The sequence below is a fragment of the Hyphomicrobium sp. genome (assembly GCF_036262015.1).
Taxonomy (GTDB): domain Bacteria; phylum Pseudomonadota; class Alphaproteobacteria; order Rhizobiales; family Hyphomicrobiaceae; genus Hyphomicrobium_C.
Window position 1 is genome coordinate 115,344 of record NZ_DATAJR010000009.1, and the last position, 57,671, is coordinate 173,014.

Annotated in this window: 48 protein-coding genes (2 of these 48 cut by a window edge); 18 read left to right on the forward strand and 30 right to left on the reverse strand. The window is 62.4% G+C overall.

The window, feature by feature from the left end:
• Positions 1-766, forward strand: partial view of an alanine dehydrogenase gene (gene ald / locus VHO05_RS16100; RefSeq protein WP_329647634.1) — the 3' portion only. Its footprint begins 359 nt before the window's first position; only the last 766 of its 1,125 coding nucleotides appear in the window; its start codon lies beyond the left edge, outside the window; the stop codon is at positions 764-766.
• A gap of 143 nt (positions 767-909) precedes the next feature.
• Here the strand turns inward: ald and VHO05_RS16105 are convergent, their stop codons facing one another.
• The 7 genes from VHO05_RS16105 to gabT all read right to left on the reverse strand — a co-directional run bounded on the left by VHO05_RS16105 (position 910) and on the right by gabT (position 8,044).
• Positions 910-1,737: a lytic murein transglycosylase gene (locus VHO05_RS16105; RefSeq protein WP_329647635.1), complete on the reverse strand. Its 828-nt coding sequence runs from the start codon at positions 1,735-1,737 to the stop codon at positions 910-912.
• A 96-nt stretch (positions 1,738-1,833) separates the two neighbouring features.
• Positions 1,834-2,208, reverse strand: coding sequence for a GFA family protein (locus tag VHO05_RS16110; protein WP_329647636.1), 375 nt, complete (start codon positions 2,206-2,208; stop codon positions 1,834-1,836).
• Positions 2,209-2,289: 81 nt separating this feature from the next.
• Positions 2,290-3,114, reverse strand: a complete 825-nt coding sequence (locus tag VHO05_RS16115) for a DUF2182 domain-containing protein (RefSeq protein WP_329647637.1) — start codon at positions 3,112-3,114, stop codon at positions 2,290-2,292.
• A 10-nt stretch (positions 3,115-3,124) separates the two neighbouring features.
• A complete protein-coding gene (locus tag VHO05_RS16120; RefSeq protein WP_329647638.1) occupies positions 3,125-3,766 on the reverse strand; it encodes a DUF1326 domain-containing protein in 642 nt (213 codons plus the stop codon).
• A 123-nt stretch (positions 3,767-3,889) separates the two neighbouring features.
• The gene (locus tag VHO05_RS16125) at positions 3,890-5,386 is read right to left on the reverse strand and encodes a CoA-acylating methylmalonate-semialdehyde dehydrogenase (RefSeq protein WP_329647639.1); all 1,497 of its coding nucleotides are present in this window, start codon (positions 5,384-5,386) and stop codon (positions 3,890-3,892) included.
• Between the two features lie 4 nt (positions 5,387-5,390).
• Entirely contained in the window at positions 5,391-6,710 is a 1,320-nt protein-coding gene (locus VHO05_RS16130; RefSeq protein WP_329647640.1) for an aspartate aminotransferase family protein, read from the reverse strand.
• 38 nt (positions 6,711-6,748) lie between these two features.
• A complete protein-coding gene (gene gabT, locus VHO05_RS16135; RefSeq protein WP_329647641.1) occupies positions 6,749-8,044 on the reverse strand; it encodes a 4-aminobutyrate--2-oxoglutarate transaminase in 1,296 nt (431 codons plus the stop codon).
• Positions 8,045-8,304: 260 nt separating this feature from the next.
• On the opposite strand from gabT, the gene VHO05_RS16140 reads away from it, so the two are divergent.
• Positions 8,305-8,895: a cupin domain-containing protein gene (locus VHO05_RS16140; protein ID WP_329647642.1), complete on the forward strand. Its 591-nt coding sequence runs from the start codon at positions 8,305-8,307 to the stop codon at positions 8,893-8,895.
• Positions 8,896-8,899: 4 nt separating this feature from the next.
• Here VHO05_RS16140 and VHO05_RS16145 read toward each other — a convergent pair whose 3' ends face one another.
• The 11 genes from VHO05_RS16145 to VHO05_RS16195 all read right to left on the reverse strand — a co-directional run bounded on the left by VHO05_RS16145 (position 8,900) and on the right by VHO05_RS16195 (position 22,003).
• Positions 8,900-9,967, reverse strand: coding sequence for an ABC transporter ATP-binding protein (locus tag VHO05_RS16145; protein ID WP_329648183.1), 1,068 nt, complete (start codon positions 9,965-9,967; stop codon positions 8,900-8,902).
• Positions 9,968-10,084: 117 nt separating this feature from the next.
• Entirely contained in the window at positions 10,085-10,930 is an 846-nt protein-coding gene (locus VHO05_RS16150; protein WP_329647643.1) for an ABC transporter permease, read from the reverse strand.
• 8 nt (positions 10,931-10,938) lie between these two features.
• Positions 10,939-11,859 carry an ABC transporter permease gene (locus tag VHO05_RS16155; RefSeq protein WP_329647644.1) on the reverse strand — a complete coding sequence of 307 codons (921 nt, stop codon included), beginning with the start codon at positions 11,857-11,859 and terminating at the stop codon, positions 10,939-10,941.
• Between the two features lie 19 nt (positions 11,860-11,878).
• On the reverse strand, positions 11,879-12,967 hold the full coding sequence (locus VHO05_RS16160; protein WP_329647645.1) for a spermidine/putrescine ABC transporter substrate-binding protein: 1,089 nt from the start codon (positions 12,965-12,967) through the stop codon (positions 11,879-11,881).
• Positions 12,968-13,067: 100 nt separating this feature from the next.
• The gene (locus tag VHO05_RS16165) at positions 13,068-14,516 is read right to left on the reverse strand and encodes an NAD-dependent succinate-semialdehyde dehydrogenase (RefSeq protein ID WP_329647646.1); all 1,449 of its coding nucleotides are present in this window, start codon (positions 14,514-14,516) and stop codon (positions 13,068-13,070) included.
• Positions 14,517-14,527: 11 nt separating this feature from the next.
• Positions 14,528-16,018, reverse strand: a complete 1,491-nt coding sequence (locus VHO05_RS16170; protein ID WP_329647647.1) for an aldehyde dehydrogenase — start codon at positions 16,016-16,018, stop codon at positions 14,528-14,530.
• A 10-nt stretch (positions 16,019-16,028) separates the two neighbouring features.
• Complete coding sequence (locus VHO05_RS16175) at positions 16,029-17,378, reverse strand: glutamine synthetase family protein (RefSeq protein WP_329647648.1); 1,350 nt, start codon at positions 17,376-17,378, stop codon at positions 16,029-16,031.
• Complete coding sequence (locus tag VHO05_RS16180; RefSeq protein WP_329647649.1) at positions 17,375-18,127, reverse strand: gamma-glutamyl-gamma-aminobutyrate hydrolase family protein; 753 nt, start codon at positions 18,125-18,127, stop codon at positions 17,375-17,377. The genes VHO05_RS16175 and VHO05_RS16180 overlap by 4 nt, the downstream gene beginning before the upstream one ends.
• Entirely contained in the window at positions 18,124-19,515 is a 1,392-nt protein-coding gene (locus VHO05_RS16185; protein WP_329647650.1) for an aspartate aminotransferase family protein, read from the reverse strand. The genes VHO05_RS16180 and VHO05_RS16185 overlap by 4 nt, the downstream gene beginning before the upstream one ends.
• Before the next feature lie 256 nt (positions 19,516-19,771).
• Positions 19,772-21,175, reverse strand: coding sequence for a glutamine synthetase family protein (locus VHO05_RS16190; protein ID WP_329647651.1), 1,404 nt, complete (start codon positions 21,173-21,175; stop codon positions 19,772-19,774).
• A 189-nt stretch (positions 21,176-21,364) separates the two neighbouring features.
• Positions 21,365-22,003, reverse strand: coding sequence for a GntR family transcriptional regulator (locus VHO05_RS16195; RefSeq protein WP_329647652.1), 639 nt, complete (start codon positions 22,001-22,003; stop codon positions 21,365-21,367).
• A gap of 308 nt (positions 22,004-22,311) precedes the next feature.
• Here VHO05_RS16195 and VHO05_RS16200 point away from each other — a divergent pair, with 308 nt between their 5' ends.
• The 5 genes from VHO05_RS16200 to VHO05_RS16220 all read left to right on the forward strand — a co-directional run bounded on the left by VHO05_RS16200 (position 22,312) and on the right by VHO05_RS16220 (position 27,775).
• Complete coding sequence (locus tag VHO05_RS16200) at positions 22,312-23,421, forward strand: polyamine ABC transporter substrate-binding protein (RefSeq protein ID WP_414653787.1); 1,110 nt, start codon at positions 22,312-22,314, stop codon at positions 23,419-23,421.
• 96 nt (positions 23,422-23,517) lie between these two features.
• Positions 23,518-24,714, forward strand: a complete 1,197-nt coding sequence (locus VHO05_RS16205) for an ABC transporter ATP-binding protein (protein WP_329647653.1) — start codon at positions 23,518-23,520, stop codon at positions 24,712-24,714.
• Between the two features lie 16 nt (positions 24,715-24,730).
• Positions 24,731-25,612: an ABC transporter permease subunit gene (locus VHO05_RS16210; protein WP_329647654.1), complete on the forward strand. Its 882-nt coding sequence runs from the start codon at positions 24,731-24,733 to the stop codon at positions 25,610-25,612.
• Positions 25,609-26,430 carry an ABC transporter permease gene (locus VHO05_RS16215; protein ID WP_329647655.1) on the forward strand — a complete coding sequence of 274 codons (822 nt, stop codon included), beginning with the start codon at positions 25,609-25,611 and terminating at the stop codon, positions 26,428-26,430. Before VHO05_RS16210 ends, VHO05_RS16215 begins: the two co-directional genes overlap by 4 nt.
• Before the next feature lie 70 nt (positions 26,431-26,500).
• Positions 26,501-27,775 carry an FAD-binding oxidoreductase gene (locus VHO05_RS16220; RefSeq protein ID WP_329647656.1) on the forward strand — a complete coding sequence of 425 codons (1,275 nt, stop codon included), beginning with the start codon at positions 26,501-26,503 and terminating at the stop codon, positions 27,773-27,775.
• A 68-nt stretch (positions 27,776-27,843) separates the two neighbouring features.
• Here the strand turns inward: VHO05_RS16220 and VHO05_RS16225 are convergent, their stop codons facing one another.
• Entirely contained in the window at positions 27,844-29,223 is a 1,380-nt protein-coding gene (locus tag VHO05_RS16225) for a methyl-accepting chemotaxis protein (protein WP_329647657.1), read from the reverse strand.
• 216 nt (positions 29,224-29,439) lie between these two features.
• Positions 29,440-30,435, reverse strand: a complete 996-nt coding sequence (locus VHO05_RS16230; RefSeq protein WP_329647658.1) for an alpha/beta hydrolase — start codon at positions 30,433-30,435, stop codon at positions 29,440-29,442.
• 342 nt (positions 30,436-30,777) lie between these two features.
• Here VHO05_RS16230 and VHO05_RS16235 point away from each other — a divergent pair, with 342 nt between their 5' ends.
• From VHO05_RS16235 to VHO05_RS16245, 3 genes are all read left to right on the forward strand, one after another.
• Positions 30,778-32,145, forward strand: a complete 1,368-nt coding sequence (locus tag VHO05_RS16235; RefSeq protein ID WP_414653788.1) for an APC family permease — start codon at positions 30,778-30,780, stop codon at positions 32,143-32,145.
• Positions 32,146-32,153: 8 nt separating this feature from the next.
• Positions 32,154-33,266 (forward strand): hypothetical protein, encoded by a 1,113-nt coding sequence (locus VHO05_RS16240; RefSeq protein WP_329647659.1) that lies wholly within the window; start codon positions 32,154-32,156, stop codon positions 33,264-33,266.
• 145 nt (positions 33,267-33,411) lie between these two features.
• A complete protein-coding gene (locus tag VHO05_RS16245) occupies positions 33,412-35,334 on the forward strand; it encodes a hypothetical protein (protein WP_329647660.1) in 1,923 nt (640 codons plus the stop codon).
• Positions 35,335-35,359: 25 nt separating this feature from the next.
• Here the strand turns inward: VHO05_RS16245 and VHO05_RS16250 are convergent, their stop codons facing one another.
• The 6 genes from VHO05_RS16250 to speB form a co-directional block, all read right to left on the reverse strand.
• Positions 35,360-37,009 carry a peptide chain release factor 3 gene (locus VHO05_RS16250; protein WP_329647661.1) on the reverse strand — a complete coding sequence of 550 codons (1,650 nt, stop codon included), beginning with the start codon at positions 37,007-37,009 and terminating at the stop codon, positions 35,360-35,362.
• A gap of 79 nt (positions 37,010-37,088) precedes the next feature.
• Positions 37,089-39,281, reverse strand: a complete 2,193-nt coding sequence (gene recQ, locus VHO05_RS16255) for a DNA helicase RecQ (protein ID WP_329647662.1) — start codon at positions 39,279-39,281, stop codon at positions 37,089-37,091.
• Between the two features lie 357 nt (positions 39,282-39,638).
• Positions 39,639-40,238, reverse strand: coding sequence for an NAD(P)H:quinone oxidoreductase (wrbA, locus tag VHO05_RS16260; protein WP_329647663.1), 600 nt, complete (start codon positions 40,236-40,238; stop codon positions 39,639-39,641).
• A gap of 90 nt (positions 40,239-40,328) precedes the next feature.
• A complete protein-coding gene (locus VHO05_RS16265) occupies positions 40,329-41,030 on the reverse strand; it encodes a pirin family protein (RefSeq protein WP_329647664.1) in 702 nt (233 codons plus the stop codon).
• A 150-nt stretch (positions 41,031-41,180) separates the two neighbouring features.
• The gene (locus VHO05_RS16270) at positions 41,181-42,272 is read right to left on the reverse strand and encodes an alkene reductase (RefSeq protein ID WP_329647665.1); all 1,092 of its coding nucleotides are present in this window, start codon (positions 42,270-42,272) and stop codon (positions 41,181-41,183) included.
• A 133-nt stretch (positions 42,273-42,405) separates the two neighbouring features.
• Positions 42,406-43,374 carry an agmatinase gene (speB, locus tag VHO05_RS16275; protein WP_329647666.1) on the reverse strand — a complete coding sequence of 323 codons (969 nt, stop codon included), beginning with the start codon at positions 43,372-43,374 and terminating at the stop codon, positions 42,406-42,408.
• Between the two features lie 135 nt (positions 43,375-43,509).
• On the opposite strand from speB, the gene VHO05_RS16280 reads away from it, so the two are divergent.
• From VHO05_RS16280 to VHO05_RS16315, 8 genes are all read left to right on the forward strand, one after another.
• Positions 43,510-44,427 carry a LysR substrate-binding domain-containing protein gene (locus tag VHO05_RS16280; protein ID WP_329647667.1) on the forward strand — a complete coding sequence of 306 codons (918 nt, stop codon included), beginning with the start codon at positions 43,510-43,512 and terminating at the stop codon, positions 44,425-44,427.
• A 205-nt stretch (positions 44,428-44,632) separates the two neighbouring features.
• Positions 44,633-45,091 (forward strand): (2Fe-2S)-binding protein, encoded by a 459-nt coding sequence (locus tag VHO05_RS16285; protein ID WP_329647668.1) that lies wholly within the window; start codon positions 44,633-44,635, stop codon positions 45,089-45,091.
• Between the two features lie 13 nt (positions 45,092-45,104).
• Entirely contained in the window at positions 45,105-47,315 is a 2,211-nt protein-coding gene (locus tag VHO05_RS16290; RefSeq protein ID WP_329647669.1) for a xanthine dehydrogenase family protein molybdopterin-binding subunit, read from the forward strand.
• Positions 47,308-48,381 carry an XdhC/CoxI family protein gene (locus VHO05_RS16295; RefSeq protein ID WP_329647670.1) on the forward strand — a complete coding sequence of 358 codons (1,074 nt, stop codon included), beginning with the start codon at positions 47,308-47,310 and terminating at the stop codon, positions 48,379-48,381. The genes VHO05_RS16290 and VHO05_RS16295 overlap by 8 nt, the downstream gene beginning before the upstream one ends.
• Complete coding sequence (locus VHO05_RS16300) at positions 48,378-48,998, forward strand: nucleotidyltransferase family protein (RefSeq protein ID WP_329647671.1); 621 nt, start codon at positions 48,378-48,380, stop codon at positions 48,996-48,998. The genes VHO05_RS16295 and VHO05_RS16300 overlap by 4 nt, the downstream gene beginning before the upstream one ends.
• Positions 48,995-49,711: an ABC transporter ATP-binding protein gene (locus VHO05_RS16305; protein ID WP_329647672.1), complete on the forward strand. Its 717-nt coding sequence runs from the start codon at positions 48,995-48,997 to the stop codon at positions 49,709-49,711. Before VHO05_RS16300 ends, VHO05_RS16305 begins: the two co-directional genes overlap by 4 nt.
• A 12-nt stretch (positions 49,712-49,723) precedes the next feature.
• A complete protein-coding gene (locus VHO05_RS16310; protein WP_329647673.1) occupies positions 49,724-52,189 on the forward strand; it encodes an ABC transporter permease in 2,466 nt (821 codons plus the stop codon).
• Positions 52,179-53,243, forward strand: coding sequence for a lipocalin-like domain-containing protein (locus VHO05_RS16315; protein ID WP_329647674.1), 1,065 nt, complete (start codon positions 52,179-52,181; stop codon positions 53,241-53,243). The genes VHO05_RS16310 and VHO05_RS16315 overlap by 11 nt, the downstream gene beginning before the upstream one ends.
• A 109-nt stretch (positions 53,244-53,352) precedes the next feature.
• Here the strand turns inward: VHO05_RS16315 and VHO05_RS16320 are convergent, their stop codons facing one another.
• The 4 genes from VHO05_RS16320 to VHO05_RS16335 form a co-directional block, all read right to left on the reverse strand.
• A complete protein-coding gene (locus VHO05_RS16320; protein ID WP_329647675.1) occupies positions 53,353-53,619 on the reverse strand; it encodes a hypothetical protein in 267 nt (88 codons plus the stop codon).
• 195 nt (positions 53,620-53,814) lie between these two features.
• Positions 53,815-55,188 carry a HAMP domain-containing sensor histidine kinase gene (locus tag VHO05_RS16325; protein WP_329647676.1) on the reverse strand — a complete coding sequence of 458 codons (1,374 nt, stop codon included), beginning with the start codon at positions 55,186-55,188 and terminating at the stop codon, positions 53,815-53,817.
• 16 nt (positions 55,189-55,204) lie between these two features.
• Positions 55,205-55,882, reverse strand: a complete 678-nt coding sequence (locus tag VHO05_RS16330) for a winged helix-turn-helix domain-containing protein (RefSeq protein ID WP_329647677.1) — start codon at positions 55,880-55,882, stop codon at positions 55,205-55,207.
• A gap of 114 nt (positions 55,883-55,996) precedes the next feature.
• Positions 55,997-57,671, reverse strand: partial view of an efflux RND transporter permease subunit gene (locus tag VHO05_RS16335; RefSeq protein ID WP_329647678.1) — the 3' portion only. Its footprint extends 1,400 nt past the window's final position; the window shows 1,675 of its 3,075 coding nt (coding positions 1,401-3,075); the start codon falls outside the window, past its right edge — the gene reads right to left on this strand; the stop codon is at positions 55,997-55,999.

A 57,671-nucleotide genomic window follows, 5' to 3' on the forward strand; every position in this document is an offset into this window, starting at 1 on the left:
AACCGACGTCAACGGCGGATTGCCTTTGCTGGCGCCGATGAGCGAGGTTGCCGGACGTCTTTCCATCGAAGCCGCCGCGATTGCATTGCGTCGACCGACCGGCGGACGCGGTGTGCTGATGGGCGGCGTGCCCGGTGTACGCCCCGCCAAGGTCGTCGTGCTCGGCGGCGGCGTCGTCGGCACACACGCGGCGCGCATGGCAGCAGGGCTCGGCGCCGACGTCACGATTATCGATAAATCGCTACCGCGGCTCCGCCAGCTCGACGAGCTGTTCCAGGGGCGTGTTTCGACGCTCGCCTCGACGATGCACGCGATCGAGATGGAAGTCATGGAAGCGGACGTCGTGATCGGCGCCGTGCTGGTGGCCGGCGCGAGCGCACCAAAACTCATTACGCGCGACATGCTGCGTTCCATGAAGCGCGGCGCGGTGCTCGTCGACGTTTCGATCGATCAGGGGGGCTGCTTCGAGACCTCGCGTCCAACCACGCATGCCAATCCGACGTTCGAGGTCGACGGCATCATTCACTACTGCGTGGCCAACATGCCGGGCGCCGTGCCGGTGACCTCCGCTCAGGCGCTCAACAACGCTACGCTGCCGTTCGTGATCAAGTTGGCCGACAAGGGGTTGGCCGCATTCGACCGTGATCCGCATCTGGCCGCGGGTCTCAACGTACGGGATGGGCGGATCATGCATTCCGCAGTTGCCGCTTCGCTCGGCTTCGACCGGCTGGATGGAGAGAAATCGCGGCCTGTCGCGGCGGAGTAAAATTCGAAGTTTGGGCGCGCGTTCCTCCTCCTCCCCGAGCGCCCTTTTCTCGTGCTTCTTGCCGGACATCCGGCCTGCGCATTCCCGGAAGCACGATAAGCCGGCCCGTTTCCCCCACGGGCCGGCTTTTTTGTTCGCTCGTTTCAGCCGCCGCGAAGCTTGTCAGCCATGACGGAGATCGTGCGCTGATAGACTTCGGCGCGGTTCCAATCCTTGATGACAGCGTAGTTGGCGGTGCCCTGATGCCAGGGCTGCCCAGCTTGCCATCCATGGCCTTTGAGGAAGTTGGCGGTGGAGGCGAGAATGTCGGGCACGCTGTGGATCAGGTCCTTCTTGCCGTCGCCATCGAAGTCGACGGCGTATTTGACGTAGGGCGTCGGCAGGAACTGCGTCTGGCCGATCTCGCCGGCCCAGCCTCCGCGCAGCTCTTCGGGGCGCATGTGGGCGTTGTCGATGATGCGCAGTGCGTCGAGCAACTGGCCGGTGAAGAAGGGTGAGCGGCGGCAGTCATAGGCCAGTGTCGCGAGTGAGCGGAAGATCGAATACTTGCCGCTGGTGTCGGCGCCGAAGTTGGTTTCTAGGCCCCAGATGGCGATAACGATTTCGCGCGGCACGCCGAACTGGCGCTCCATGCGGTCGAGTACGGCCCTGTGGGTCTTCATGCGCGCGCGGCCGCGGCCGATGAGAACGCCACCGACGCGGCGGGCGTAGAACTGCTCGAACGACAGCTTGAAAGACTTCTGATTGCGGTCAAGGCGGATGATGCGCGGATCGTAGGTGACACCGTCGAGACCGGCGCTGATGGAGCCTTGCGAGATGCCTTGGGCGGCGGCGCTATTCTTGAATGCGGCGAGCCAGGTGTTGAAGCCGCCAGGACCGTTCCCGCACGAGGCAGCGTGAGCGGCGGGCGAGAGCGCGGCGAAGAGAAGCGCGAGCGGCGCTGCGATGAAGGCTGCGGTTTTTGTGGTCATGGCTTCACGTCCCTCACGTTTCGGGCGGGACGTTAGCGGGGCTTGGCGGATTGGGGAAGGTATCGGAGCGCGGCACTTTTGCCGGCGTTGCGGGCCTCAGTCCTTGTGCCCCGCGATTTGGAACCAAGCGAGGCGCTCTTCGGGAAAGGCCGGTTTGTTGTGGGGCGGGAAATCCTCTGGGTGGTCCATGGCGCCGACGTGAATGTGGATCTCGTCACCGGTTTCATAGGTCAGGGTGGCGCCACATTTTCCGCAGAAGCCGCGTTGGATACCCGGCGATGATTCATAGTACGTCGGCGCGCCTTGCGTGAACTCGACGAGGTCGCGTTTGCAATCGAGGAAGACGGAGACGGGAGCGCCCGTATGTTTGCGGCAGGTCGCGCAGTGGCAGTAGTCGATCTCGAAAGGCGGGCCGGTGAGGCGAAAGCGAACCGCGCCGCAAAGGCAGCCACCGGTGGGTGAGGGCGTCATGGGCAAACCCTAGCTTCCGCGTCGCGTCTGTTAGAGCTTTGTAGGTGAGCAACGCATTCGGTCGGTGTTTGTTTCTCGTCGTCATCTCAAATACGTATGCGCCAATAGCCAAAGCCCTCCGGCGGCGAGGGCGATGCCGGATAGGCGCGCGATCAACGGCCCGCGGGGCACAAGCTTTTCCGCCAGGACAAGGATGGACAGGCCGGCGATCCAGACGAGGTTCATGATGCCGCCCGCAAATAGCAAGACCATCAGGAGCCAGCAGCAGCCGAGGCAATAGGCGCCATGCTTTGCGCCCATGCGGAGCGCGCCCATGGCGCCGGGGCTGAAATTCGCGGCGAGGAAACGGGCGGGCGTGCGGCAGTGGTCGAGGCAGACGCGCTTCAGGGGCGTGAGCTGGTAGGCGCCCGCCGCCAGAAGAAGCGCGCCCGTGAATACGGCGTTGGTGCTCCACATGAGCATGGCGTGCATCAGGCCGATGCGCTCCAGGCTCCACTGCAGACCGGTGGCCAGGATGCTGAACGCCAGCCAGACGAGCAAATAGCCCATGGCAAATGCAAAGGTTGGCGTCGTCGCGCCCCTGATCCTGCCGCGCTTGAGCTCGTGGCGATAGGCGTGGGCATAGAGCAGGATGGTCGGCGCAGCGCTCGGCGTCATCATGGCGATCATCATGATCCACCACATCAAGAGCATGACGATGGCGTAGGTTGCGCTCCACTGTTGTGCCATTCCCGTGCTCGCCGGCGGCGGGAAGTCCCACGTCGTCATGGCGATAACGCTCATTCCGGTGCCGGATCCGACAAGCACCCACCACCAGGAGAGTGCAGTCAGAAGCGCAAGGCCGAGGCCGATGACAAGGCGCTCGCGCTTGAGGATCGCCTCGATGGGTGTGGTGTCGCGCGGCATGGCCTCAAGCTCACAGCGCGCGGTGTTTGATGACGCCATGGTTGTTGAGGTGGAGACGGGCGAATTGGCCGTAGGAGTTGGCCAGCGTCAGCTCGATCTTGCCATGGGTCTTGCTGGAGCCGCTGCCCATTTCGGCGATCTCGTACTCGAAGCCATTTGGGAGGTCGATGCGTGCGCGGTGCTCGGCGCCTGTGACCGGATTGCGGATCGGTTCACCATGGCATTCCGCGACGCCGGGAACGACGAAGTGGCCACGGCGGGCCTCGACGTCGACCTCAAACGCGATTGGCGCAAAGATCGGGTCATAAACCTCGGAGAGGGTCGACGCGAAGACCGCGAACACTGTGGCCATGGGATCGGTATCCTCGCCACTCATGATCCTTAGGATAGCGTCGCGCTGTTCCTCCGTAGCGCGTTCATCGACAAACGGTTGCGCCTTGCCGTTGCCTTCGTGAATCGCGCCCGGCCAAGAAAACACGCCGCCGAAACGCAACCCGTCCAGTTTCACGTCTCCATGATGGCCCGAGATGACCTCGTTGCAGACCACCGCTTGGCAATGGCCGTATGTCGGCGGCGCGTTGAATTGACAGGGGCAGCCATAGGCGCAGTTGCAGTTCGCGAATTCAGTGGCGCGGATTTCCCAGGGTGTCATTGCGGTCATCCTCCTGTGTCGCCGATCGCAAATTGCGATATGCTGGCGTGCCTGCATCTGCAGGGAGGCTGCGCTATTCTAGCAATGAACCGACTAAGGGCAATGCGCGGTGCGGGAGCGAGATTAGCTCCTTCCCGTGAAATTGAACTCGGCGCCGGAGCGGATACCGGTGGGCCAGCGCGCAGTCACGGTCTTGATGCGTGTGTAGAAGCGCACGCCCTCGGGGCCATAGATCGCGTGATCGCCAAATAGCGAGCGTTTCCAGCCGCCGAAGGAGTGATAGGCGACGGGGACCGGGATCGGCACGTTGATGCCGACCATGCCCACTTCGATGCGGTCGGCGAAGGCGCGGGCGGTGTCGCCATCGCGCGTGAAGATGGCGGTGCCGTTTCCGTACTCGTGGCTGTTCACGAGGTTGGCGGCCTCGTCGTAGCTTTCGGCGCGCACGACAGACAGCACCGGGCCGAAGATTTCGGTTTTGTAGATCGTCATGTCGGGCGTGACGCGATCGAACAGCGTGCCGCCGAGGAAGTAGCCGTTCTCGTAACCTTGGAGAACGAGGCCGCGACCGTCGACGACGAGATCGGCGCCTTCGGTGACGCCCCTGTCGATGAGGCCGGCGATCTTGCGCTTGGCGTCCGCCGTGACGACCGGGCCCATCTCGGACTCGGGATCTGTGGCGGGTGCGACTTTCAACGCGCGCACGCGGGGGGCCAGCGCCTCGACGAGCCGGTCGGCGGTCCGCTTGCCGACGGGGACGGCGACCGAGATCGCCATACAGCGTTCGCCGGCCGAGCCGTAACCCGCGCCCATCAGGGCATCGACGGCCTTGTCCATGTCGGCGTCGGGCATGACGATCATGTGGTTCTTGGCGCCGCCGAGAGCCTGCACGCGCTTACCGGCTGCGGCACCGAGCGTGTAGATATACTCGGCAACGGGCGTCGAGCCGACGAAGCTGATGGCCTTGATGTCCGGATGATCGAGCAAGGCGTCGACGGCGGTCTTGTCGCCGTGCACGACATTGAGCACGCCATCGGGGAAGCCAGCTTCCTGGAACAGCTCCCAGATCAGCATCGGTGCCGAGGGATCGCGCTCGGAGGGCTTCAAGACGAATGTGTTTCCGCAGGCGACAGCGACGGGGAACATCCACATCGGCACCATGGCGGGAAAGTTGAAGGGCGTGATTCCGGCGACGACGCCGAGCGGCTGGCGGTCGGACCAGCAGTCGATGTCGGGGCCAATATTGCGGCTGAACTCGCCCTTGAGGAGATGCGGGATGCCGCAAGCGAAATCGACGACCTCCAGGCCGCGCTGCAACTCTCCGAGCGCATCGGGGTGCGTCTTGCCGTGCTCGGCGGAGATGGCACGCGCGATCTTGTCGGCGTTCTTCTGAAGCAGATCCTTGAAGCGGAACATCGGGGCGACGCGCTTCATCGGCGGCGTTGTGCCCCAGCTTTCGGCGGCGGCCTTGGCGGCGGCGACGGCGGCGTTCACCTCGTCGATCGTCGAGAGCGGCAAACGCGCAGTTGCCTCTCCGGTCGCGGGATTGAAGACGCTTGCGAAGCGCGTCGAGGCCGACGCTATTTTCTTTCCGCCGTAGGCGTTTTCTATTGTGTGCATTGGATCAGTCGCCTTCCTTGAGGACGGCCGTGAAGATATCGAAGAGATGATCGATGTCGCTCTCTCCGATAATGAGCGGTGGAGAGAGTGCGATGATGTCGCCGGTCTGGCGAACAAGCAGACCTTGCTCGAAGCATTTGATGAAGCGATTGTAGGCGCGCTCCCCGGGCTTGCCCGGCAGCGGATCGAACTCGATGGCTCCGATGAGGCCGATGTTTCGGATATCGATCACGTGCGGCAGGTTTCGGAGTGCGTGTACGCGTTCCTCCCAGTAGGCCGCGAGCTTGCTTGCGCGGGTGAGCAAACCTTCTTCCTGATAGGTGTCGAGTGTCCCGATTGCAGCGGCGGCGGCCATGGGATGGCCCGAGTACGTGTAGCCGTGGAAGAGGTCGATCGCGTTCTCCGGGCCGTTCATGAAGGCCTGGTAGATGTGCGACTTCAGGAACACAATGCCCATCGGGATCGTGCCGTTGGTCACGCCCTTGGCGCCGGTAATCATGTCGGGCGAGACATCGAAGTAGTCAGCGCCAAACGGCGTACCGAGGCGGCCGAACCCGGTGATGACCTCGTCGAAGATGAGCAGGATGTCGTGCTTGCGGCAGATGGCTTCGAGGCGCTTGAGATAGCCTTTGGGCGGGACGAGCACGCCGGTCGAGCAGGCGACCGGCTCGACGATCACGGCGGCGATCGTGGATGCATCGTGGAGCGCTACGAGACGCTCGAGATCGTCCGCCAGCTCGACGCCATGTTCGGGCTCACCTTTGCTGAAGGCGTTGCGCGCGAGGTCGTGCGTATGACGGAGATGGTCGACGCCGGAAACGAGCGCACCAAACTGCTTGCGGTTATTGCCGATGCCGCCGACCGACGTGCCGCCGAAGTTCACGCCGTGGTAGCCCCGCTCGCGGCCGATCAGCCGCACCTTGGAGCCGTTGCCTTTGGCGCGGTGATAGGCGATGGCGATCTTGAGCGCGGTCTCGACGGACTCGGACCCGGAGTTCGTGAAGAAGACGTGGTCGAAGCCTTTGGGCGCGATGTTGACGAGGCGCGATGCCGCCTCGAAGGCCTTCGGATGGCCCATCTGGAAGGTGCCCGCGAAATCAAGCTCTGCGGCCTGCTTCTGGATGGCTTCGACGATGTGCGGGCGGCAGTGGCCGGCGTTCACGCACCAGAGGCCGGACGTGCCGTCGAGAATCTTGCGGCCGTCCTCGGTGAAGTAGTGCATGTCCTTCGCTGAGGCTAAGAGGCGCGGCGTACGCTTGAACTGCCGGTTCGCGGAGAACGGCATGAAGAAGGCTTCGAGATCGTTCGTGGTGAGGCGAGACATGGGCTTCCCTTGGCTCGGGTTCGCGGGTGGATTGCGTACTACTGAAGCTTGCTGACGGCTTCCGTGAGGCTGGCCTCGAAAACGTCCATGCCTTCCTTGATCAACGAGTCGCTCGCGGTCAAAGGAGGAAGGAAGCGAATCACGTTTCCGTAGGTTCCGCAGGAGAGCAGGATCAGGCCGCGCTCGTTTCCGGATTTGAGAACCTGTGCCGTAAGCTCGGGTGCGGGCTCGCCGCTGTTCGTGTCCTTGACGAACTCGACTGCGCACATGGCGCCAAGGCCACGCACGTCGCCGATGCAGTTAAGGTTGGAGCGGCCCGCCAACTCACGGCAGCGCGTCTGGATGATGTCGCCGATGGCGTTGGCGCGCGCGCAGAGATCCTCGTCCTTGATGATATCGAGGACGGTGTGGGCTGCAGCGCAGGCAATCGGGTTGCCGGCATAGGTGCCGCCGAGGCCGCCGGGGTTCGACGCATCCATGATGTCGGCGCGACCGGTGATCGCGGAGAGCGGCAGGCCTCCCGCGAGTCCCTTGGCCATGGTCACCACGTCGGCCTTCACCCCGGAATGCTCGAGTCCGAACATCTTGCCCGTGCGCGCGAAGCCGGTCTGGATTTCGTCTGCGATCAGCACGATGCCGTGCTCGTCGCACACCGCGCGCAGGGCCTGGAGGAAGTCTGTGGGCGCGATGTTGAACCCGCCTTCGCCCTGCACGGGCTCGATGATGATGCCGGCGATGGTCGAGGGATCGGCTTGATACTTGAAGATGGCTTTCAGCGCCTTGATGCTCTCGGCGCTCGACGTGCCGTGATAGAGGTTCGGGAAGGCGACGTTGTAGATGTCGGCCGGGAAGGGGCCGAAGCCCTTCTTATAGGGAACCGCCTTGCCAGTGAGGGCCATGCCCATGTGGGTACGCCCGTGGAAGCCGCCCGAAAAGGAAATGATGCCGGGGCGGCCCGTGAAGAAGCGCGCGACCTTGACGGCGTTCTCGACCGCTTCAGCGCCTGTCGAAGCGAGCATGGTCTTGGCGGGTCCGCTGACCGGAGCAATCGCGTTCAGTCGCTCCGCGAGTGAGACGTAGTTCTCGTGCGGCGTCACCTGGAAGCAGACGTGGCTGAACGACTTCATCTGCTCTTCGATGGCAGCCAGGATACGCGGATGCTGATGGCCGGTGTTGACGACGGCAATGCCGGCGCCGAAGTCGATGTAGCGCTTGCCGTCCTCACTCCAGATCTCGGCGTTCTTGGCGCGCTTGGCGTAGATCTGCGTGGCATGTCCGATTCCGCGCGGAACAGCGGCCATGCGACGTGCGTGAAGCTCGGCTGAAGTCGCCATGAAACTCGCCTTTCCCTCTTGTTGAACGCCGGATTTGCGCGCGTGTCGCGCGTGGGGCGTTGCTCAATACTTTGATCTCAGCTGTGCACCGTACTCCAGGGGCATGACGCGTTCAAGCGGCGCAATTTGCGGCATAAATTGCTCTGATTTGTTCTGTTGATCAAAAAACTAATCAGTATTTGTCGCCAAATTTGTCAGGCTGTGATAGCTGTTGGCGCGCTGAAAATCTGGCGGCGACGAGTTCCCGAGGAGCAAGCGACATGGCACGACGCAAGCGGGCCAAAAGTGCTGAAGCCGGACGCACGGCGATCGATGTCGGGGCGCGTCTTAAGGCGCAACGAATCAAGAGCGGCCTCACGCAGCGTGATCTCGCCTCCAAGGCCGGCGTGACCAACGGCATGATCAGCATGATCGAGCAGAACAAGCACAGCCCGTCGGTGGCGACGCTCAACCGACTGACGGATGCGCTGGGTTTGAGCTTCGCAGAGTTCTTCTCGATCGAGCTGCCCGAGATGCCGCGCGTGTTCTACATGAAGGACGAACTCGTCGCGCTCACGGAAGGCAAGGTGCGTTTTGCTGTCGTCGCGGGTGAGCGTCCGGAGAAGGCGCTGCAAATCCTGCACGAGGTCTATGCGCCCGGCGGCGATACGGGCGTCACCATGCTCACGCACCGCGGCGAGGAGGGTGGTCTCGTGATTGCGGGAGAAGTCGAGGTCACGGTCGGCGATCAGCGGCGCGTGTTGGGGCCGGGGGACGCCTACTATTTCGAAAGTATGACGCCGCATCGGTTTCGCAATGTCGGGAAGTCCGCCGCGATCATCGTCAGTGCGTGCACGCCGCCGTTCATGTGATCCGCTAAGATAAGAGAACGACAGGGCTCGAGCCGGCCCAGCTGACCCACACAGGCTCCTTCCAATCGAAGTTTTCCTGATCCCAGCGGGAGCGATTGGGACGGGAGACACGGATCAGATTTCCCTTTCCGGTCTCGACGTGAAAGATCGATGTGTCGCCGAGATACGAGATCTCGCGGATGATGCCCTTGGCGATGTTGTGGCCGGCCGGACATTCAGCCGGTGCAGGGGGCGCCTCCGAGTTCTTGTGCAGGGTGATCTTCTCCGGCCGGATGGCGACCCAGACCGGCGTATCGACTTTGCCGGGTACGGCGTGCGGCAAGTGCACGGGATGGGGCGCAAGCTCGGGGCACGTGACGACGGCTTCGTCGGGCTCGTCCTTTACAAGCGTACCTTCGAACATGTTCACAGAGCCAATGAAGTCCGCGACGAAGCGTGACGCGGGAAACTCATAGAGATCGGACGGTGTGCCGAGCTGGGCGATGGAGCCTTTGTTCATGACGGCGATGCGCGACGCAATGGCAAGCGCTTCGTCCTGATCGTGCGTCACCATGATGAATGTGATGCCGACCTTCTGCTGGAGCTGGGAAAGCTCAAAGCGCATCGCTTCGCGAAGCTTGGCGTCGAGAGCGGAGAGCGGCTCGTCGAGCAGTAATACCTTGGGCCGTTTTACGAGGGCGCGTGCTAGGGCCACGCGCTGGCGCTGGCCGCCCGAAAGCTGATCGGGCATGCGCGCGGCGAGTTGGCCCAGCTGCACGAGGTCGAGCGCTTCCTGCACGCGCACCTTGCGTTCGGCGTCGGGGACGCGGTCGATCTTGAGGCCGTACGCGACATTGTCCGCGACGCTCATGTGCGGAAATACGGCGTAGGACTGAAACACCATGTTCACGGGTCGCTTATTGGCGGGGATGGTGCGCATGTCCTGGCCGTCGATCAGGATCTCACCCTCGGTCGGGACTTCGAGGCCGGCGAGCATGCGCAGCAGCGTCGTCTTCCCGCAGCCCGATGGTCCGAGCAGCGCGAAGAACTCGCCGGGATGAATGTCGAGGCTCACATCGTCGACAGCGACCATGGAGCCGAATTTCTTCACGATATTTCGGAAGCTGATGATGGGCTTCAGCTCGGATTTGAACGGAGTGGGCGTTGCGTCGTTCACAGCACGATCCTCGCAGGAGCTCGTCTTCTTTTCTCAGGTTTTCTTCTGGGCCGATTTTTGCATCAGGGCGCCGATCACCATCAGCACGACCGTCAGCACGATCAGCATGGTGGAGGCGGCGTTGACTTCGGGCGTCACGGAGAAGCGCACCATCGAGTAGACCTTGACGGGGAATGTCACGGTATCGGGTCCCGAGGTGAAGAACGTGATGACGAAGTCATCGAGAGAGAGTGTGAATGAGAGCAGCGCGCCGGCGATGAGCGCCGGGCGTATGTGGGGGATCAGGACGTCGCGGAAGGCCTGCCATTCGCTGGCGCCGAGATCGCGTGCTGCTTCCTCTTGCTCCTTGTTGAAGCTCACGAGGCGGGCACGCACCACCATGGCGACGAACGGGAAGCAGAACGAGACGTGCGCGATGATGATCGAGCCGAGATTGAAGGGCCACGGGAGGCCATTGGGCCAGGGAATGACTGTCGCGAAGAAAACGAGCATGGCGACACCCATGCAGATCTCGGGCACGACGATCGGTAGCGAGAAGGTGCCTTCGACCACGGCCTTTCCGGGGAAGCGGAAACGCCAGAGCAAGACCGCAGCCAGCGTGCCGAGCACGAGCGAGAAGAGGGTCGCGACCAGGGCGATGGTGATCGAGTTCGCGAATGCGATCATCAAGTCGTCGTTGCGGAAGAGCTTGTCGTAATATTTGAAGGTGAAGCCCTGCCAGACGATGTTGCGCTTGCTGTCGTTGAAGCTGAAGGCCACGAGGGCAATCAACGGCGCGTAGAGAAAGACGAATACGCCGAGCAACCACAGTCGCATGGACCAGCGGCGATTGTACTCGAGGGGTGCTGGGCGATCCTTGATGGGTTTGATGGGTTTCATGTGCGCCCTCAAATTCCATGCGCCGCGTCGGCCGCTTTGCCTTTTGACAGGTAGGCGCGCAATGCGATGGCGATGAAGGTGGCGTACATGAGCAGGAATGATAGGGCGGCCCCGAAGGGCCAGTCGTTGGCTCGCTTGAACTGGCGTTCGATGACGTTGGCGATCATCTGGCTGTCCGGGCCGCCGAGAAGGTCAGGTGTCAGGTAGGCGCCGAGCGCGGGAACGAAGGTAATGATGACGCCGGAGATGATGCCGGGCAGCGCGAGCGGAACGACGATCGAAAAGAGCGTGCGCAAATGCCCGGCGCCGAGATCCAGGCTCGCCTCCATGAGAGATCGATCCAGGCGGTCGAGCGCGGCATAGAGTGGAAGCACCATGAACGGCAGGTGGACGTAAACGAGGCCGAAGACGACCGCGAAGTTGTTGTAGAGCAGCTGAAGCGGTTCGTAGGGTGCGAGCGGCTCGAGCCCGACGAGCACTTTCAGCCAGCTTGCCCCGTTCCAGACCCCTTCCAGGCCGTTGTTGAGGAAGCCTTCGGTCCGCAGCACGGCAATGAGCGCGTAGGTGCGGATCAGAAGGTTGGTCCAGAACGGTAGCATAACGAGAAGCAGCAGCCAGGGCCGCCACTTCTCGCTTGCGAAGACGATTGCGAGTGCGACAGGAAATCCGATGATCAGGCAGAGGAGTGTCGTGAGGCCTGCGACGAAGATCGACTTGGCGAAGATCTGCAGATAGAGCGGTTCGAAGGCGCGCGCGTAGTTCGAGAACGTGCCGCTGATTTCGACGCCGGTCAGTCCGAGATTTTGACCGAAGCTGTAGGCCCAGATCACTCCGAGCGGAATGAGGAAGAACACTGCCACCCACAAAAGGGGTGGCAGTGCCGTGACCCAGAACGCGAGCCGGGAATCTGATCCTTCATGCGCTGCCATGACCCGTGTCTCCGGATGCTCAATCGGCGCGGAGGCGCGTCAGGCTTTCATCCAGGAGACGCGTGATCTCCGTTCCCGCATATTGCGGGTATTCGCACTTGGCGACGAGATCCGCCGGCGGGAAGATGACCGGGTTTGTCTTGTAGTCGTCGGGCATGATCGCGGTCGCGGCCGCATTCGGAGACGGAAACTTGATCGTCTCGAAGATCTCCTTGCCGACCTCGGCGTCGAGCAGGAAGTTGATGAACGCGTGCGCATTCTCAGGGTGCGGGGCGCCCTTCGGAATGGCAAGCGTATCCGACTGCTTCAGCGCGCCTTCCTTGGGCACGATGAAATCGATGTCGTCATCCTCGGACATGATCTGTGCGATGTCGCCGTTGTATTCCATGACAACGTCGACTTCACCCGAAAGGAGAAGGTCCTGGCCGTTGTCCTCGTGGAAGGCTTTGATGAAAGGCTTCTGCTTCTTGAGGATCGCTTCGGCGCGCCGGATCAACTCGGGTGTCGGTTTGTTGGCGGACTCGCCCAGATACTTGAACACGTGGCGGTAGAGCTCGCTCGCATCCGACATGACGGAAATGCGGCCCTTGTACTGGTCGGAGTCGAAGAGAACCTTCCAGCTGTCGGGCTTCTCTTTCACCTTGCTCTTGCGGTAACCGATGCCGATGACGAGCCAGGTGTAGGGAAGGCTGAATTTGCGGCCCGGATCATACGGGGCGTCGCTGATGAACTCGGGGGCGACGTTCTTGATGTTCGGGATCTTGGAGTGGTCGAGCGGGACGAGGAGATCTGCCTGAACCATGCGCTCGACGAATTCGCTACCGGGGACGATGACGTCGTAGCCGGGGTTTCCGGCGCGGAGCTTGGCGAAGAGTTCGTCGTTGGTGGCGAAGAGGCTCATGTTGACGCCGATACCGGCCTTGTCCTTGAAGGTATCGAGCGTCGTTTCGCCGATGTAAGTGTCCCAGTTGTAGAAGTTGAGCTTCTTTTCCTCTGCAGCGAAGCCGGTGCGAGAGAATGAAAAGCCGACGGCTGCCGCGCCGAGACCGGCTAGGAACGTACGGCGGTTGGCCCGACCGTTAAGCTTCGAGAACACATCAGTCGCCATGGGTTGCTCCCCGTTGTCACTATGTCGATTACATTAGCCCCGCTCAGTGAAAACCAAGTGCGTAAAGTGTAGTCGCTACTTCGGAAGAACTGCCTCGTTATCAGGCGATCCCTCCAAGACAGATGAACTTCGGTTCGAGGTATTCGTCCAAACCTTCGGCTGCGCCCTCGCGGCCGAGACCGGATTCTTTCACGCCGCCGAACGGCACCGTTTCGTTCGAGAAGATGCCTTCGTTCACGCCGACCATGCCGGCATCGAGCTGTTCGGCGACGCGCCAGGCACGGCCGATGTTTTGGCTGAAGAGATAGGCGGCGAGGCCGAACGGTGTGTCGTTGGCCATCTTCACGGCTTCGTCCTCCGTCTCGAAGCGGATCAGTGCCGCGACGGGGCCGAAGATCTCTTCGTGCACGATGGTCATGTCGGATGTGACACCCGTGAGCACCGACGGCTGATAGAAGAGCGGGCCGGCGTCAGCCGCTTTGCCGCCGACGATGGCCTTGGCGCCCTTGCCGACGGCATCGCCGACCAGTTTTTCGACTTTCTTGATCGCGTCCGCGTTGATGAGCGGGCCGATGGCGACGCCCGCCTCACGGCCAGGACCGACCTTGAGTTTTTTTACTTCGGCGGCGAGCGCTTCGGCGAAGCGGTCGTAGATGCCGGACTGCACAAAGATGCGGTTGGCGCAAACGCATGTCTGGCCCGCGTTGCGGTATTTGGATGCCATGGCGCCGGCAACGGCCTGTGAAAGATCGGCGTCGTCGAAGACGAGGAGCGGAGCGTTACCGCCAAGCTCGAGCGTGAGCTTTTTCACGGTGCCGGCGCATTGGCGATAGAGGATCTTGCCGACCTCGGTCGAGCCGGTGAACGACAGCTTGCGAACGCGAGGATCCTCGCAAAGCACCTTGCCGACGGCGGGGGCCTGCATGGTCGTCACGACGTTGAAGACGCCGGGCGGCACACCTGCATCAAGTGCGAGTTTGGCCATCGCGAGCGCGCAGAGCGGCGTATCCTCGGCCGGTTTGACGACGACGGTGCATCCCGCTGCAAGGGCGGGTGCAACCTTGCGCGTGATCATGGCAATCGGGAAGTTCCACGGGGCGATGGCCGCGATCACGCCGACCGGCTGCTTGATCGTGATGTAGCGCTTGCCTGCCATGGTGGTCGGAATCGTGCGGCCGTAGGCGCGTTTTCCTTCCTCGGCGAACCACTCGATGAAGGAGGCGCCGTAGGCGACTTCGCCGCGGGACTCGGTCAGGGGCTTGCCCTGCTCGGCGGTCATGAGCTGTGCGAGAGGCTCGGTGTCGGCGATGACGAGATCGAACCAGCGTTTCAGGATCTGCGCGCGCTCCTTTGCGGTCTTCTTCGACCAGGCCGGAAGCGCCTTCTCGGCAGCGTCGATGGCTTGTGTCGTCTCGGAGGCGCCGAGGTTCGGGACGCGGGCGATCTCGGTTCCGGTTGCAGGATCGATCACTGAGAACGTTTCCGCTCCGGTGACCCACTGGCCGCCGATGAGCGCTGCGTTGGGGTACCGGGGAGGAGAGACGTTCATTGTGTTCACCGTTAGAGGAGTGTGATGGAGACCGACTTCAGGTCGGCGTATTTGTGTAGAGCGTGCAGTGAGCGATCACGGCCGAAGCCAGATTGCTTGAAGCCGCCGAAGGGCATCGTGATATCGCAGCTGTCCCAGCCGTTGACCCAAACGAGCCCGGCCTTGATCTCGCGGGCGGCGCGATGCGCGAGGCTCACGTCGCGAGTCCAGAGGCCTGCAGCGAGACCGTAGGGCGTGTCGTTTGCGAGGCGAAGGGCTTCGTCTACCTCCGTAAACCGCGTGATGGCGAGTACAGGGCCGAAGACCTCTTCACGCGATAGTGTTGCTGTCGGGGCGATGTGATCGAACACGGTGGGCTCGACGTAGTAGCCGCCGCTCTCGATGCGGGTGCGATTGCCGCCCAGGCGGAGCGCGCCGCCTTCCTTGTTCGCCGTTTCGATGTAGCGGAGCGCCGTTTTCATCTGCTCGGAGGAGACCATGGCGCCGAACACCGTGGAGGGGTTCAGCGGATCGCCGGCCGCGATGTCCTTTGCTACGTGAAGAAGCTTGTCGACGAAGGCGTCGGCAATGCTCTCGTGGACGAGCAGGCGGGACGCCGCCGTGCAGACTTCGCCTTGATTGTAGAAGATGCCCCAAGCGGCATGTGTGGCCGCGGTTTCAAGGTCCGGGCAATCGGCGAAAATAATGTGCGGGGACTTGCCGCCGAGCTCGAGGCTGACGCGCTTCAGGTTGCTCTGCCCGGAGTACTGCATCAGCAGTCGGCCGACGGCGCCCGAGCCCGTGAAGGCGATCATGTCGACGTCGTTGTGGAGTGCGAGGGCTTTGCCTGCTTCGCCGCCTATGCCAGGCACGACGTTAAGGACGCCGGGCGGAAGGCCCGCTTCAAGCGCCAGCTCGCCGAGCTTCAGGGCGGTGAGAGGCGATTGCTCGGCCGGCTTCAGAACGACGGAATTGCCCATCGCCAGCGCGGGCGCAACCTTCCACATGGCCATGTGGAGCGGGAAGTTCCATGGCACGATGGCGCCGATCACGCCCAGCGGCTCGTGCACGGCAAACGAGAAGCGATCCTGCGTCTCGGGCCCGACCTCGCCGTAAATCTTGTCGAGGGCCTCTGCGTAGTAGCGCAGCGTGCGGATTGCCTGTGGGACATCGCCGTTCAGGGCGTTGGCGATCGGCTTGCCGACATCGAGGCTTTCGAGCACGGCGAGCGTCTCCGTCTCGCGCTCCATGATGTCGGCGAGCTTGAAGAGGATCCGCTTCTTGTCCCTGTAGGAGAGTTTGCGCCAGCGGCCGTCATTGAAGGCCGTGCGGGCGGTTTCTACGGCAATGTTGATGTCGGCTTCCGCGCCGGCCGCGACTTGGTTGAGCACGCGGCCGTCGCGTGGCGAGACGTTGTCGAACGTGATGCCGCTGACGGCGGACACCTTGTGTCCGGCAATGATGGCCTTGCCCGGAAGCGCGAGGGCTCCGGCGACTTTCTCGAAATGTGCGAGTGAGGTCATGATCTATGCCTCATGCAACTTGAGCGTACCAAAGGTGGTCGAGCGAGGTGACGACGCGCTCGAAGTTTGTTCGTTCGGCACTTTTCAGCCGCGTGTAGACGTGCTGGAAGTCCGCGCCGAATGCGTCGCGCACGATGGGTGAGTGCTCGAACTTCTCCAGCGCGTTTGCCCAGACCGTCGGCAGGCCTGGCGCATCGAGTTCTTCGCTGTTGCCTTTGACCTCGGGACCGGGATCGACCTTCTTGGCCATGCCGTGGGCCGCACCCGCAAGAATGGATGCGATCACCAGATAAGGATTGGCATCGGCTCCTGCAACGCGGTGCTCGACGCGCGTTCCTGGTCCCATCTGATCGGGAATGCGCAAGGCCACTGTGCGGTTGTTGAAGCCCCAATGCGGTGCCATCGACACGTACGATTCCGGTACGTAGCGGCGGTAGGCGTTGGCGGACTGGGCCCAGATGGCCATGAAGTCGCCCATGGTCTCGCGCAGGCCGCCGAGCACGTTGCGGAACACTGGCGAGATCGGCTCGCCAGCGAAGACGTTCGCGCCGCCCTTGTCGAGCAGGCTCATGTGGATGTGCATGCCGGAGCCGGCCCACTCGTGGTGCGGCTTGGCCATGAAGGTGGCGTTGAGGCCGCGCGCGCGCGCGGCAGCCTTGATAGCCCGCTTCAGAAGCAGCCCGTCCAAGGCGCCTTGCACCACATCGGCGGTGTGCTTGAGATTGATCTCGAACTGGGAAGGCCCGCTCTCCTGTGTCAACGCGTCGACAGGAAGCCCCTGGGCCTCTGCGATGCGATAGATGTCGTCGTTGAATGCCTGAAGCGCGTCCAGGTCTTCGAACTGGAACGTCAGCGGGATGTCGGTTTCGCGCGAGACGCCGGGAGGGGCTTCGAGCGTGAATTGCCCATCGGGGCCGGGCATCGTGACGTAATATTCGAGTTCGACGGCGGCGACAGGTGTATGGCCAGCGGCTTTGAAGCGCTCGACCTGCTTCCTCAGCACATAACGCGGATCGAGCGGGTCGTCCTTCTCAGGAACGATGACAGCTTGTGCGAAGCGAGTGCCGTCGACCGGAACAGCCTTCAGCGTTCCGGAGAGGATGCGGAAGTTGTAGTCGGGGTCGCCGGTTGACCAGAGACGGCCGGTTTCCGCGATGCAGTTTCCGCGCGGATCCATGATGAACACAGATGCCGGAAGCATCATGCCGCTCTTGGCGACGCCCATAAGGTCGTCGCGGCGCAGACGCTTGCCGCGCGGATGGCCGTTCATGTCGAGCACGAAGGCGTCGATCCATTGCACGGTTGGATTGGCTGCGAGAAAAGCCTTGGCCTCTTCGATATTGAGAGACGCGTTGTTCATGATGTGGAACCGGTTGCGATGTTTCTGGCCGCGTCGCCGAAGCGACGGAACAGCTCGATGGAGACGGTGTTGCTCTTAGCCTGCCACTCGGGGTGCCACTGCACGCCGAGCATGAAGGGATGATCGGATGGGCCGCGCACGGCTTCGACCAGGCCGTCTTTGGCGAAGGCTTCGGCGGTGAGCGGCGCGGCGAGGCGCTGGATGCCCTGCCAGTGCAGCGAGTTGACGATGATCTCGTCTTTGCCGACCCAGTCTTTGAGTGTGCCGGTGAGGTGCACAGGATGGGCGGGACCGAAGCGGTCGTCGAGCGGCACGTCGGAGCGCTCGCGGTGGTCGTGACGGCCTTCGATCGTGTGCACGGCCTGATCGAGCGTGCCGCCGAGAGCGACGTTGAGTTCTTGGAAACCGCGGCAGATGGCGAACGTCGGCAGCTTTCGCTTCAAGGCTTCGCGGATCAGAGGCAGCGTGAGGTCATCTCGTGCGGGATCGAGCGCGTTCTCGTTGAGCGGCGGCTCGTCGAGGCCATAGAGGCTTGGATGCACGTTCGAGAGTGAACCCGAGAGCAGGATACCATCGGCGATTTCGAGGAGAGCCCCCATGTCGGCCATGCTCGGGCCAAGGGGTGCCAGCAAGGGCTGGCACTCCGCGACCTCGGCCACGGCCGACGAGTATTTCCGGCCCACCGCATCGAAGGCATGGCCATCGATGAGCTTGGTGCAGGACGGAACAATGACGATGGGTCGGCTCATGCAGCGATTTCTCCGGCGACGTCGCTAAGCGTCTGGTCGAGCGCTTTCTTGATGACGCGCTCGGCTTCCGCAAACTGCTCGTCGCCCCAAATGAGCGGCGGCGCGCAGACCATGGTGTCGAACACGGCCCGCATGATGAAGCCCTCACGGAAGAAGTGGTCGCGGCAGATGAGGCCGACGCGGCCAGGGTTGTCGAAGCGGCGGCGCGTGCGCTTGTCGGCCACCAGCTCTATGGCGCCGAGCATGCCGACGGAGCGGACTTCGCCGACAAGCGGGTGGTCCTTGAATTTGGCGAGCATCTTGGCGAGGGCCGGACCGCTGTACTCCTTGACGCGCGGGACAAGTTTCTCGCGCTCCATGATTTCGAGATTTTTGAGCGCCACGGCGCAAGCCACGGGATGGCCGGAGAACGTGTAGCCGTGGTTGAAATCGTCGTCGTGGCCCATCAGCGCCTCGACGATCTTGTCATCGATCAACAGGCCCGAGAGCGGGATGTAGCCGGACGTGGCCGCCTTGGCGAACGTGATGAGGTTCGGCTTGATCCCGTAGTGTTGGGAGGCGAACCACTCACCGACGCGGCCGAAACCGGTGATGACCTCGTCAGCCAGGAAGAGGATGCCGTACTTGTCGATGATCTTTTGAACCGCGGGCCAGTAGGAAGCCGGCGGGATTTTCACACCGCCCGCGCCCTGCACGGGCTCAGCTGCGAAGGCTGCGACGTTCTCGGGGCCAACGGCCAGGATCTCGTCCTCGAGCGCCTGTGCCGCGCGCAGGCCGAAGGCTTCGAGGCTTTCGCCGTCGCGACCCTCGCCGAACCAGTATGGGTCGATGATGTGGCGGAAGCCTTCGTAGACCGGATAGCTGTGCTGATGAACGTGAGACATGCCGCCCATGGAGCCCGCGGCGATCGTCGAGCCGTGGTAGGCCTGATTGCGGCTGATGATGATGCGGCGCTTGGGTTCGCCCTTGAGCGCCCAGTAGTGCCGGATCAGGCGGATGGCCGTGTCGTTCGATTCCGAGCCGGACGAGCCGTAGAACACCTGGTTGATGTTGGATGGCGTGATCTCGGCGAGCTTCTTCGACAGCGCCACGACGGGGGGGTGCGTGGTCTTGAAGAAGGTGTTGTAGAACGGCAGTTCCATCATCTGGTCGCGCGCGGCGTCAGCGAGCTCAGCGCGGCCGTAGCCGACGTTGGTGGTCCAGAGGCCGGCCATGCCGTCCAGGATGCGGTGCCCCTCGCTGTCCCAGATGTAGGGTCCCTCGCCTTTCACGATCACCCGGGTGCCACTGCCGCGCAAAGACTTGTGGTTGGTGAAGGGGTGCAGATGGTGCAGGGCGTCGAGGTCGCGCCATTCGGTGGTGCTGTTCTTTAGTTGGGCTTTCGACATGGGTCGTCTCCAGTGAGAGCGGGGGGCTCGAAGGGATCGTGTTTGCTGCCGGACATGGCCGGATTTCAAAGTGCAAATCACGTGCGCCGCGCCATTGGCTTGCGGCTCAAACCGGGATAGGGGGCGTGAATCCGATGCGGGCGCAGAGCACCAGCAGCTCCGCCTTTCGCGTTCTCGATACTGTGCCGAACGGCATCACGCTTGTCGTTCCTCGGTTCCTGCCCGCGCGGGGCTACCGCAGTCCATCTAACGCCATTTAGACGCTGAGCAACAGATGCTCGCGCTCCCACGGGCTAATGACGCGCATGAATTCCTCGAACTCGCTGCGCTTCAGAGAAAGGTAAACGTGTGAGAAGCGCTTGCCGAGGATCTCATGCAACTCCGTGCTGTCTTCGAATTCGGTCAGCGCTTCCAAGAGACCGCGCGGAAGCTGGTGATCATTGCGGTAGGCGTTGCCGACCACCGGTTGGCGCGGTTCCAGCTGTTGTTTCATGCCGAGATAGCCGCAAGCCAAACTGGCGGCGATGGCGATGTAGGGGTTGGTGTCCGATCCGGCGAGGCGGTTCTCGACGCGCCGCGCGGCGGGAGGTGAGAATGGCACGCGCAGGCCCGCGGAACGATTGTCGTGGCCCCACTCGACGTTGATCGGTGCAGCTCCTCCAGGAACGAGGCGTCGATAGGAATTCACATAGGGCGCAAGCAAGCATGTGGCCGGCGGCAGATAGCGCTGCTGCCCGGCGAGGAAGCTGTAGAACAGCTTGGTCGGTCCGCCATTCTCGTCGGTGAAGATGTTGCGGCCCGTTTTTGCATCGACCACGCTCTGATGCACGTGCATGGCGCTGCCGGGCTCGTTCGCGAGCGGCTTGGCCATGAACGTGGCGTAGCAGTTGTGCGTAAAGGCGGCTTCACGGATCGTGCGCTTGAACAGGAAAACCTGGTCTGCGAGATCGATCGGATCGCCATGCAGAAGGTTGATTTCGAGCTGAGCTGCGCCGCCTTCCTGAATGATCGTATCGATCTTCAGGTACTGGCGTTCGGCATAGTCGTAGATGTCGTCAACGATCTTGTCGTATTCGTCGACGGCGCCAAGGCTGTAGGCCTGACGTCCCGCACCCGCGCGACCTGAGCGACCTGTCGGCGGCTCCAGCGGATAGTCAGGATCGGGGTTGGTTTTCGTCAGATAGAATTCCAGTTCCGGCGCAACGACGGGGACCCAGCCTTCCTTGCTGTAGAGATCGAGCACGCGCTTAAGCACGGAGCGCGGCGCGATCTCGACCGGCTCGCCGTTCTGCCACATGGCGTTGTGAATGACCTGAGCAGTGGGGCTCGAGGCCCACGGGGCCGGGCGGATCGTCGTGAGATCGGGGACCATCATGAGGTCGCTCTCTGCGTAGAGCGCCTGTCCGTCCTCCTCGAAGCCGACGTAGTCGCCGGTGATGGTTTGATGAAAAATCGAGATGGGCAGATGGACCGCGTCGAGCTTGACGAATTTTTCGGCGGGCATCGTCTTGCCGCGCGCGACGCCGGCGATGTCCGGCACGGCGCAGTCGATCTCCTCGATGCGATGATGGCTTAGCCAGGCACGCAAATGCTCTGGCTCAGTGCCGACGCTAAACGTCTCACCAGTCAGATTTGCCATCGTGCCATTGTCGGCTGACATAGTACACCTTAGCTCTTGCGGGCTCGAATGCTGCAGTCACCCTCCGCAGGAGTGCTGCCTGACAACCGACATGTTGCCGTGCCCGGAGTTTGCGTCGGGCGATAATGTGATCACAAAAGGCACCAAAACTCAAGCTGCCCCGTTATGCCAAGGGTGTGATCTGCCCTGAGCCCCTTGGACTTCAAGTCCTTAGGTCGATAGTTTCAAGACGGCCTCGCCGATAAAATTCATCCCCTGTCCGATATCGGCAGCAATAGCTGCGCGGAGGGCCTTACGGTCGCCGCGCTCCAAAGCAGCAATGGCCGCCTGGTGGTGATCCTCGAGGGTCGACGTGCCGATACGGCCATAGGCCATGCGCATGAACGGACCGAACTGGAGCCATATGCTCTCGACGAGTGCCATCAGTGTATCGCAGTGCGCCCGCTGGTAGATGGCGAAGTGGAAGCGGAAATTGTTCTGCATGTATGCGTCGACATCGCCCATTGCCATGGCCCGGTCGATCGTCTTGTCGATTGCTGCGATTTCGCGAATTTCAGCGGGGCCGATGCGATCCATTGCGCGCACTGCGAGCTCTGGTTCCAGCATTTTTCGCGAGAACACGATCTGTTCGAACGTGTCCTGAGTCATCGGTGGAACGACGACGCGGCGGTTGTCCTGCATCTTCAATGCGCGTTCGGCAATCAGTCTGCGTACGGCCTCGCGGATTGGCATTGGGCTCACGCCCATGTCTTCGGCTAAGCCGCGTAATGTGACTGCGCTGCCTGGTGGTACACCTCCGAAGAGGATGCGGTTGCGCAATCCTCTGTAGACGTTTTCGTGTGTCGTCACGCCCGTATCGGCAAGTGACGTGGAGGTTTTTTTGCGAGCGGGCGGGCTCCTGGGTGGGGGCTTCGATCCCCCTGTCCGGTGGCGCTGGGAAGTTGTGCTCGTCACCTTGCGCTCACTCCCATGACATTGCGACTGCTCTATTGCAGTGCGGCGGTGCCCAAAACCGGCGCACACCGACGAACGCGCGACTTGCCTCAAGGAAAGACTTGTAGCGCGCGATTAATGTGATCACAATGGGCACGTCAGGCCGTATTTCGGGCACGCGGCCTTCCGTTGTCCGTGCTCAGGCTCCCTTAGGAGGTCTTTGAATGATCAAACTTGGTGGTATGCGCGGGCCGGTGGCTGGCTCCGTGGCGCTGGCATTGATGCTGGCGGGTGGGGCGGTGTCTGCCGCTGATCGTGAGGTCCGGGTCTACAACTGGTCGGACTACATCGACGAGGAAATCCTCACCGACTTCACGAAAGAGACGGGCATCAAGGTCGTCTACGACGTCTTCGACAGCAATGAGGTGCTCGAGACGAAGTTGCTTGCAGGCGGCACTGGTTACGACATCGTCGTTCCGACAGGTCCCTTCCTCTCGCGCCAGATCGGCGCCGGCGTGTTCCAGAAGCTCGACAAGTCGAAGTTGCCGAACCTCAAGAACATGTGGCCCGAGATCTCGAAGCGCACGGCCATCTACGATCCCGGCAATGACTACTCCGTCAATTACATGTGGGGCACGACGGCGATCGGCTACAACGAGGCCAAGATCAAGGAGCGCATGCCCGATGCTCCGCTCAACTCCTGGGACATCTTCTTCAAGCCGGAGATCATCTCGAAGTTCAAGGATTGTGGCATCCATGTGCTCGATGCGCCGGATGACGTTCTACCGGCGGTTCTGAACTATCTGGGTCTCGATCCGAACAGCACCAATCCGGACGACATTAAGAAGGCAACGGATCTCCTGGAGAAGGTCCGTCCGAACATCCAGAAATTCCATTCGTCGGAATATATCAACGCACTCGCTAACGGCGACATCTGTCTCGCTATCGGCTATTCCGGTGACATTCTGCAGGCGCGTGATCGGGCCGAAGAAGCGAAGAACGGCCAGACTATCGGGCTCTCGCTGCCAAAAGAAGGCGCGCAGATGTGGTTCGACCAGATGGCTATTCCGGCCGACGCCAAACATGTCGAGGAAGCCTATGCGTTCCTCAACTATCTGACGAAGCCTGAAGTGATCGCCAAGGCCTCGAACTACGTGAACTACGCCAACGGCAATCTTGCTTCTCAGGAGTTCCTCGACGAGGGCGTCAAAAGTGATCCGTCGATCTATCCCGATGCCGACACGCTCAATCGGCTGTTCGTGAAAACGGCCTACGACGCGAAATCGCAACGGATGATCACCCGGGCGTGGACCAAACTCGTCACGGGACAGTAACGCACCACCAGCCGCGCCCGGGATGCTTCCCTGGCGCGGTTTTTCTTCCAGGGCAGGGGCTCTCAATGTTCCCCATCGACAACCGAGGATCGGATCATGAGTGAGGCTGCAACGCTCGGCACGTCGCCACCCTCCGCTCAGCAGAGAGCGCCACTGCGGACGGCAGCACCCCAGTCAGGTTTCGCGCCTTGGAAAGACCCGTCCAAGTCTCCCATCGTGCGCTTCGAGAATGTGGTGAAGCGGTTCGGCGATTTCACCGCCGTCAAGGATTGCACGCTCGACATCTACGAGCGCGAATTCTTTGCCCTGCTCGGGCCGTCGGGCTGCGGAAAGACCACGCTGCTTCGCATGCTCGCGGGCTTCGAGAAGCCGACTAGTGGACGCATTCTCGTCGCGGGGCAGGACATCACGGAACTGGCGCCGTACGAACGGCCGGTGAATATGATGTTCCAGTCGTACGCGCTTTTCCCACACATGACCGTTGAACAGAATATCGGTTTCGGTCTCAAGCAGGACGGAATGCCGAAGGATCAGATCGCCAAACGCGTCGAGGAGACGATGGCGATGCTGGAACTCGGGAAGTTCGGCAAGCGCAAGCCCCATCAACTTTCCGGCGGTCAGCAGCAGCGCGTAGCGCTTGCGCGGGCCATTGCAAAAAAGCCCCGCATCGTGCTGCTCGACGAGCCGCTTGGCGCGCTCGACAAGCGCCTCCGGCAGCAGGCGCAGTTCGAGCTGATGCGCATTCAGGAAACGACGGGCACGACCTTCATCATCGTCACGCACGACCAGGAAGAGGCGATGACGGTGTCGTCGCGCATTGCCGTCATGGATCATGGCGAGTTCAGGCAGGTGGCGACGCCGGGCGATATCTACGAGGCCCCAAACTCCCGATATGTGGCGAACTTCATTGGCGACGTGAACCTGTTTGAGGGGAAGGTCGTCAAAATCGAAGGCGGCTTCGCGGAGATCGACTGGGGCCCCGGGCTCGCACGCTTCAAGTCCGTGGCGCCGGAAGGTTGCGCGGGTGACCAGCAGGTGTGGCTTTCGCTGAGGCCGGAGAAGATCCGGATCACGCTCGATAAACCTTCGGAAGGCAACAACGCCTTGCCGGGCAAAGTCGTCGACGTCGGTTACCTGGGCTCGATCTCGCACTATCACGTGGAGCTTGCGAACGGTCAGCGCGTGAAAGCGCTGCGGGCAAACTCGGCGCGCACGGTCGAGCGCACGATCAACTGGGAAGATAACGTTTGGCTCGAGTGGCCGCCCGAGACGGGCATCGTGCTCACCCGCTAGTGGTAAGGAGGTTCCGATGCGCCGCTGGCTCGTGATCTTGGTGCCCTATCTGTGGCTCCTGGTCTTCTTCCTCATTCCGTTCTTCATCGTCTTCAAAATCTCGCTGTCGGATATCGCGACGGCCATTCCGCCGTATGTGCCGCTGTTTACCGGACTGTCGGACATAGGAAACTACCTGTCGCAGCTCGACTTCGAGAACTACACGTTCATTTTCGAAGATCCGCTTTACGTGAATGCCTATCTTTCGGCGCTCAAGATTGCGGGGATCTCGACATTTTTGACGCTGCTCGTTGCCTATCCGATTGCTTACGGCATGGCGCGGGCGCCGAAGGAATGGCAGCCGACGCTGGTGATGCTGGTCATTTTGCCGTTCTGGACCTCGTTTCTCATTCGCGTCTACGCGTGGATCGGCATCCTCAAGAAGGAAGGTCTGCTCAATCTCTTCCTGATGAACCTCGGGCTTATCAACGAGCCGTTGACGATCCTCAACACGACAACGGCCGTCTACATCGGCATCGTTTACTCGTATTTGCCGTTCATGATCCTGCCGCTCTACGCGAGCCTCGAGAAGATCAATCCGGCGCTCCTCGAAGCCGCCGCCGACCTCGGATCGCCGCCCTGGAAATCGTTCTGGCAGGTGACGTTCCCGCTTTCCATTCCCGGCGTGCTCGCAGGCTGTTTCCTCGTGTTCATTCCGGCGACGGGCGAGTTCGTCATTCCGGATCTCCTTGGCGGCTCCGACACCCTGATGATCGGCAAGACGCTCTGGAACGAGTTCTTCAACAACCGTGACTGGCCGGTGTCCTCGGCGGTGGCCGTCATCCTGTTGCTGGTGCTCGTGGTGCCCATTGTGCTCTTCCAGCGCAATCAGGAGAAGCAGCGGGAGGCCGCGCGATGAGACGCTTCAGCTGGTTCAACGCGACGTCGATCGCACTCGGGTTTGCGTTCCTCTACATCCCGATCCTGTTGCTGGTGATCTACAGCTTCAACGAGTCGAAGCTGGTCACGGTATGGGGAGGCTGGTCGACCAAGTGGTATGCGAGCCTGCTCGAAAACGAGAGCATCCTGTCGGCGGCGTGGGTAACTCTGAGAGTTGCGATCGTTTCGTCGACGCTCGCGACTATTCTCGGCACGCTTGCGGCCATTGTGCTCGTTCGCATGGGGCGCTTTCCGGGGCGTACGCTGTTCTCGGGGATGATCTTCGCGCCGCTCGTGATGCCTGAGGTGATCACTGGCCTGTCGCTGCTGCTGTTGTTCGTGGCCATGAACCTGGACCGCGGCTTCTGGACGGTGGTGATCGCGCACGCGACATTTTCCATGTGCTTCGCGGCTGTCGTCGTGCAGGCGCGTCTCTACGATTTTGACAAGTCGGTAGAGGAAGCGGCCATGGACCTGGGCGCCCCGCCACTGCAGACATTCCTGCAGGTGACGCTGCCAATCATTGCGCCGTCCGTGATTTCCGCCTGGCTGCTCTCGTTCACGCTGTCGCTCGACGACCTTGTGATCGCGAGCTTCGCAACCGGACCGGGCGCCACGACGTTGCCGATGAAGATCTACAGCCAGGTGCGGCTCGGGGTAACGCCCGAGATCAATGCCATTTCGACGATCATGATCGCGTTCGTGACGGTTGGCGTTCTCGTTGCATCCTACACGACGAAGCGCGCAAGCGAGAGACAAGAGCGCGAGACAAAAGCGGTGGATGCGGGTGCTGCCTAGATCGACACCAAAGTTCGCCGGGATGTGCCTTGCGCTCGCATCTTCGGCGATCCGAGCCTAGATGACGGACATGCCAGCAACTCACATCAACTCCTATTACGCCGCCACGGCAAACGACGATACGCGGTACCCGGCCCTGAAAGGGACGATCAAAACCGACGTTTGCGTCGTCGGTGGTGGCTTTTCCGGTATCTCGACGGCGCTCAGTCTTGTCGAGCGGGGCTATCAGGTCGTGGTTCTGGAAGCCAATCGCATCGGCTGGGGCGCGTCGGGCCGCAATGGCGGGCAGATGATTGCCGGCATCAGCGGGGAGCACCGCATCGAGGGTCAGCTTGGAGAAGCCGGACGCAAGTTGCTCAAGGATATCCGCTACCTCGGACATGACATCATCGAGAAGCGTATCGAGCGCCATCAGATCCGTTGCGACCTAAAGCACGGCTGGATGGAAGTCGCTGCCCGGCCGCGTCATATGGATGGGCTCCGATCCTACGTCGCGGAGCGCCAGGCGGCGGGGGACGGCGATGGGCTGGAGGTCGTTGAGGCGGCCGACATGGGCCGCGTCATTGGTTCCCGAAGCTATCACGGTGCGATGATCGACCGGCGGAGCGGTCACCTGCATCCGCTCAACCTGGCGCTGGGGGAAGCGCGCGCGGCTGCCGGCCTCGGGGTCAAGATCTTCGAAGAGTCGCCCGTAACGACGGTGAGCGGCGGAGCAAAGCCGTTCGTGGCGACCGAACACGGACGCGTCGAAGCGAATGCGATTGTGCTGGCTGGCTATTCGGACCCGTCCTTCCAGACCGGCCCGCTGCGAGGGCTGCTGTTTCCCACGGGCAGCTATATCATTGCCACCGAGCCGCTTTCGGAGCGCGTCGCGCAGGAGGTGAGCCCGCAGGATCTCGCGGTCGCGGACAGCAACGTCGTGCTTGACTATTTCCGCTTGTCGGCCGATCGGCGGATGCTATTCGGCGGCCGCTGCAACTATTCAAACCGCGATCCGCGCGACATCCGTGAGACGCTGCGTCCGAGGCTGGAGGAGGTGTTTCCTCAACTGAAGGACGTGCGCCTCGACTATGCGTGGGGCGGCAAGATCGACATTGTCCTCACGCGCGTACCGGCGATCGGACGGCGCGAGCCAAACGTCTACTATATGCAGGGCTACTGCGGGCATGGCGTGAACGCGACGCATATCGCAGGTGATGTCGTGGCCGAGGCGATTGCGGGCACGATGGAACGGTTCGATCTCTTCGAGAAGATCCGCCACGTCCGGCTTCCCGTCGGGCAGTTTCTCGGCAATCAACTGCTCGCGCTGGGGATGCTTTACTACCGGCTGCGCGACGTGCTCTAGACACAAAAAATCGGGCGCTCCCAGGGGGGAGGGGTGCGCCCGATTTCTGTCCGTGTCGCGTGCGTGTCTTAGGCTTGAGCGGCCTTTTCGAGCAGCTTGGCGATGGCCTGGTGGGCCTGGCCGATGGCTTCGTCACAGGCGATGTAGGCCGGGGTCGCGGCGCCCCAATTGCGGTTGCGTACTTCTTCGATGACCTTCGAGCCCTGCGTCTGGGTGTTTGCGAGTGCGGTCGAAAGATCGGCGGCGAGGGCCGAGCCGCTGCCAGTTACCCGGCAGATTTCCTCGGCCTCGGCCATGACGCCGGCTTGCGGGAGCAGCAGAGCACCTGCGGGAAGCGGGATCTGGCCGAGCAGGATCTGAGCGAGCTGACGCTTCCAGGAGAGAGCTTCCGATCCGACGCGGATCAGGGCCGGAGCGCGGATCGGCAAGTCGGCTCTCTCGAACGCTTTGCGAAGGATGCCTTCGCAATCCTCGAGACGCTTGCCGATCTTCTGCACCTCGTCCTTGCTCTTAACGGCCTTTTCGGAGATGCGGACGACGTTCTGTGTGATCTCGGTCGTGGCGGCGCGCTGCTGCTCGAGCACGTTGGAGAGGCCGCGGATCTTCTCTGCAACCTCGGCGACTTCGTCGCCCATGCTTTCGATGATGGTACCGACCTGGGTCACGACGGCGCTACCGGACGTGACCGATTTCAGGCTGTCCGCCACGGCGTGCCGAATCTCGCGCATCTCGCGGGTCAGGGCTTCGACGCGTGAACGGATTTCCTGAGTGGCCTTGCCGGTCTCGACAGAAAGCGTCTTGACCTCGGCGGCAACGACGGCAAAGCCGCGGCCTGCTTCGCCGGCACGTGCGGCCTCGATCGTTGCGTTGAGCGCGAGCAGATTGGTCTGACGGGCGATCGAGTCGATGCTGGTTGCCATTTCGCCGATTTGGTCGACGGCGCTCTGCAGTACCGTCACCTGCTCGCCGATCTTGCTCGACTGGCTCTGGATGTTGTTCATGGCCTCGACGGCGGCGCGGCTGTCATTGATGCAGCTGCGCATCGTATCGCGCGCATTCTCGGTCTGCGTGGCGCTACCGGCGGAGACCGTCGACAGCTCGGCGATGGATGCCCCCATTTGCTCGACCGCGCTCGAAATCGAGACCGTCGATTGGGCCACCTCGCTGAAGTCGTGCGACAGCCAGCCGATGTTGACGGCAGCCTCGGTGGCTTCCTTGCCAAGATTGCTGGCGAGCATCATCTGGTTCGTGCTGGCCGATTTGACCAGCTTCACCAAACGGGTGAGTGCGTCACCCAGGGCGCCGTCGAGCGGGACGCTGGACGTCAGCTTGCTGCGGACGAGGGCTTCTAGTGCCTCGACGAGCTTGCGCTCGGAGGTGTCGGAGTGTGCGGTCGTCTGGGCTACGACCTGATCTTGTGTCTCGCCCTGGCGGCGCTTGGCAAACACGGAGTTTTCTCCTTGTGCGAGTCAACCTGCGCCCGTGCCTGATGCCAGTGTTACCTGTGCAGCTGACCCGGACGCCTATAGGAACATCATTCAGTAGAATGAATGGGCAGCCGTTAAGGCCGCCTTAAGCGCAAGCGCGGGTTCGCTGTATTTTGTTCGTTAGCCTGGCGGCAAATGACGAGCGGGGCGCCAGATGTTGCAGGGTGACTGTATTTGCTACCGGCGATAGCCGGGAAGGCGGCGGAGCACATCCTCGATGGGATTGTCGACCCAAGCCTGGGTGACGAAGCTGCGATGGCTGACGTCCTGGCCCCCGGAAAGGATTGTAACGTCGCCCTGATGCAGCGGCCGGTCAAGCTCGGTTGCGTAGCCAATTTCACGCCGGGTGAGGATCTCGGCCAACTGCGAGTTCTTCTCGCGGGTCGATCCGAGGTAGGCGCTGACGAAGAACGCCGAGGGATCGTTCTCGATCCACGATGCAAACTTGCCGAGTTCTCCGTAGAGCGCATCGAGGAGAACGATGCCGCGAAGCCGCTTGTTCAGTCCGCCTTTGGTGGCGCAGGACGCGGCCGCGAGGTATCCGCCGCTGTAGGCGACGAAGATCACAGGTGCGGATGCGAACGTGCGGACGCTGCGGCGGTCGCCGTGAAGCTTTGCCAGCGCATCGGCGGCTTCGCCCATAAATCGGCCGAACCCGCCCGGTTCCCAGAAGCGTCCGGCGCTTGAATCGCTGGCGTCGACTGCGAATTGGGGAGCGATCAGCACGGCATTGGCGCCGGAGTTCGAGATTTGGTCAGCGACCCGCTGACGGTGTAGGACGTCGCGCTCAAGTGTTGCGCCGTGGCCATGAAAGAACACGATCATCACGGCCGGACGGCGGACGTCGAAGCCTTTGGGGATATGCAACAGCACACGATTGTCGCTGTACGTTTCGTCTTCCCAGTATTGCCGCCCAAATGGGGTGGTGTGGCCGCGCCGTCCATTGTCGTTGATGTCGAGGAACGGCTTGTCGGATCCGGGCAAGGCGCCGCGGTAGGGGAAGGGCGCCGTCTGGAATGGGACGAGGGCGGTTTTTGGCTGCTTGACTGGGCCGGACCGCGATTGGACCTGCTGGGGCTGCGGAACGGACAGAGTTTTCTCGTCGGACGGGGATCTCGCTTTTGCCCAAGCGGTCGCGGCTGCCGACAGCCCAAAAATTAGGCATGCGGTCAAGGTGAGCCCCAGTCTTGCGCTCATCGAGGCGGCCAAAGACCCCATCACGTTCCGCCGCTGTTTCGACTATCTAACGGGCCTGTGGCCCTTACAATCCGTGCGCCGGCCTTGAAGGCCGGCCTCGACCAATCACCGTAAGCTGGGAATGGTTTCACGACCCTTGATGACTGTCCCGAAGGCCATAGTCCTCAATCGTGTCGACATCTGGGACAAAGGTTGGTCGGCAGATTGCATGCCCACGGTGCAAATTTGCCACGTGTTTAGCTCATTTCTGGCTTCAGCTTGTTGATTAGGGTCCACCCTCTTAGGGTGTGAATCCCTGGGGATTTTACAGGTTTTCACATGACATCATCAGCTCCCGTGGCCACGACGGCCGTTGGCCGAGAGGTTGCGGACAAGCGGATGGTTTCAAGCTCGACCGCCACGGCGATCGCCGTCGCCGACATGATCGGCATCGGCGTGTTTACGAGCCTCGGTTTCCAGGTTGCGAGCATTCCGTCCGGTTTTGCGATCCTGGCGCTTTGGATCGTCGGCGGTTTGACGGCTCTGGCCGGCGCGCTTGCCTATGCGGAGCTCGCGGTCGCGTTTCCGCGATCGGGCGGTGAATACAACTTTCTGTCGCGCATCTATCATCCAGCGCTCGGCTTCATGGCCGGATGGGTTTCGGCGACCGTCGGCTTTGCGGCCCCGGTCGCGCTCGCGGCAATGGCGTTCGGCGAATATTTCGCGGGCGTGATGCCGGGCGCGCCACCGCTCCTGCTCGGTCTTGCGGTCGCGTGGGGCGTATCGCTCGTACACTTCTCCGGCGTACGCCATGGCACGACGCTGCAGAATGTCTCGACAGTCATAAAGGTGCTGCTGATCGTTGCCTTCATCGTGGCCGGCTTTTCGATCAGCGAGCCGCAGCCCATCTCATTCCTGCCGCAGCCGGGTGACCTCGCGTACATCGCAAGCGCGCCATTCGCGGTCAGCCTCGTGTTCGTAATGTATTCTTACTCGGGCTGGAACGCGGCGACCTACATCGCGGGCGACGTGAGGGATCCCGCGCACAGCCTGCCGCGGGCAATGTTCGTCGCGACGTTACTCGTCATGACGCTCTACGTGCTGCTCAACGCCGTGTTCCTCTACACGACTCCGATTTCCGCCATGGCCGGCCAGCTCAATGTCGCGCAAATCGCCGGCGAGCACATTTTCGGCGCGACAGGAGGGCGTGTCGTTGCGGCCCTGATCTGCGTCGGCCTCGTGTCGGCCATCAGTGCGATGATGTGGATCGGACCGCGCGTGACGGTCGCCATGGGCGAGGATTTCCCTCTGCTCGGCGTGTTCTCGCAGAGATCGCGCAACGGCGTGCCAACGGCGGCGCTGGCGTTGCAGCTCGGTGTCGTGACGCTTCTTTTGCTGACACAGAGCTTCGAGGCCGTGCTCGATTTCATTCAGTTCAGCCTGACGCTGTGCTCGTTCCTCGCCGTTCTCGGCGTCATCGTGCTGCGCCAGACGCAGCCCGATCTTTCGCGGCCCTACAAGGTTTGGGCGTATCCGGTGACACCGCTGCTGTTTCTCGGCGTGACCGGGTTCATGATGTACTACCTCTTTTCAGAACGGCCTCTGCAGTCTCTCGCGAGCCTCGGCCTTATGGCGTCCGGGCTCGTGTTGTTTTTCCTGTCCAAGCGGGATCTGGCGCGGGGCGAAGCACTTCAGGCCAAAGGATGATCGGTCATATGAAATTTGTTTGGGCATTTCTTGCGGCGCTGCTGATGATTGTGCCGGTGTCGGCTGTGGCTCAGGGCACTGCAACGGCCGATGATACAGCGCGCGTGTTGGCCGGTCTCAAACCTTCGGCAGGCTCTCCGCTCGATACGGTGACGCAGAACGCTGCGTGGCAATCTCACGCGAAGTATTTCGATTCCTCCTGGGAACATTTGAATCAACGCCAGCTCGGCAAGATCAGGACCTGGTCGGCAAAACACATTCCGGATCGCAAGCCGGTGCTGTTCTACATGTTCAGCGGTCCGGACTTCCTCTATGCGGACGCGTTCTTCGAGGGGGCTTCGACCTATGTGCTGTCAGGTCTGGAGCCGGTCGGAAGCGTTCCGGATCTCATGGCGCTTCCGCCGAAGTCCCTCGGATCGGAGCTGAGAGGGCTGCAAAACTCTCTCAACTCGGTGCTGAGCTACAGCTTCTTCATCACCAAGAAGATGAAGACGGAGCTGCGCAACGGACGGCTCACTGGTACGCTGCCGATCCTCTACACGTTCCTCGCGCGCAGCGGAAAGACCATTCGCGATACGACGCTGGTTTCCCTCAATGCGGACGGATCAGTGACGCCGCTTAATGGCCCAATCGCCAAGGGGGCGAGCCCCGGCGCGAAGATCGAGTTTACTTCGGCATCGGGCGGGCTGGTGCAAACGCTCTACTATTTCAACACGGACCTCTCGGATGGCGGTCTCAAGACGAGCGGCTTCCTTGCCTTCTGCAAGGGGCTCGGGCAGGGCGACGGCTTCGTGAAGAGTGCGTCCTACCTGATGCATAAGGACCACTTCTCGATGGTTCGCGCGTTTCTTCTCGAGAACACGTCCACGCTCGTGCAGGACGACTCCGGCATTCCGGTGCGTTTCTTCGATGAAAAGGAATGGCAGCTGTCGGCATTCGGCCGCTACATGAACCCGCTCGGCCTGTTTCCCGGAACTTATCAACCGAAGATGCGGGACATGTTCGCGAAGGGTCGCGCGGAGCCGTTGGACTTCGGCGTCGGGTACCGGTGGCGACCGAACGAATCCAACCTGTTGCTTGCTGTTAGGGGATCGAACGCGAGAGCAGACGCATCGCGCTGATGATTGGCGGGGGCCATCACAAAGCGGATAGCGTTTGCGGGTAGAAGGGCGGTTCGGGCCGGCTTTGCCCAGCTTCAGTCCACATTGTATCTTATTGAGCACTAACTCCGGGGTTCCCGACCAAGTCGGCTAGGGGGAGATTCACGTGGCCACCGTTGTCACTGTCCATGGCACGTTTGCGCATTCAGCGGGAACGGCAGACGCTCTCAATATCGGAGAGCAGGGTGAAGCCCAGTGGTGGCAGCAGGGCAGTACGTTCGAAGCCGACCTCAAGAATATGGTCGAAGGGGCGGACGGGCAGCCTTTGGAGGTCATCCCCTTCACTTGGAGCTCGCTCAACAGCGAGGTCGATCGGCGGAGTGCAGGTTCTGCACTTCTCAAGGCCTTGCGCACTCTGGATGCACGGGGCGAGCCATACTGCGTCGTCGGTCATAGCCATGGCGGATCGGTTATTTCCTCCGCGCTGATCGAGAGTGTGGCGCAGCGGCGGCCGCTGACGCATCTCAAGCGCTGGGTTACGGTCGGCACACCTTTCGTGGGGATGCGGAAGGAGCGGTTTCTGTTCTCGCGGCTCACGCTGACGCGCAAAGTGCTGTTTGTCGCGTCGCTCATGCTGCTGATGATGTTCCTGTTCTATGTCGCGGGCGAGTTGTTCGGGAACGGGTTCCGCTCGCGAAGTGAGCGCTACTATACGGGACTGCTTTTCTCGGGGCTCATGATGAGCCTTCCCATGGCGTTCTTTTATCTCGTCTTCCGTTATTTCGACGGCAAAGAACTCAAGGGATACAGCAAGGGTGCTGTCCAGCGCGCGCAGCAGTACTATGGCGACAAGTGGCTGCCGCTCTGCCACAAGGACGATGAGGCGGTGCAGGGTTTGCGCTTCCTGCCGAAAGTCCAGCTTCACTTCTTCGAGAAGAACTTTGCCGCGTCGACCCTGACCAAAGCGTCCGTCCTTGCGCTGCCGCTGGCCTATTTGTTCGTCGTCACGTCGCCCTCGGTCATGCTCGGCATTTCGAACTTCCTGCAGACGAAAGTCTACGATGTGCAGGAGTTCGTCGAAGAGGATAGCGCTGCCACCAAGGCGCGCGAGGAGCTTTTCAGTCTTGGCCAGCGTATGCGGCAGATGCGGGAGCAGAGCGAGACGAACACGCTCAATCCGACGGCCGCGGAAGACGCACGGCGTGGCGCCGAGGATCTGCGGCAGCAGTTGCGTGAGAAACGGCGTCAGATCGAGCAGATGTTGCCGGAGTTCGCGGATGTCGAGCGCGCACAGCGCTTCAAGCGCCGGTTTCTGCAGAAGGATGGCAAGCCCTGCGAAGGCGGACAGTTGTGCGGCGGTGGTCACGACTACGCCCTCAACAGCAAGTTGCTGTTCCACGTCGTGACCGACGAGCTTTCAAGCGCTGTCGTCGACGATACCTACCTTGGCGGCCGCGCGGGCGGCATCGTTCGGCTCCTGCTGCCGATCGTGTTTGTGCCGCTTGTGTTTGCGCTTCTGGCGCTTGGCGTGCTCGCCGTGATCGAGTATCTCGCGGCTTTCATCAGCAAGTATCTCAGCATCGCGCTCAACTATCTGACGCTGGCGGAAGTCAAACGCTCCACATTCGGCAATGACACGGAAGGCGAGGTCGTCGTGGGGGCGGATTATGGGCCCTCCTGGCTCGAGCCCGTTACGTGCTTGTTGCCGGACGAAGTGAGCAACAGGATTTCCGCGCACAGCAATGCGATGGCTGCGGAGTCGATTGCGAAGTTCCGGAATGCAATCAGCACGCTCGCGTTCGCCGAGGGCGAAGATACCAAGCAGGGCCTGATCTCGAACTATCTATCCTGGAAGGAGCTCGTGCATACGAGCTATTTCGACGTGCCGGCGTTCCGGAAAATCGTCGTGCGTGCGATCAGCCAGGCCGAAGACTTCCAGCCAACTCATGCGTTCACGCTCGACCGGGATTACGATCAGGTTGCGGTTTGGCTGGCCGATCTCGGACGCAAGATCGAGGCTGAGCAACTTGGCGGCGTGATGATTTCATCGCCAGAGCCCGCCCAAACGCCGGTGTCGTTCCCGGCGTAGGATGCTCTGATCGCATGAACACGCTCTAGGTCTTGATTTCCAGGAACTCGATCTCCGGGTTGCGCCCGGCGTTGTAGTTCAGCGTGAAAATCGAGGCCGGAAGGTAGACGTGGTCGCCATCGAGATCGGTCGCGATTGACGAACGGTTGCTCTCGATGAACCGCTTCAAGGCAACCGGGTCCTTCGAGCGGATCCAGCGCACGGCATCGCACGGGGCCGGGTCGAAATCCGTCTTCAATCCGTATTCGTGTACGAGCCGGTCGGCAAGCACGTCGAGCTGGAGTGCGCCGATGACGCCGACAACGGGCTGAGTGCCGTCGATCGGGCTGAAGACCTGGACGACGCCTTCCTCGGCCATCTCTCGGATGGCGTCCTTGAGTTTCTTGGCCTTGATAGCGTCTTCGAGGCGGATGCGGCGCAGGATTTCTGGGGCAAAGCTCGGAATGCCGAGGAACGTGATGTCCTCGCCTTCCGTCAGCGCATCGCCGATGCGCAGCGTGCCGCGGTTCGGGATGCCGACCACGTCGCCTGCGAAGGCTTCCTCGGCGATGGAGCGATCCTGCGCGAAGAAGAACTGCGGCGCCGTCAGCGCCATGCTCTTGCCCGAGCGCACATGCTTCACCTTCATGCCGCGCGACAGCTTGCCGGAGCAGACGCGCATGAAGGCGATGCGGTCGCGGTGGTTGGGATCCATGTTTGCCTGGATCTTGAAGATGATGCCGGTCATGGCGGTCTCGGTCGCCTTGATCTCGCGCGTCGCCGCGTGTTGCGTGCGCGGCGGCGGGGCGTAGGTCTTGAGTGCGTCGAGCACGTCGCGGACGCCGAAGTTCTTCAACGCGGAGCCGAAGTACACGGGCGTCAACGCGCCGTGCTGGAACTTCTCCAAATCGAACTTGCCGCACGCTTCGGCGACGAGATCGATCTCTTCGCGCCAACGCTGGTAGGCGTCAGGCTCCATGATCTCCGAGAAGAGCGGATCGTCGGGGCCGGAGATGGGCTGGCCGTCGAAGTTCTCATCGAGGCGGCGCACGCGCGGCTGGTAAAGATCGTAGGTGCCGCGGAACTCGCGGCCTTGGCCGATGGGCCAGACCATGGGTGCCGTTTCGAGCGCGAGCGTCTTTTCGATCTCGTCGAGCAGGTCCAGCGGCTCGCGGGCTTCGCGGTCGAGCTTGTTGATGAAGGTGACGATCGGGATATCGCGCAGGCGGCAGATCTCGAACAGCTTGCGCGTTCGGGTCTCGATGCCGCGTGCGGCGTCGATCACCATGATCGCGGAGTCGACCGCGGTCAGCGTGCGATAGGTGTCGTCCGAGAAATCCTCGTGGCCCGGTGTGTCGAGCAGGTTGAAGACGGCGCCGCCGTATTCGAACGTCATGACCGACGTTGCGACGGAGATGCCGCGCGCCTTTTCGATGGCCATCCAGTCCGAGCGGGTCGCGCGGCCGTCCTTCTTGGCCTTCACCTGTCCGGCGAGCTGGATCGCGCCACCGAAGAGCAGCAGCTTTTCGGTCAGCGTCGTTTTACCGGCGTCGGGATGCGAAATGATCGCAAACGTGCGCCGCCGGGCGATCTCGTCGGCGAATTTCGGCGGGGTGCCGCCAGCCGGTTTTGGGGCGGCGGGTGCGGAAGCCGCGTCCTGGGCGTCCGGCGTTACCGCCAAGTCGTCGTTGCTCATGATCCTGCTCAGAAAGTCGCTTTGCCGGGGTCTATAGCATCGATCGGTGGAAAAGCGAGGCCCCGGCGGTCTTGGGTCGCTAAGCCAGCTCAGCCAAAAGGCATTTCAGGACGCCATAGTCGAAGCGGCCGTCGAGGGCGGCGTGGGCCGGGCCGAGTTTGCCGGAGTCGAGCGTTCCAAGGCGCTCGAATACGGCTAGGATCTCGTCCACGTCCGATGGGTCGAGATCGAGCACATCCTGGGAGGCGAGAATGCCCGCTTCGATCGCCTCCGCGAAGTGGGTGTAGACGGTGCCGACGTCAAGGCGTCGCTCGGCGGCAATATCGTCGGCCTTGCGGCCCGCGAGGTGCAGCGCCAGGGTTTGGTTGACTGTCGGCGAGAGGCGGTTGTTTAGGGCGGGGTTCGGCGCAAATCGCGCCACGGTTTCGAGGAAGGCTTTGCCGTATCGCTTGATCTTGCTCGCGCCGAGGCCGGTGATGCCATGCAGCCCAGATTCGTCCTTGGGCCGCTGGCTGGCGAGCTCCACAAGTGTCTTGTCGTGGCAGATGACATAGGGCGGCAGCTTTGCGTCGGTGGCGAGGCTGAGGCGGAGCTCGCGGAGTGCGTCGTAAAGCGGGCGGTCGGCGGCGGAGACTTTGCTCGCGGCTGACGACGCGCCTTTCGTCTTGCGGCCTTTTTCCTTGGGCGGCGCAAGGCGAAGCATGAAGCGTTCCTCGCCGCGCAGAAGCGGGCGTGCCTTTTCCGCGAGCTGAACGGTGCCGTGTCCTTCGTCGTCGGACATCAGATAGCCCAACGCGGTGAGCTGCCGGAACAGGCTTCGCCAGACGGTCGGATCCGTGTCCTTGCCGATGCCCCAGACCGAGAGGCGGTCGTGTCCGTTGCGGCAGGCGCGCTCGCCGTCCTTGGCCTGGAGTACGTCGATCAGGTAGCCGACACCGAAGCGCTGGCCCGTGCGATAGGCCGCGGAGAGCGCCATCTGGGCGAGCACGGTGCCGTCGACGGTCTTGGGCGGGTCAAGGCAGTTGTCACAGTTGCCGCACGGCTCGCTCTTCGTCTCGCTGAAGTAGGCGAGCATGAGCTGACGCCGGCAGCTCACGGCTTCGCAAAGGCCGACGAGCGCGTCGAGCTTCTGGCGCTGGGTGCGCTTGAAAAGCTCCGATCCTTCGCTTTGCGCGATCCATTGAGTCTGCTGGATGATGTCCTGCATACCGTAGGCGAGCCAAGCATTGGCGGCCTCGCCGTCACGGCCCGCGCGTCCGGTTTCCTGGTAGTACGCCTCCATGGAGCGCGGCAGATTGAGATGGGCGACGAAGCGGACGTCGGGCTTGTCGATGCCCATGCCGAAGGCGACGGTCGCGACCATGATCACCGCCTCTTCCTTCAGGAAGCGCTCCTGCGCGGCGCGGCGGATTTCGGGGTCGAGGCCTGCGTGGTAAGCGAGGGCATTGCGGCCCTTGCGGACGAGCCATTCCGCTGTTTCCTCGACCGACTTGCGCGAGAGACAATAGACGATGCCGGCGTCGTTCGGATGCTCGGCCGCGATGAAGTTCCACAAGCGCTCACGTGCGCTCATGGAGCCCATTTCGGCGATGGTGTAGCGGATGTTGGGGCGGTCGAAGCTCGCGACGAAGCGCTGGGCGTTCTCCAGCCGAAGCTCGGTCGCGATTTCTTCGCGTGTCCGGTCGTCGGCGGTCGCCGTTAGTGCAATGCGGGGTGTACGCGGGAAGCGCTCGGCGAGCACTTTCAGCTGGCGATACTCGGGGCGGAAATCGTGGCCCCATTGGGAGACGCAGTGCGCTTCGTCGATGGCGAACAGCGCGATCTGCGCGCGGTCCAGCAGGCGCAACGTGCGGTCCTGCACGAGGCGTTCGGGTGCAACGTAGAGCAAGTCCAGGTCGCCCGTGACAAGGCGGCGTTCGATGACGTCCTGCTCGTTGCGGTCCTGGGTCGAGTTGAGGAATGCGGCGCGGACGCCTGCTTCCTTCAGCGCATCGACTTGATCCTGCATGAGGGCGATGAGCGGCGAGACGACGACGCCTGTTCCATGGCGGACGAGGGCAGGGACCTGGTAGCAGAGCGACTTGCCGCCGCCGGTCGGCATGAGCGCGAGCACGTCTCCGCCGCTGATCAGGGTCTCGATGATGCCGGCTTGATGAGACCGGAAACTCGTATAGCCGAATACCTCCTCGAGCACGTTCTGAGCCTCGGCGAGGCTCGGCGCGGGCGCAAGCGGAGCGAGCAGGTTGGATTTCCGCAGAGCGGCAGGCGGCATCAGATAATCCCGGGGGGCAACTCCAGGCGGAGCGGCGCATTTGTCGGCTTGTCCGGGACGCTAACGCGATTCTCAGGCCCGAACCGGCGCGTTGGGTTGCTCATCCCGCGGTTTCTGCGGGGGTGTGACGGTGGGAGACGGCCGATAGCTCTTCCGCGCGGCCCCGCATAAAATGCGGCGGCGTCAGAGGCCCCATTTCACCCCACCCTCCCTGGCGCAACTCGCCTGGAGGGGGGCGGCCCTAATATGCCGAATAAGGCCGCAGGGCTTCTGGCGCGCTTGCTTTGCCGATTCGCCTCCCGAGGGGCGCACAATGTCGCCGGAACGAGAGGTGTCCCGGCGACATGTATGGCGTGACTAGCGTGCAAGCTTCGCGGCGATGCCCGCGACGTGCCTGCCCTGGAAGCGGGCTCCGGCCAGCTCGTTTTCGCTCGGCTGACGTGATCCGTCGGGACCGGCGATGGTCGAGGCGCCGTAGGGCGAGCCGCCGCTGATCTCTGTGCCGATCATTTGGCCCTGGAACGAGTAGGGAAGGCCAGCGATCACCATGCCCTGGTGGAGAAGCACGTTGTGCGTCGCGAGGATCGTGCTCTCCTGACCGCCATGCTGGGTGTTGCTCGAGGTGAACACCGAGCCGACCTTGCCGATGAGCTTGCCCTGGAACCAGAGGCCGCCCGTCTGGTCGAGGAAGTTCTTCATCTGGGCGGCCATGTTGCCGAAGCGGGTGGGCGTGCCGATGATGATGGCGTCAAAATCGGGAAGCTCGTCGATGGTCGCGAAGGGGGCGGCCTGATCGAGCTTGAAACCGTTCTTCTCGGCGACTTCTCGCGGCACCAGCTCCGGCACGCGCTTGACGACGGCTTCGGCGCCGGCTTCGCGTGCGCCTTCCGCAACGGCCCCGGCCATGCGCTCGATGTGTCCGTAGCTCGAATAGTAGAGAACAAGAACCTTGGTCATGGCTTTTCGCTTCCGTTGTGTTTGTTGAGTTGACGTGTGGTGGGTTGGGTTGAAAGGCGGACCGCACGGAGTGCGATCCGCTTGTTCGGGTCAGGCGCCGAGGTCGAAGACGAGGACTTCGGCGTTGTCGTTGGCGGCGATCGTCACGTCCTTTTCGTCCGTGAGCGCGGCGCCGTCGCCTTGGCTGACGATGTTGCCGTTGACGGTGACCTCGCCGCGGGTGACCTGCACCCAGGCTTTGCGGCGCGGGCGAAGGGCGTGGCTGACTTTGTCGCCCTTATCGAGATTGGCGACGAAGAGGTCGACGTCCTGGTGGATCGTGACGGCGCCGTCGCGTCCGTCACGGGCACCGACGAGTTGCAGTCGGCCCTTGCGGGTCTCGGCCGGGAAGGACTTCTGCTCGTAGCTCGGCGTCAAGCCGCGCTCATTCGGCAGGACCCAGATCTGAAGGAAGTGGACCCGGGCGTCCTTCGAAGCGTTGAACTCGCTGTGGGCGATGCCGGTGCCGGCCGACATGCGCTGTACGTCGCCGGGGCGGATGACCGAGCCGGTGCCGAGGCTGTCCTTGTGGGCGAGGCCGCCTTCGAGCACGTAGGAGATGATCTCCATGTTGTCGTGCGGATGCGTGCCGAAGCCGGCACCGCCGGAGACAACGTCCTCGTTGATAACGCGCAGGGCGCCGAAGCCCATGTTCTTCGGATCGTAGTAGTGGCCGAAGGAGAACGTGTGCTTGCTGTCGAGCCAGCCGAAGTTGCTGGCGCCGCGCTCCTTGCTCTTGCGGATTGTGATCATGGTCTATCTCCCAATCTGCGGCGGAAGCCCGTCGCTGTTGAAAGGAAGATGTCATCGCTTCTTTGTTGAACCAATACCGTAAAAAAGAACCGCATTGGTTCTAAATATTCAACAAAAAGAAACCCGCCGGTGAGGGCGGGTTTCGGAACGTCAGGCGGCAGCTTTGTCTAGGCTTGGATAGTCGATGTAACCCTCGGCACCGCCGCCATAAAACGTGGCGGGCTGAGGTTGGTTGAGCGGCGCATTGCGCCTCAGGCGCTCGACCAGATCCGGGTTGGCAATAAAGAGACGGCCGAAGGCGACCAGGTCGGCTGCGCCGGAATCGACCGCGCGGATGGCCGTTTCGCGGTCATAGATGTTGTTCGCCAAGTAAACGCCTTTGACGAGCTTGCGGAGCTGGGCGAGATCCGCGCCCGCAGGGACGTCGCGCGTTTCGCCCGTGTCGCCTTCAATCAGGTGCACGTAGCCCAGGCCGGCGTCGTTCGCGCGCTCGATGGCGGCTGAGAAGGTGGCCATCGGATTGCTGTCCGATATGTCGCCAAATTTCGAGAACGGGCTGAAGCGCACGCCGACGCGGGTGGCTGGGAATACAGAGGTGAGGGCTGAGAGGACCTCTGCGAGGAAGCGGGTGCGGTTCTCGATACTGCCACCGTATTTGTCGGTGCGCTTGTTGGGGCCGTCGCGAAGGAATTGGTCGATGAGATAGCCGTTGGCGCCGTGCAATTCGACGCCGTCGAAGCCCGCGGCCTTTGCGTTCTCTGCGGCCAAGCGGAAATCCTCGACGATTCGGGCGATCTCGGATGTTTCGAGTGCGCGGGGCGCGGACGCGTCCGTGAAGCCTGTCTTAGTGAAGACTTTTGTTTTTGCCGTAATGGCCGAGGGGGCAACCGGCTGCTGTCCATTCGGTTGCAGGGATGTGTGTGAGACGCGGCCCACATGCCAGAGCTGGGCAAAGATGCGTCCGCTCTTGGCGTGCACGGCTTCGGTGATCTTCTTCCAGCCGGCCACTTGCTCGGGGCTGTAGATGCCGGGGGTGGCGAGATAGCCTTGTCCTTCGGGGGAGACCTGTGTGCCTTCCGTGATGATCAGCCCGGCGCTTGCGCGCTGGGCGTAGTACTCCACGTTGAGGGCCTGCGGCACCTCGCCCGGGGCTGCGCGGTTGCGCGTCAGCGGGGCCATGACGATGCGGTTTGGCAGCGTCAGGGTGCCGATGGTCAGTGGGGAAAAAAGCTTATCGCTCATGAGCATGTATCTCCTGCGTAGGCTTGGGGCCTGCGGGGCATATGGACAGTTGATGCCCAAATGGAACCCCCGGGGGTTTCCCGGGGGGCGCGACATTCAGGGCAACGTCTTTTCCTACGGAGGAGGCCTTGGGCTAGATCAACCTTTCCGCCAGTAGGCCAAGGTAGTGCTGCAGGACGGCCGCGCCGGCGATGGCCGTAATGTCGGCGTGGTCATAGGCGGGTGCGACCTCGACGACGTCCGCGCCGACGATGTCGAGCGAGCCCAGACGGCGCAGGATCATGAGTGCCTCCCGGGATGTGAGGCCGCCCGCTACCGGCGTGCCCGTACCCGGAGCAAAGGCCGGGTCGAGACAGTCGATGTCGAACGTCAGGTAGGTCTTCGCGTCGCCGACACGCGTCTTGATGCGGTCGACCACGCCCTGGATACCCAGGTCGGGAATGTCCTCGCCGTAGACGATCTCGAGACCGCACGTCTCCGGCGCATGGGTGCGGATGCCGATCTGGATCGAGCGGTCCGGCAGGATGATGCCTTCGCGTACGGCGCGCGCGACGAATGAGCCATGATCGATGCGCTCGTTCTCATCGAACCACGTGTCCTGATGGGCATCGAACTGAACAAGGGCCATGGGGCCGTACTTCTTTGCGTGCGCTTTCAGCAGCGGCCACGTGACGTAATGATCGCCGCCGATGGAGAGCAGCTTCGCGCCTTGATCGATGACCTCGCGCGCCTGACCCTCGATTTGAGCCGGAGCATCGCCATGACGTCCGTAGTCGAGCGAGCAGTCGCCATAGTCGACCACGGCCAGACGTTCGAACGGATCGGCGCGGAAAGGATACTGTGGATCGCCTTCGAGAATGGCCGAGGCGCGGCGCACCGCCTGTGGTCCGAAACGAGCGCCCGGGCGGTTCGAAACGGCCGCGTCGAAGGGAATGCCCCAAACGGCGACATCAACTCCGGCAAGATTGCGCGTGAGACGGCGGCGCATGAAGGAGGAAACGCCGCAATAGACGGGTTCGTGGGAGCCATTCATCAGGCTGGCGGCGTGGATAGCGTTGTCGGTTTCGCGGGGACGTAGAGGATGCTTCGGCATCTCTGTCATGACACGGGTCCTTAGTCCGGTTTTCTGGTTCCGTGTGCCCAGGATCTGCCTTGCCGAGCGGTCCGACAAACGGCTATTTTTCCTCTGTGAGTTGACTAAAACTCATGTGATCAGCCGATTGATTTTGTGTGGTCCATGGCTCTCCCATCGCTGAATGCCATCCGGGCGTTTGAAGCCGCTGCGCGGCTCCTGAGTTTCAAGGATGCGGCGGAGGAGCTGCGTCTTACGCCTTCCGCCGTCAGCCGGCATATTCGCTCACTCGAGCGCGCGTTGGGTGTCGATCTGTTTGAGCGCGGATTTCGCCAGGTTCAATTGACGGAGAAGGCGCTGCCTTATGCGCGCCGCCTGACGGATGCATTCAACGTGATCGCGAGCGCGACCGATGAAATCAGCGCCACGGGCACGGCACGCCGCCGCAAACAGAAGCGCGTGACGCTGTCCATCAATGCTACCTTCATGAACCTGTGGCTTGCCGATCGCTTGCCGCGCTTTCGCGCGGCGTGCCCGGAATGCGAACTCGAAGTGTCGATCCACGACGACGCTGGCAAGGGCGGCAATCCAAAGGCGGACCTGCGCATTCTCTTCACGGCGGACGACGACGATGATCCGTCTCACCTGCCTTTGGTGTCGCTGATCATTCTCCCCGTGTGCGCGCCGGGATTGCTCAAGGGTGCGAATGCCCTGCGCAAGCCGACCGATCTCGCCCGGCACCGTTTGCTTCATGAAAATACGACAGCATGGTGGGAGGAGTGGATCGCGGGTGAGGGCGTCGCAGGCGTCGATCCCAAAACCGGCGCCATCTTTCATGATCCCTCTCTGGCGATCCGCGAAGCCGTCAACGAGGGCGGCGTGGCGCTCGCCGACAACATCATGGTCGAGGATCTGCTGGCGCGGGGGCTTCTGGTCACGCCGTTTCCGATGCGCCGCAAGATCCCGAGCTGTTATGCGCTGGCTGTCCGCCCGGGTGCTTCGTCCCTTATGGGGGTCAAGCAGTTCCGGCAGTGGCTGCTTAGCGAGATTGCCCGACACAAGCGCGCCATGCAGCTTTCATGACGTCGCTTACAGAGAGCGCAGACGGCGGATCGAGCCCATAAATCGGGCACTATTGGGTGCTGCCCGAGAAAAAAATTTCCTGCTCTAGCAATTCTGTCGTGGCGTTCGCATATGCCGCGTAAGTGCGTGTTCGTCCGCATGATTGCGCGCACGCTGTATTCCTGATCAAGATAATCTATCGCCATCGGAAGTGACGGGGTTTGTGATGACTAAATTCACGATCAACGGGCGCGAAGTGACTGTCACTTCGGAAGACGATACGCCGCTTTTATGGGTGGTCCGGGACGAGCTTGGACTGATCGGATCGAAGTTCGGCTGTGGCATCGCTCAGTGCGGCGCGTGCACGATGTATTTGGACAGCCAGCCGGTCCGCGCGTGCGTTACGCCCGTTTCGGATGTCGCCGGACGTGAGGTGACGACGATTGAAGGATTGTCGGGACCGGTGGCCGAGGCTGTGCGCGGAGCCTGGCAGAAGCTTGACGTCGTGCAGTGCGGCTATTGCCAGTCCGGCCAGATGATGACGGCCGCCGCGCTTCTCAGCGAAATTCCGGCGCCCTCCGATAGTGACATCGACAACGCCATGACCGGCAATATCTGCCGCTGCAATACGTATCAACGCATCCGGGCGGCCATCCATTCGGCTGCCGAAACGCTTAAGACCTGAGGGGGATCGCAGCATGTTTGGCCAGATGGATCTTTCTCGTTTCAACACGCGAGCCCATGAGGCTTTTCCGCTTGACCGCCGGAACTTCGTGCAGCTTGCGTTGGGAACAGGCGCAGGCCTCATCATCGGCGGCTGGGTTCCTGCAAGCGCGGCGCGCGCTGAAGGCGCAGCAACGACCAGCGAGAGCGCGAGCGGAATATTCACGCCCTACGTGAAGATCACCCCGGACAACGTCGTGACAGTTCTGGTCAAGCACCAGGACAAGGGGCAAGGCATCGCAACCGGACTCTCGACACTCGTGGCCGATGAACTCGACGCGGACTGGGCACAAATTCACCCCGAGTTCGCGCCCGCCAATGTGGAGCTCTACAAGAACTTCGCATTCGGTGTGCAGGGCACCGGCGGCTCGACAGCCATCGCAAACTCGTTCGAACAGTATCGCAAGGCGGGTGCCGCGGCGCGCGAGATGATCACGCAAGCGGCAGCCAAGCGCTGGGGCGTCGCACCGGAGACCGTGAAGGTTGCCAAGGGTGTGGTGTCGTCGGGCTCGAATTCGGCGACGCTCGGTGAGCTTGCCGCCGAGGCGGCGACCATTCCTGTGCCGAAGGAGCCGAAGCTCAAGACGCCGGACCAGTTCACGTACATCGGCAAGTCTTTTCCGCGACTCGACTCGGTGGCTAAGACGACGGGTGCGCGCATCTATACGCAGGATGTGCAGCTTCCGGACATGCTCGTCGCGACGCTCGCGCGTCCGCCGAAATTCGGCGGCACCGTCAAGAGCGTGGACGACAAGGCGGCGCGGGCGGTCAAAGGCGTGGTCGATGTCGTGACGACATCGCGTGGTGTGGCCGTGCTTGCGAAGACGACCTACGCGGCCATTCGGGCCCGGGATCAGCTAGAGATCACCTGGGACGAGAGCAAGGCCGAAGCGCGCAGCACGGACGCACTTATTGCCGACTACAAGGCGCTTGCGGAAAAACCTGGCCAGATTGCGCGCAAGGAAGGTGATGCCGAAGGCGGTATCGCGAAAGCCGACAAGGTGATCGAGGCGACCTACATCTTTCCGTTCCTCGCACACGCGCCGATGGAGCCTATGAACTGCGTGCTGCAGTTCAAGGATGGAAAGGCGACGATGTGGACGGGCTCACAGCTCCAGACTGTCGACCAGAATGTGACGGCGCACATCTTCGGCATCAAGCCGGAGGACGTGATCATCAACACGCTTTGGGCGGGTGGATCGTTCGGGCGGCGCGGCGTCTATGATTCCGACTACATCGCGGAAACGGCCGAGATCGTGAAGGTCACGGGACGCACGGAGCCGATCAAGCTCATCTGGACGCGTGAGGACGACATCAAGGGCGGTTACTATCGCCCGGTGTACGTGCACAAGGTGCGCGTCGGGCTCGACAAGGATGGCGCGGTCACCGGCTGGCACCACCGTATCGTCGGGCAGTCGATCGTCACCGGCACGGCATTCGAGAGTGCGATCGTCAAGGACGGTATCGACGGGACATCAGTGGAAGGCGTCTCGGACACTCCCTATGCGATCCCGAATATGCAGGTTGAATTGCACACGACGCAGGCTGGGCCACGTCCGCTCTGGTGGCGGTCGGTCGGTCACACGCACACAGCCTACGTTATGGAGACGATGATTGACGAGGTTGCGGCCGTGTCCGGCAAGGATCCCGTCGCCTTCCGTCTGTCGCTGCTCGAAAAGTACCCGCGGCACACGGGTGTGCTGAAGCTCGCCGCCGAGAAGGCTGGTTGGGATAAGCCGCTGCCGGAGGGCGTGTTCCGGGGTGTTGCCGTGCACGAAAGCTTCAAGAGCTTCGTTGCGGAAGTCGCGGAAGTGAAAATCGTCGACGGAAAGCCGAAGGTTCAGCGCGTCGTTGCGGCCGTTGATTGCGGCATTGCCGTCAACCCGGACAACATCAAAGCGCAGGTGGAGGGCGGTGTCGGGTTCGGTCTCGGCGCTGTCCTGCACAGCAAAGTGACGATGAAGGACGGTGTTATCGACCAGGGCAACTTCGACACTTACGAGGTGCTGCGGTTCAACGAGATGCCGCACGTGGAGGTTCACATCGTGCCTTCGGCGGAAGTGCCCACCGGCATCGGTGAGCCGGGTGTCCCGCCGATCGGGCCTGCGGTTGCGAATGCCGTTGCAGTCGGAACGGGTCAGCGTGTTCGTGTGCTGCCCTTTGCGGATGGACTGAAACTTGGATGACGCTTTGCCGAGTGCGGAAGCCACGAGCGGCGCTGCGGATCGATGCTCCGCGGCGCGCTTCTCCCGCACTGCGGGTGCTCCTGACGCTGCCGCGCGGATTGCGCGGCGGTGGCTCGATCAATTCGGCACCATCGCGCTCGCGACAGTGATCAAGACATGGGGTTCGTCGCCGGTACCGGTCGGCGGCCAACTCGTTATCGGTCCCAACGAGAGGTTCGAGGGGGCGGTCTCGGGTGGTTGCGTAGAGGCGGCCGTGATCGCCGAAGCTGCAAACGTGATGGCTTCGGGGCGACCCAAATGTCTCGAATTCGGCGTCGACGACGAAACCGCTTGGCGCGTGGGGCTTCCCTGCGGCGGGCGGATCGAAGTGTTCGTCGAGCGCTTGCAGGGCGAGGCAGATAAAGCTTCCCTCGATGCCGTTCTTGCCGCGCGATCTGAACGGGCGTTGCTCATCGTCGACACGGATCTTGCAAGTGGGCGGCGTCTGCTGCAACGCGACACGAACTCATATCCTTCGGATGTCGCGGCGCAACTTGAGAGTGGTGAGAGCATTCTCCTGGAAGATCCTGAGAGACGGCGCTTCGTGCATGTTTACGTTCCAGAGGTCCACGTCATTCTCGTTGGCGCGGGTCATATCGCGCAGGTGCTGGCTGATCTTGCGGCCCGCGTGGGCTTTCTCGTCACTGTCGTCGATCCCCGCACGGCGTATTCTTCGGCAGAGCGGTTCAATGACATTGCGCTGCGGCATGAGTGGCCGGAACAGGCGCTTCCGTCCCTCGGGCTCGATGCGCGCACGGCTGTCGTGACGCTGGCGCATGAGGCACGGCTCGATGACGAAACGTTACTGGCCGCTTTGCGATCCTCGTGCTTCTATGTGGGCGCGCTGGGCTCGCGGCGTACGCATGCGAAGCGTGTCGAACGACTCGTCAAGGCGGGGCTCTCGGAAGCGGAAATCGCGCGCATCGATGCACCGGTCGGACTTCAGATCGGCGCCCAGGGTCCGGCAGAAATCGCAGTGTCCATTCTCGGCGCCATCATTCGGGCTCGCCACGGAATTCGCTCATGACTCTGCCCGCTCCGTTCTCGCTTGCCGCGGTGCTCCTCGCCGGAGGGGCGTCGCGCCGGTTCGGTCTCAAGAATAAACTGCTCGCGGACATAGATGGCGTGCCGATCGTGGCGAAGGTCGCGCGGGAAATTCTCGACGGCGGCGTGGATGAGCTGGTTGTGGTTACGGGATCCGAGCACGACGCCTATGTGGACGCGCTCGAAGGTCTTTCGGTCCGTTTCGTTCGCAATCCGGAATGGGACGAAGGGATCGGCAACTCGATCGCGGCCGGTGTCAGGGCTGTGCCGCCGTCGCGTGCGGGCGTGTTCATCGTTCCCGGCGATCTGCCGAACTTGACGGGCGATGTTCTGCGCAAGCTGGCCGATGCTTTCACGCGCGATGTGAGCCACCCGATCGTGGTTCCCGTGACTACGCGTGGCGAACAGCGCAATCCCGTGTTGTGGCCGCGCCGGCATTTTCCGGAGCTGGATGTGCTGTCCGGTCCCAAGGGGGGCAAGTCTCTGCTGGACTCGCTCAAGGGCGAGCGGCTTGATGTGGCGTTCGACGACGAGTCCGTGTTCGTGGATATCGACACAACGGACGACTACGAGCGCTTCCTCTCAGGAGACAACGGGTGACACTTCTCGATCGGCCGGGGCGGAGCGATCCTCTCACGGGAGGGGAGCGGCCGTTGCTCCGCGTCTCCGGCGTCAAGAAATCGTATACAACCCCGCAAGGTCCGCTGTCCGTTCTCAATGGCGTTGATCTGTCGCTCGCCCAGGATGAGAGCCTCGCGCTGCTCGGTGAATCCGGCAGCGGCAAGAGCACGCTCTTGCATCTGATCGGCGGGCTTGATGATGCGGATGCGGGCGAGATCGTGCTCGACGGGGTTCGCGTGACCGAGTTGCCAGATGCCGAGCGCGCCGCACTTCGGCGCGAGAGCATCGGCATCGTTTTCCAGCAATTCAATCTCGTGCCGAGCCTGACGGTGAGCGGCAACCTGGCGTTTCAGGCTCGCATCGCGGGCCGTTTCGATGCGGCGTGGCAGAACGAACTTTTGAACCGGCTCGGGCTCGCGGGATTGGAGCAGCGTTATCCGGAGCAGCTGTCGGGCGGGCAGCAGCAGCGCGTCGCGATCGGGCGTGCGCTGGCCATCCGGCCGCGACTGCTCATCGCGGACGAGCCCACGGGAAACCTCGACGAAGCGACCGGCGATGACGTGCTTTCGCTTGCGCTCGATCTCATCCGGCGCACGGGTTGCGGATTTCTGATGGTGACCCACAGCACACGACTGGCCGCGCGTCTCGACCGGCAGGTCGTTCTTGCGTCCGGCCGGCTGGCTGCGTCCTGAAGGCGGTGTGTCATGGCGCAGGCGGTTTGGACTTTCCTCACGCTTCTCAGCCATTGGCGGCGGCATCCGATCAACTTCGCGACGCTCGTCGCTGGGCTTGCGATTGCGACGGCGCTGTGGAGCGGTGTGCAGGCGCTGAACCAACAGGCACGCACGAGTTATGACAAGGCGGCCGCGGTTTTCGGTCAAGCAGGCGCGGGTAGCATCGTCAGCACGAAGGGAGCGTTCGTTCCGCAGGAGGATTACATCGCGTTGCGGCGCACCGGGTGGAAGGTCTCGCCCGTGCTGGAAGGTACGGTGCGGATCGGCGGTGTTTCGTATCGTTTGATCGGTGTCGAGCCGCTGACGGCGCCGCAGGGATCGGCAGTTGGTGGTCTCGAGACGAGCCGCGATCTGGAAGCCTTTTTGAGGGCGCCGGGACAGACGCTTCTGTCGGCCGAGACGCTGGCTGAGCTTGGTGCTGCGGAAGGTGCGACGCTTCAGACCGAAGCCTCGCGTCCGATGCCGCCATTGGTCATCGCCGATGGGGTGGCGTCCGGTCTGCTCGTTACAGACATCGGCGCGGCGCAGACGATCCTCGCGCGGCAGGGACAATTCAGCCGTTTGATCGCAGACCGGCGTCATGAGCTCGATGCTGATGCTCTGGCGAAGTTCTCGGGTGGTACGCTCCGTTTGGCGAGGGGCGAGGTCGGCGGAGACCTCGCGCGGCTGACCGACAGCTTTCATTTGAATCTCACGGCGTTCGGTTTTCTCGCCTTCGTCGTCGGGCTTTTCATTGTGCACGCGTCGATCGGGCTCGCGTTCGAGCAAAGGCTGGCGACGCTGCGCACGTTGCGGGCCGTCGGCGTGTCGCTCAAAATGCTGATGGTGGTTCTGATTGGCGAGGTTGTTCTGCTCGCGCTCTTGGCGGGCGCGGCCGGTATGGTGTTCGGTTATGTCATCGCCGCTGCGCTGCTGCCGAACGTGGCGGCAAGTCTCGAAGGGCTTTACGGGGCTCATGTCGGTAGCCAATTGGCGCTCGAGGGGCGCTGGTGGGTATCCGGCCTCGGCATGGCTTTGATTGGGGCGCTCGCCGCATCGGCGCTGAGCCTGCTCAAAGTTGCGCGCTTGCCGCTGCTTGCGGCCGCGAAACCGATGGCATGGCGCGAGGCGCAGCAGACACAACTCAGGCGGCAAGCAGTCTTTGCTGCCGGCGCTTTGGCGATCGCGGCCATTGCCTACCTGGGTGGCGAGGGATTGGCATCGGGGTTCGCTGTCATTGCCGGCATTCTCCTTGGCGCGGCGCTGTTGCTTCCGCTTGTCCTGTCCGGGTTGCTTCAGGTGGGCGAGGCGCGCGCGAGCGCGGCGCTGTCGCAGTGGTTCTGGGCCGATACGCGGCTTCAGCTTTCGGGACTGTCGCTGGCGTTGATGGCGCTGCTTCTCGCTCTTGCGGCCAACGTCGGCGTCGGCACGATGGTGGAGGGTTTCAGGAGGACGTTTACGGGCTGGCTCGACGAACGGCTCAACTCCGAAATCTATTTCGATGCCGCGAACACGGGTGAAGGCGAGCGCATCGCGGCCTGGCTCAAGGGGCAGCCGAGCGTCTCCGCCGTCTTGCCGGTGTGGAAAGCGGAGACGCGGATCGGGGGCTGGCCGGTGGATGTGTTCGGCACACGGGACCACGCCACGTATCGCGCTCACTTTTCGCTGCTCACGGCTCTGCCGGATGCTTGGGACAAGGTGCGCGACGGGCAAGGTGCGCTCGTCAGCGAGCAGTTCGCGCGCCGCATGGGGCTTGGGCTTGGAAGCACGCTCTCGGTCCCAACGGCAACGACGGCGTGGGAGGTTGAGGTCGCGGGGATCTATCCAGACTACGGAAACCCGAAGGGTCAGGTGCGCGTGAATGTCGAGCACCTTGTCGAGCATTGGCCGGAGGCGCGGCGGACCAGCTATAGCCTGCGGGTTGCGCCCGGCGAGGTTTCGCGCCTGATCGCGGCCATACAGTCGGAGTTTGGGCCGGGGATCGCGCGTATTGTCGATCAGGCGTCTCTCAAGGCGGAGTCGACGCGTATCTTCGAGCGCACGTTCGCGGTCACGAGCGCGCTCAATACGTTGACGCTCGTCGTGTCGGGGATCGCGCTGTTCGCAAGCCTGCTGACGCTCAGCGATTTGCGTCTCGCGCAATTGGCGCCGGTGTGGGCGCTGGGTATTCCGCGGCGTCACCTGGCGGATCTCGAAATCGGGAAGCTGCTGGTGCTGGCGGCGATCACGGCCATTCTTGCTGTGCCGCTGGGGTTGGTGCTCGCGTGGTGCCTCGTAGCGATCGTCAACGTCCAGGCCTTCGGTTGGCGGCTGCCGTTCCACGTGTTTCCGGGACAGTGGGTTCTGATTTTCCTCTTGGCGTTGGGTACGGCGCTTTTTTCCGCTCTCATCCCGATGGTCCGTCTCGCGCGGACTGCACCGCAGGATCTTCTGAAAGTGTTCGCCAATGAACGTTAGGGCGCTCGTTTTCGCGGTGCTGTCGATCGTGATCGCGTGCTTTGCTGGACGTGGTTTGGCGGGCGGGTTCGCGGGGCTCGGCAACGACGCGGCGGGGTTTGCCGAGGTCGTTCCGGGAAAGCGCATGGCGTTTCCTGCGGATTTCGGCGCGCATCCCGACTATCGCATCGAGTGGTGGTACGTGACCGCGAACCTGAAGGACGCGGCAGGAACGCCGTATGGCGTGCAGTGGACGCTGTTCCGCCAAGCTCTCGCGCCCGGCGCGGAGCGCGAGGGGTTTGCGAACCAGCAAGTCTGGATGGGGCACGCGGCGGTTACGAGCGCCGAGACGCATCATTTCGCTGAAGCCCTGGCGCGCGGCGGTATCGGACAGGCGGGTGTCATTGCCGAACCGTTCAAAGCCTGGGTCGACGATTGGACTTTTGCGGACCTGGAAGGACGTCCGGGATCCAGCTCACTGTCGGCTAAGGGAGACGCGTTTTCTTATGCGCTCACTTTGACGACCAATCGTGCTCCTGTTCCACAAGGCGAGCAGGGCTACAGTCGCAAATCGGAACGCGGACAAGCCTCCTACTACTACAGCCAACCCTACTTTGAGGTTTCAGGAACGCTGACGCTCAGCGGCCGGGTGATCGACGTTGCCGGCAGAGCGTGGATGGATCGCGAGTGGAGCAGCCAGCCGCTCGCGCCGGATCAGAAGGGCTGGGATTGGTTCTCCCTGCATCTCGATGGCGGTGAGAAGCTGATGCTGTTCCAGCTTCGGGGTGAGCACGATGCCGCGTTTCGTTCAGGAAGCTGGATTGGCGCGGATGGGGCTGTGACGCCGCTCGCTCCCGATGACATCGCGTTGACGCCTGGCCCGGCGCACGACGTGGCGGGCCGAAAAATTCCGGTGAGCTGGAAGGTAGAGGTCAAGAGCCGCCGGCTCTCGATCGAGACGGCGCCGCTCAATCCCGAAAGCTGGATGGGAACGGCGTTTCCCTATTGGGAAGGGCCGATCCGCTTTCGAGGTTCGCACGTGGGCGAGGGATACCTGGAGATGACGGGGTATTGAAAAGGGTTGGGGCCGCCTAGGCGTGACGGCGGCCCCGCCTCCTCGGCGTCCGCGGGTTCGGGGGGCAGGTGCAAGCTGTCCGCGGATCTGGGATGGCGCCCGGGGGGTATCAGGCGGCCGGGAGGATTTGCAATGCGATCTTGAGACCGCGGCGCTCGCGGTAGACGACGCGCACGCTCTCGCCGCGGCGAAGAGGCGTGCCCGTTAGGCGGGGGTCATAACGATATGTCTCGTTGCCGACAGTGATGTGATGTCCACGCGGATTGAGATGCTCAATACGGCCGCTTGCTTCGAGGTTCGAGCCTGCTGCCATAGCGGCTCCGGCGCCCGCCGAAATAGCCAGAGCTACTCCTGCAAACTGCTTCACAGCTGTCATCGCTTACTCCTAAATCGATTTGTTCGGGGACCGCCCGCAAAGGCGCCAAAGGACCTGATGTCCTGTCGAGAAATCTGTTTCCGGTGGCTCCCGCTTTGTGAAATGGGCGACCGTCGGCGCTGCCCAAGACCTGGGTGTTATGCTCCTCGGAGTTTGCCGGGGCTTGGCCGGGGACATACAGATTCGTAAGGCGTCTCAAGCGTCTTCAGTCGCGGCTGGAAACGAAATCATAACTCGCAGACCTGGCGCGCCGTCCTCTAGAACGATGGTCGCGTCGTGCAGCTCGGCGATGGCCGCGGCGAGCGTGAGGCCCAGTCCGCTGCCAGGGGTCGAGCGGGCTCTCTCCAGACGGTAGAGGCGCCGGAAGACCTTCTCGCGCTCTTCCTCCGGAATACCCGGGCCGTTGTCCGTCACCTCCGCCCGGAAGCCCTGCGGCTCATCATGAAGCATCAGGCTGATCTTGGTGCCCGGCGGGCAATGACGGATCGCATTCTCGATCAGGTTGGCGAAAAGCTGGATGAGAAGCTCGCGATCTCCGCGGACGGTCGCTGGTTTCCAGCGCCCGTTGGGCCATGCGAGCTGGTGACCCGCGTCTTCGGCGACCGCCATGTAGACGTCCGCCACATCGTCGAGCACGCCGGCGAGGTCGACGTTGGCGAAGCGCGCGCGGCGGGCGCCAGCCTCGATCTGCGTAATGCGAAGGAGAGCGTCGAATGTGATCATCATGGCGTCGAGATCGCCCAGAGCGTCTTCAACGGCCGCGCTGAAATCCGAGGTCGTTCGCGCGCTGCGGCGTGCGATGTCGAGGCGCTGACGGAGGCGGCCCACTGGCTTCTTGAGGTCGTGGGCGATGTCCGACGATGATTGGTTGACGTTTTCAATGAGTGTTTGAAGGTGATCCAGCGTGCGGTTGACCTGTGCGCCGACGTGGTCAATGTCGTCGCCAGAACCGGACATCGGAACGCGTGCCTGGATCTGGCCCGCGGATACGGCATCGAGCGTATTGGCGAAGGCGTCGATGCGGTGCTGCGTCTGCCGTGCGAGGAAGGCGCCGCACAAGGCGCCGAGGAGCGTTGTCGCGATCAGGCCGATGCCCAGCACCTCGAGAAGAAACGTTTGTGTCTGGCGGAGGTCTCCGTTGCTTGTCCCGACGAGCAGCCGACCCTTGGAGACGGGCCGCCAGATTGCATAGAAGCGGTCGTCCGGCTCGCCCTCAGCGTCCCAATCGCCTTCGATTTGAGAGCGTTCGAGGGTCAGCCAATCGTCTGAGTATTTGACGTTGCGAACATTGCCGGCCACATGTTGGCCCTGCTCATCAACGAGCTCGAAGATGAAATCGGAATCGCGGACGGATGAACTCTCGCTCGTGACGACGGCCACCAAATCGTCGAACGAGCGCTGGCGATCCACAGACAGGAGCGCATTCATCGCCTGCTCAACATCGATATGGATCTCGTTGGTGAGGCGCGCCGTGAGGCCGTAGAACAGGATTGCGAACAACGCAATGACGGTTGCGGCGAACAACAGCGTAAAGGTCGCCGCCAATCGCAGAGGCGTCCGCTTCAGCACAGTCACGATCCGTCGATTATGGGCCTTCGTGGAGACTGTAGCCGCTGCCGCGGATGGTGTGAATCAGTTCGGTGGGAAAGGGTTTATCGACTTTGGTCCGAAGGCGCGAAATATGCGTTTCCACGACGCTGGTCTTCGGGTCGAAGTGGAAGCTCCAGACGCGTTCCAGAAGCATCGTGCGCGTCACGACACGGCCCTTGTTGCGCATCAGGACCTCGAGCAGGCGGAATTCCCGGGGCTGGAGGTCGATTTCCATGTTGCCCCGATAGACCTTACGCGTGATCAGATCCAGCGTCAGATCGCCGACACGAAGGCGCGTTTCCTCGCCTTTGAGATGCGGCCGCCGCGCCAGGGCGTTGAGGCGTGCCAACAGTTCGGAAAAGGCGAACGGCTTGACGAGATAGTCGTCTCCTCCTGCATCGAGGCCGTCGACGCGGTCGTCGACACCGCCCAGTGCGGTGAGGAAAAGGATCGGTACCTTGCGCCCTGCTGCGCGGAGAGTTTTGACGATCGAGAGGCCTTCGAGACCGGGAAGCATGCGATCGACGATCAGGACCTCGTACTCCTCAGCCATCGCCTGGGCGATGCCGTCCCGGCCGTCGGCCATGTGGTCGATGATGTGCCCTTCCTCTTCGAGCCCCTTTATGACGTAGGCGGCGGTATCCGGGTCGTCTTCGATGAGGAGCACGCGCATGGGTTCGGGTCCTGTTCGATTTGAGAACTTCTCCCAAACATAGTTTGTCCACCTGTTCTGGCTCTTACCGGACGCTTACGGATCGGTAAGAACGCACAGGCCTCTTTCATAGCGTTAAGCGGGCTCTCTCTGGGCCGGTGTGTCAAGCATTTCCTCCGTGTGCTCGTCCGGACGATGCTCGGCGGCGATAACGAGGTAAATGACCGGCAAAATAAAGAGCGTAAACACCGTTCCGATTGCCATGCCCGAAACCAGCATGATGCCGATGCTGTTGCGGGCCTCAGCTCCTGCGCCAGTGACGAACACCAGCGGGAGATGGCCGAAGACGGTCGCCGCCGTTGTCATCAAGATCGGACGCAGACGCGTCTTAGCGCCCTCGCGGATTGCCGACAGTTTGTCGAGGCCCTGGACCTGTAACTCGTTGGCGAATGCGACGATCAGAATGCCGTTCTTGGCTATGAGGCCGACGAGCGTGATCAGCCCGATCTGGCTGTAGATGTTGATCGTCGTGAAGCCAAGGAAAGTGAAAACCAGGGCAGCCGACAAGGCGAGCGGTACGGAGCCGAGCAGCACGACAAGCGGGTCGCGGAAGCTGCCAAACTGCGCCACGAGAACCAGATAGATGAGAAGGATGGCGAACCCAAGCGTGCCGGCCAGAGTGGCGCCTTCCTGCCGGATCTGACGGGACTCGCCGGCGTAATCGATCGTGTAGCCCGCGGGCAGAATCTCGCGCGCGGCCTTCTCGAGCGTGTCGAGCGCGGAGGCCTTCGTGATGCCAGGAGCAACGCCGCCGTAGACGCGGAAGCTGTCGGCCTGTTGGAAGCGCGCGAGTGTACGCGGGGCGGTTTTCGTTTCGAGGCTTGCAATGGCGGAGACTGGAATCTGTTTTCCATCACGCGTGCGGATTTTGTAGTCGAGCAGATTGGCGGCAACCGCCCGCGCGTTGAGGTTGACCTGCGGGATGACTTTGTACGCGCGTCCTTCGCGTGTGAAACGGTTGACGTAGTTTCCGGAAATGAGAAGCCCGAGCTGACGGCCGACGTCGGCGAGATCGAGACCGAGGTCGGCGACGCGTTCGCGATGAACCGTGACGATAACCTGAGGCAGATCGATCTTGAGGTCGGTGTCCGCGAACATGAATTGTCCGCTCGCGAAAGCGGCGCCGACGAGCTTGCCGGCATAGTCGGCCATCTGTTCCGGCGTGCCAGGGCCCTTGAGCACCAGCTCCACGTCGTAGTTGCCCGCGCCTGGCAGAGCCGGTGGAAGGACCGGGAAAACCTGGAGCTCTTTGACTTTCGATACGGCGCCGAAGATCTCTGGCTGGATCTGGTGCGCGGTGCGTTCGCGGTCGTGCCAGTTCTTCAGGAGATAGCCGCCGAACCCGGTGGCCGGGAACACGATCTCGAACATCGCGTCGTATTCGGGGAGTGTCTTTCCGATATTCTGGATCTTGTCCATGTGGCCGGCTGTATACGCCAGCGATGCGTCGGGTGCCGAGTTGACGATGAGCAGAATGAAGCCCTCGTCCTCCACGGGTGCCAGCTCCTGCGACGAGAATAGGTAAAGCGGTACGGCGAGGACGCAGATGAATGCGCCGAAGGCGAGAATTTGTGTCCTGAGATGAAGGGCAACATCGAGGCAACGTCCATAGCCTTCGGCAAGGCGATCGAGCGCGCGGTTCACAAAGCGCGCGTAGGCGCCTTCGTGCCCGCCTTCCGTCGCGCTGTAGGCACTCATGATGGGCGAGAGGGTGATGGCGACGAAGCCGGACATGATCACGGCTATCGCC

Bases quoted from the DNA above. Each gene is read 5' to 3' on its own strand.
- VHO05_RS16160 (WP_329647645.1), bottom strand. From the start codon at position 12,967: ATGGCGACTGATGTGTTCTCGAAGCTTAACGGTCGGGCCAACCGCCGT.
- gabT (WP_329647641.1), bottom strand. From the start codon at position 8,044: ATGGCGACTTCAGCCGAGCTTCACGCACGTCGCATGGCCGCTGTTCCG.
- wrbA (WP_329647663.1), bottom strand. From the start codon at position 40,238: ATGACCAAGGTTCTTGTTCTCTACTATTCGAGCTACGGACACATCGAG.
- VHO05_RS16210 (WP_329647654.1), top strand. From the start codon at position 24,731: ATGCGCCGCTGGCTCGTGATCTTGGTGCCCTATCTGTGGCTCCTGGTC.
- VHO05_RS16270 (WP_329647665.1), bottom strand. From the start codon at position 42,272: ATGAGCGATAAGCTTTTTTCCCCACTGACCATCGGCACCCTGACGCTG.
- VHO05_RS16170 (WP_329647647.1), bottom strand. From the start codon at position 16,018: ATGACCTCACTCGCACATTTCGAGAAAGTCGCCGGAGCCCTCGCGCTT.
- VHO05_RS16320 (WP_329647675.1), bottom strand. From the start codon at position 53,619: ATGACAGCTGTGAAGCAGTTTGCAGGAGTAGCTCTGGCTATTTCGGCG.
- VHO05_RS16185 (WP_329647650.1), bottom strand. From the start codon at position 19,515: ATGTCGAAAGCCCAACTAAAGAACAGCACCACCGAATGGCGCGACCTC.
- VHO05_RS16190 (WP_329647651.1), bottom strand. From the start codon at position 21,175: ATGTCAGCCGACAATGGCACGATGGCAAATCTGACTGGTGAGACGTTT.
- VHO05_RS16145 (WP_329648183.1), bottom strand. From the start codon at position 9,967: ATGGTCGCTGTCGACGATGTGAGCCTCGACATTCATCCCGGCGAGTTC.
- VHO05_RS16155 (WP_329647644.1), bottom strand. From the start codon at position 11,859: ATGGCAGCGCATGAAGGATCAGATTCCCGGCTCGCGTTCTGGGTCACG.
- VHO05_RS16235 (WP_414653788.1), top strand. From the start codon at position 30,778: ATGACATCATCAGCTCCCGTGGCCACGACGGCCGTTGGCCGAGAGGTT.
- VHO05_RS16180 (WP_329647649.1), bottom strand. From the start codon at position 18,127: ATGAGCCGACCCATCGTCATTGTTCCGTCCTGCACCAAGCTCATCGAT.
- VHO05_RS16150 (WP_329647643.1), bottom strand. From the start codon at position 10,930: ATGAAACCCATCAAACCCATCAAGGATCGCCCAGCACCCCTCGAGTAC.
- VHO05_RS16165 (WP_329647646.1), bottom strand. From the start codon at position 14,516: ATGAACGTCTCTCCTCCCCGGTACCCCAACGCAGCGCTCATCGGCGGC.
- VHO05_RS16220 (WP_329647656.1), top strand. From the start codon at position 26,501: ATGCCAGCAACTCACATCAACTCCTATTACGCCGCCACGGCAAACGAC.
- VHO05_RS16315 (WP_329647674.1), top strand. From the start codon at position 52,179: ATGAACGTTAGGGCGCTCGTTTTCGCGGTGCTGTCGATCGTGATCGCG.
- VHO05_RS16240 (WP_329647659.1), top strand. From the start codon at position 32,154: ATGAAATTTGTTTGGGCATTTCTTGCGGCGCTGCTGATGATTGTGCCG.
- VHO05_RS16280 (WP_329647667.1), top strand. From the start codon at position 43,510: ATGGCTCTCCCATCGCTGAATGCCATCCGGGCGTTTGAAGCCGCTGCG.
- VHO05_RS16120 (WP_329647638.1), bottom strand. From the start codon at position 3,766: ATGACACCCTGGGAAATCCGCGCCACTGAATTCGCGAACTGCAACTGC.
- VHO05_RS16200 (WP_414653787.1), top strand. From the start codon at position 22,312: ATGATCAAACTTGGTGGTATGCGCGGGCCGGTGGCTGGCTCCGTGGCG.
- VHO05_RS16140 (WP_329647642.1), top strand. From the start codon at position 8,305: ATGGCACGACGCAAGCGGGCCAAAAGTGCTGAAGCCGGACGCACGGCG.
- VHO05_RS16205 (WP_329647653.1), top strand. From the start codon at position 23,518: ATGAGTGAGGCTGCAACGCTCGGCACGTCGCCACCCTCCGCTCAGCAG.
- VHO05_RS16115 (WP_329647637.1), bottom strand. From the start codon at position 3,114: ATGCCGCGCGACACCACACCCATCGAGGCGATCCTCAAGCGCGAGCGC.
- VHO05_RS16110 (WP_329647636.1), bottom strand. From the start codon at position 2,208: ATGACGCCCTCACCCACCGGTGGCTGCCTTTGCGGCGCGGTTCGCTTT.
- VHO05_RS16175 (WP_329647648.1), bottom strand. From the start codon at position 17,378: ATGAACAACGCGTCTCTCAATATCGAAGAGGCCAAGGCTTTTCTCGCA.
- recQ (WP_329647662.1), bottom strand. From the start codon at position 39,281: ATGCCGCCTGCCGCTCTGCGGAAATCCAACCTGCTCGCTCCGCTTGCG.
- VHO05_RS16285 (WP_329647668.1), top strand. From the start codon at position 44,633: ATGACTAAATTCACGATCAACGGGCGCGAAGTGACTGTCACTTCGGAA.
- VHO05_RS16130 (WP_329647640.1), bottom strand. From the start codon at position 6,710: ATGTCTCGCCTCACCACGAACGATCTCGAAGCCTTCTTCATGCCGTTC.
- VHO05_RS16300 (WP_329647671.1), top strand. From the start codon at position 48,378: ATGACTCTGCCCGCTCCGTTCTCGCTTGCCGCGGTGCTCCTCGCCGGA.
- VHO05_RS16215 (WP_329647655.1), top strand. From the start codon at position 25,609: ATGAGACGCTTCAGCTGGTTCAACGCGACGTCGATCGCACTCGGGTTT.
- VHO05_RS16265 (WP_329647664.1), bottom strand. From the start codon at position 41,030: ATGATCACAATCCGCAAGAGCAAGGAGCGCGGCGCCAGCAACTTCGGC.
- VHO05_RS16310 (WP_329647673.1), top strand. From the start codon at position 49,724: ATGGCGCAGGCGGTTTGGACTTTCCTCACGCTTCTCAGCCATTGGCGG.
- VHO05_RS16250 (WP_329647661.1), bottom strand. From the start codon at position 37,009: ATGAGCAACGACGACTTGGCGGTAACGCCGGACGCCCAGGACGCGGCT.
- VHO05_RS16290 (WP_329647669.1), top strand. From the start codon at position 45,105: ATGTTTGGCCAGATGGATCTTTCTCGTTTCAACACGCGAGCCCATGAG.
- VHO05_RS16105 (WP_329647635.1), bottom strand. From the start codon at position 1,737: ATGACCACAAAAACCGCAGCCTTCATCGCAGCGCCGCTCGCGCTTCTC.
- VHO05_RS16330 (WP_329647677.1), bottom strand. From the start codon at position 55,882: ATGCGCGTGCTCCTCATCGAAGACGACCCGGATACCGCCGCCTACGTC.
- speB (WP_329647666.1), bottom strand. From the start codon at position 43,374: ATGACAGAGATGCCGAAGCATCCTCTACGTCCCCGCGAAACCGACAAC.
- VHO05_RS16125 (WP_329647639.1), bottom strand. From the start codon at position 5,386: ATGCACACAATAGAAAACGCCTACGGCGGAAAGAAAATAGCGTCGGCC.